Origin of the sequence: Mesorhizobium sp. CA5, from assembly GCF_020165105.1 — a bacterium.
In the GTDB taxonomy this organism is placed as follows: domain Bacteria; phylum Pseudomonadota; class Alphaproteobacteria; order Rhizobiales; family Rhizobiaceae; genus Mesorhizobium.
The window spans coordinates 1-56013 of record NZ_JAIUHJ010000011.1; the positions used below are offsets into that span (position 1 = coordinate 1).

General features: G+C 63.9%; 55 protein-coding genes (1 of these 55 only partly in view). 25 read left to right on the forward strand and 30 right to left on the reverse strand.

What is annotated here, in order from left to right; all coding sequences use genetic code 11:
* Positions 1-230: 230 nt before the first annotated feature.
* Positions 231-2075, reverse strand: a complete 1845-nt coding sequence (ilvD, locus tag LB529_RS15840) for a dihydroxy-acid dehydratase (RefSeq protein WP_224711586.1) — start codon at positions 2073-2075, stop codon at positions 231-233.
* Positions 2076-2346: 271 nt separating this feature from the next.
* On the opposite strand from ilvD, the gene LB529_RS15845 reads away from it, so the two are divergent.
* Positions 2347-2814: a VOC family protein gene (locus LB529_RS15845; protein ID WP_224545143.1), complete on the forward strand. Its 468-nt coding sequence runs from the start codon at positions 2347-2349 to the stop codon at positions 2812-2814.
* A gap of 167 nt (positions 2815-2981) precedes the next feature.
* Here LB529_RS15845 and LB529_RS15850 read toward each other — a convergent pair whose 3' ends face one another.
* From LB529_RS15850 to LB529_RS15865, 4 genes are all read right to left on the reverse strand, one after another.
* A complete protein-coding gene (locus LB529_RS15850) occupies positions 2982-4574 on the reverse strand; it encodes a peptide chain release factor 3 (protein WP_224545142.1) in 1593 nt (530 codons plus the stop codon).
* A 123-nt stretch (positions 4575-4697) separates the two neighbouring features.
* Entirely contained in the window at positions 4698-4949 is a 252-nt protein-coding gene (locus tag LB529_RS15855; protein ID WP_224526952.1) for a DUF1127 domain-containing protein, read from the reverse strand.
* A 71-nt stretch (positions 4950-5020) separates the two neighbouring features.
* On the reverse strand, positions 5021-5536 hold the full coding sequence (locus tag LB529_RS15860; RefSeq protein ID WP_140843938.1) for a hypothetical protein: 516 nt from the start codon (positions 5534-5536) through the stop codon (positions 5021-5023).
* A 15-nt stretch (positions 5537-5551) separates the two neighbouring features.
* On the reverse strand, positions 5552-5833 hold the full coding sequence (locus LB529_RS15865) for a DUF4242 domain-containing protein (protein WP_140843940.1): 282 nt from the start codon (positions 5831-5833) through the stop codon (positions 5552-5554).
* A 203-nt stretch (positions 5834-6036) separates the two neighbouring features.
* Between LB529_RS15865 and LB529_RS15870 the strand changes: the two genes are divergently transcribed.
* Positions 6037-7851, forward strand: a complete 1815-nt coding sequence (locus LB529_RS15870) for a winged helix-turn-helix domain-containing protein (protein ID WP_224526954.1) — start codon at positions 6037-6039, stop codon at positions 7849-7851.
* Between the two features lie 62 nt (positions 7852-7913).
* Positions 7914-8987, forward strand: a complete 1074-nt coding sequence (locus LB529_RS15875) for an NAD(P)/FAD-dependent oxidoreductase (RefSeq protein WP_224711587.1) — start codon at positions 7914-7916, stop codon at positions 8985-8987.
* On the opposite strand, the gene LB529_RS15880 is transcribed toward LB529_RS15875, so the two are convergent.
* The 4 genes from LB529_RS15880 to LB529_RS15895 form a co-directional block, all read right to left on the reverse strand.
* Positions 8929-10353 carry an amidase gene (locus tag LB529_RS15880; RefSeq protein ID WP_224711588.1) on the reverse strand — a complete coding sequence of 475 codons (1425 nt, stop codon included), beginning with the start codon at positions 10351-10353 and terminating at the stop codon, positions 8929-8931. The genes LB529_RS15875 and LB529_RS15880 overlap by 59 nt on opposite strands.
* A gap of 126 nt (positions 10354-10479) precedes the next feature.
* A complete protein-coding gene (locus LB529_RS15885) occupies positions 10480-11280 on the reverse strand; it encodes a class II glutamine amidotransferase (RefSeq protein WP_224711589.1) in 801 nt (266 codons plus the stop codon).
* Between the two features lie 149 nt (positions 11281-11429).
* Positions 11430-12230 (reverse strand): class II glutamine amidotransferase, encoded by an 801-nt coding sequence (locus tag LB529_RS15890; RefSeq protein WP_095766089.1) that lies wholly within the window; start codon positions 12228-12230, stop codon positions 11430-11432.
* 16 nt (positions 12231-12246) lie between these two features.
* Positions 12247-12501, reverse strand: coding sequence for a DUF6356 family protein (locus tag LB529_RS15895; RefSeq protein WP_040994452.1), 255 nt, complete (start codon positions 12499-12501; stop codon positions 12247-12249).
* 115 nt (positions 12502-12616) lie between these two features.
* On the opposite strand from LB529_RS15895, the gene LB529_RS15900 reads away from it, so the two are divergent.
* The 5 genes from LB529_RS15900 to LB529_RS15920 all read left to right on the forward strand — a co-directional run bounded on the left by LB529_RS15900 (position 12617) and on the right by LB529_RS15920 (position 16365).
* Positions 12617-13087, forward strand: coding sequence for an Lrp/AsnC family transcriptional regulator (locus tag LB529_RS15900; RefSeq protein WP_095766090.1), 471 nt, complete (start codon positions 12617-12619; stop codon positions 13085-13087).
* A 329-nt stretch (positions 13088-13416) separates the two neighbouring features.
* Positions 13417-13902: a dUTP diphosphatase gene (gene dut, locus LB529_RS15905; protein WP_224711590.1), complete on the forward strand. Its 486-nt coding sequence runs from the start codon at positions 13417-13419 to the stop codon at positions 13900-13902.
* Entirely contained in the window at positions 13903-14562 is a 660-nt protein-coding gene (locus LB529_RS15910; protein WP_224711591.1) for an HAD family hydrolase, read from the forward strand.
* A 130-nt stretch (positions 14563-14692) separates the two neighbouring features.
* Entirely contained in the window at positions 14693-15481 is a 789-nt protein-coding gene (locus tag LB529_RS15915; protein WP_224711592.1) for a hypothetical protein, read from the forward strand.
* A gap of 80 nt (positions 15482-15561) precedes the next feature.
* The gene (locus tag LB529_RS15920) at positions 15562-16365 is read left to right on the forward strand and encodes an isocitrate lyase/phosphoenolpyruvate mutase family protein (RefSeq protein ID WP_224711593.1); all 804 of its coding nucleotides are present in this window, start codon (positions 15562-15564) and stop codon (positions 16363-16365) included.
* Here the strand turns inward: LB529_RS15920 and LB529_RS15925 are convergent.
* Together LB529_RS15925 and LB529_RS15930 are read right to left on the reverse strand one after the other, a co-directional pair.
* Positions 16362-17057, reverse strand: a complete 696-nt coding sequence (locus tag LB529_RS15925) for a sulfate transporter family protein (RefSeq protein WP_224711594.1) — start codon at positions 17055-17057, stop codon at positions 16362-16364. The two genes, LB529_RS15920 and LB529_RS15925, sit on opposite strands and share 4 nt — an antisense overlap.
* Positions 17058-17121: 64 nt before the next feature.
* Complete coding sequence (locus LB529_RS15930; protein WP_224711595.1) at positions 17122-18024, reverse strand: DMT family transporter; 903 nt, start codon at positions 18022-18024, stop codon at positions 17122-17124.
* Positions 18025-18322: 298 nt separating this feature from the next.
* On the opposite strand from LB529_RS15930, the gene LB529_RS15935 reads away from it, so the two are divergent.
* The 3 genes from LB529_RS15935 (at position 18323) to LB529_RS15945 (ending at position 21826) form a co-directional block, all read left to right on the forward strand.
* Positions 18323-19315 carry an adenosine kinase gene (locus tag LB529_RS15935; RefSeq protein WP_224711596.1) on the forward strand — a complete coding sequence of 331 codons (993 nt, stop codon included), beginning with the start codon at positions 18323-18325 and terminating at the stop codon, positions 19313-19315.
* A 262-nt stretch (positions 19316-19577) separates the two neighbouring features.
* A complete protein-coding gene (locus LB529_RS15940; protein WP_224711597.1) occupies positions 19578-20285 on the forward strand; it encodes an antitoxin Xre/MbcA/ParS toxin-binding domain-containing protein in 708 nt (235 codons plus the stop codon).
* 377 nt (positions 20286-20662) lie between these two features.
* Positions 20663-21826, forward strand: coding sequence for a porin (locus LB529_RS15945; RefSeq protein WP_140846668.1), 1164 nt, complete (start codon positions 20663-20665; stop codon positions 21824-21826).
* A gap of 102 nt (positions 21827-21928) precedes the next feature.
* Here the strand turns inward: LB529_RS15945 and LB529_RS15950 are convergent, their stop codons facing one another.
* Together LB529_RS15950 and LB529_RS15955 are read right to left on the reverse strand one after the other, a co-directional pair.
* Complete coding sequence (locus tag LB529_RS15950; protein ID WP_095766100.1) at positions 21929-24208, reverse strand: NADP-dependent malic enzyme; 2280 nt, start codon at positions 24206-24208, stop codon at positions 21929-21931.
* 135 nt (positions 24209-24343) lie between these two features.
* Complete coding sequence (locus tag LB529_RS15955) at positions 24344-25531, reverse strand: glycosyltransferase (protein ID WP_224711598.1); 1188 nt, start codon at positions 25529-25531, stop codon at positions 24344-24346.
* Positions 25532-25696: 165 nt separating this feature from the next.
* Between LB529_RS15955 and mutS the strand changes: the two genes are divergently transcribed.
* From mutS to LB529_RS15970, 3 genes are all read left to right on the forward strand, one after another.
* Positions 25697-28429: a DNA mismatch repair protein MutS gene (mutS, locus tag LB529_RS15960; RefSeq protein WP_224711599.1), complete on the forward strand. Its 2733-nt coding sequence runs from the start codon at positions 25697-25699 to the stop codon at positions 28427-28429.
* 77 nt (positions 28430-28506) lie between these two features.
* Entirely contained in the window at positions 28507-28971 is a 465-nt protein-coding gene (locus tag LB529_RS15965; protein WP_224526995.1) for a DUF1348 family protein, read from the forward strand.
* Between the two features lie 64 nt (positions 28972-29035).
* Positions 29036-29605: a TetR/AcrR family transcriptional regulator gene (locus LB529_RS15970; RefSeq protein WP_140846590.1), complete on the forward strand. Its 570-nt coding sequence runs from the start codon at positions 29036-29038 to the stop codon at positions 29603-29605.
* 8 nt (positions 29606-29613) lie between these two features.
* Here the strand turns inward: LB529_RS15970 and LB529_RS15975 are convergent, their stop codons facing one another.
* The 4 genes from LB529_RS15975 to LB529_RS15990 all read right to left on the reverse strand — a co-directional run bounded on the left by LB529_RS15975 (position 29614) and on the right by LB529_RS15990 (position 34720).
* The gene (locus LB529_RS15975) at positions 29614-30423 is read right to left on the reverse strand and encodes an MBL fold metallo-hydrolase (RefSeq protein ID WP_224711600.1); all 810 of its coding nucleotides are present in this window, start codon (positions 30421-30423) and stop codon (positions 29614-29616) included.
* Positions 30424-30849: 426 nt separating this feature from the next.
* Positions 30850-31695 (reverse strand): aldo/keto reductase, encoded by an 846-nt coding sequence (locus LB529_RS15980; RefSeq protein ID WP_224711601.1) that lies wholly within the window; start codon positions 31693-31695, stop codon positions 30850-30852.
* An 89-nt stretch (positions 31696-31784) separates the two neighbouring features.
* A complete protein-coding gene (locus LB529_RS15985; protein WP_224711602.1) occupies positions 31785-32174 on the reverse strand; it encodes a DUF305 domain-containing protein in 390 nt (129 codons plus the stop codon).
* 41 nt (positions 32175-32215) lie between these two features.
* Positions 32216-34720 (reverse strand): heavy metal translocating P-type ATPase, encoded by a 2505-nt coding sequence (locus LB529_RS15990; protein ID WP_224711603.1) that lies wholly within the window; start codon positions 34718-34720, stop codon positions 32216-32218.
* A gap of 184 nt (positions 34721-34904) precedes the next feature.
* Here LB529_RS15990 and LB529_RS15995 point away from each other — a divergent pair, with 184 nt between their 5' ends.
* Complete coding sequence (locus tag LB529_RS15995; RefSeq protein ID WP_224711604.1) at positions 34905-37706, forward strand: [protein-PII] uridylyltransferase; 2802 nt, start codon at positions 34905-34907, stop codon at positions 37704-37706.
* 39 nt (positions 37707-37745) lie between these two features.
* The gene (murJ, locus tag LB529_RS16000) at positions 37746-39353 is read left to right on the forward strand and encodes a murein biosynthesis integral membrane protein MurJ (protein WP_224711605.1); all 1608 of its coding nucleotides are present in this window, start codon (positions 37746-37748) and stop codon (positions 39351-39353) included.
* On the opposite strand, the gene LB529_RS16005 is transcribed toward murJ, so the two are convergent.
* Together LB529_RS16005 and LB529_RS16010 are read right to left on the reverse strand one after the other, a co-directional pair.
* On the reverse strand, positions 39328-39732 hold the full coding sequence (locus tag LB529_RS16005; protein ID WP_095766110.1) for a type II toxin-antitoxin system VapC family toxin: 405 nt from the start codon (positions 39730-39732) through the stop codon (positions 39328-39330). The genes murJ and LB529_RS16005 overlap by 26 nt on opposite strands.
* Positions 39732-39977: a type II toxin-antitoxin system VapB family antitoxin gene (locus tag LB529_RS16010; RefSeq protein ID WP_095766111.1), complete on the reverse strand. Its 246-nt coding sequence runs from the start codon at positions 39975-39977 to the stop codon at positions 39732-39734. Before LB529_RS16010 ends, LB529_RS16005 begins: the two co-directional genes overlap by 1 nt.
* Positions 39978-40211: 234 nt before the next feature.
* Between LB529_RS16010 and trpS the strand changes: the two genes are divergently transcribed.
* The 3 genes from trpS (at position 40212) to LB529_RS16025 (ending at position 42640) form a co-directional block, all read left to right on the forward strand.
* On the forward strand, positions 40212-41279 hold the full coding sequence (gene trpS / locus LB529_RS16015) for a tryptophan--tRNA ligase (protein ID WP_224711606.1): 1068 nt from the start codon (positions 40212-40214) through the stop codon (positions 41277-41279).
* A 98-nt stretch (positions 41280-41377) separates the two neighbouring features.
* A complete protein-coding gene (locus LB529_RS16020) occupies positions 41378-41869 on the forward strand; it encodes a universal stress protein (protein ID WP_095766113.1) in 492 nt (163 codons plus the stop codon).
* Between the two features lie 201 nt (positions 41870-42070).
* Positions 42071-42640 (forward strand): NifU family protein, encoded by a 570-nt coding sequence (locus LB529_RS16025; RefSeq protein ID WP_224711607.1) that lies wholly within the window; start codon positions 42071-42073, stop codon positions 42638-42640.
* A gap of 158 nt (positions 42641-42798) precedes the next feature.
* Here the strand turns inward: LB529_RS16025 and LB529_RS16030 are convergent, their stop codons facing one another.
* Positions 42799-43416 carry a L,D-transpeptidase gene (locus LB529_RS16030; RefSeq protein WP_140802045.1) on the reverse strand — a complete coding sequence of 206 codons (618 nt, stop codon included), beginning with the start codon at positions 43414-43416 and terminating at the stop codon, positions 42799-42801.
* Between the two features lie 227 nt (positions 43417-43643).
* Here LB529_RS16030 and cueR point away from each other — a divergent pair, with 227 nt between their 5' ends.
* Positions 43644-44033, forward strand: coding sequence for a Cu(I)-responsive transcriptional regulator (cueR, locus tag LB529_RS16035; RefSeq protein ID WP_224711608.1), 390 nt, complete (start codon positions 43644-43646; stop codon positions 44031-44033).
* Between the two features lie 13 nt (positions 44034-44046).
* Here cueR and LB529_RS16040 read toward each other — a convergent pair whose 3' ends face one another.
* Positions 44047-44517, reverse strand: a complete 471-nt coding sequence (locus LB529_RS16040) for a nucleoside deaminase (protein WP_224711609.1) — start codon at positions 44515-44517, stop codon at positions 44047-44049.
* A gap of 125 nt (positions 44518-44642) precedes the next feature.
* Here LB529_RS16040 and LB529_RS16045 point away from each other — a divergent pair, with 125 nt between their 5' ends.
* Both LB529_RS16045 and LB529_RS16050 read left to right on the forward strand, forming a co-directional pair.
* On the forward strand, positions 44643-44888 hold the full coding sequence (locus LB529_RS16045) for a hypothetical protein (protein WP_224527017.1): 246 nt from the start codon (positions 44643-44645) through the stop codon (positions 44886-44888).
* A gap of 410 nt (positions 44889-45298) precedes the next feature.
* Positions 45299-45646: a hypothetical protein gene (locus LB529_RS16050; RefSeq protein WP_224711610.1), complete on the forward strand. Its 348-nt coding sequence runs from the start codon at positions 45299-45301 to the stop codon at positions 45644-45646.
* Between the two features lie 118 nt (positions 45647-45764).
* On the opposite strand, the gene LB529_RS16055 is transcribed toward LB529_RS16050, so the two are convergent.
* From LB529_RS16055 to LB529_RS16075, 5 genes are read right to left on the reverse strand one after another with little or no spacing between them, the layout of a single operon-like run.
* A complete protein-coding gene (locus LB529_RS16055; RefSeq protein ID WP_224711611.1) occupies positions 45765-46118 on the reverse strand; it encodes a hypothetical protein in 354 nt (117 codons plus the stop codon).
* Complete coding sequence (locus tag LB529_RS16060) at positions 46115-46306, reverse strand: hypothetical protein (RefSeq protein ID WP_224711612.1); 192 nt, start codon at positions 46304-46306, stop codon at positions 46115-46117. The genes LB529_RS16055 and LB529_RS16060 overlap by 4 nt, the downstream gene beginning before the upstream one ends.
* Entirely contained in the window at positions 46303-46812 is a 510-nt protein-coding gene (locus LB529_RS16065; RefSeq protein ID WP_224711613.1) for a type II toxin-antitoxin system VapC family toxin, read from the reverse strand. Before LB529_RS16065 ends, LB529_RS16060 begins: the two co-directional genes overlap by 4 nt.
* Positions 46805-47659, reverse strand: coding sequence for a hypothetical protein (locus LB529_RS16070; protein WP_224711614.1), 855 nt, complete (start codon positions 47657-47659; stop codon positions 46805-46807). The genes LB529_RS16065 and LB529_RS16070 overlap by 8 nt, the downstream gene beginning before the upstream one ends.
* An 8-nt stretch (positions 47660-47667) precedes the next feature.
* The gene (locus LB529_RS16075) at positions 47668-48597 is read right to left on the reverse strand and encodes an IS1595 family transposase (RefSeq protein ID WP_224711615.1); all 930 of its coding nucleotides are present in this window, start codon (positions 48595-48597) and stop codon (positions 47668-47670) included.
* Positions 48598-48712: 115 nt separating this feature from the next.
* Between LB529_RS16075 and LB529_RS16080 the strand changes: the two genes are divergently transcribed.
* The 3 genes from LB529_RS16080 to LB529_RS16090 all read left to right on the forward strand — a co-directional run bounded on the left by LB529_RS16080 (position 48713) and on the right by LB529_RS16090 (position 51217).
* The gene (locus LB529_RS16080; protein ID WP_224711616.1) at positions 48713-49213 is read left to right on the forward strand and encodes an MmcB family DNA repair protein; all 501 of its coding nucleotides are present in this window, start codon (positions 48713-48715) and stop codon (positions 49211-49213) included.
* A gap of 180 nt (positions 49214-49393) precedes the next feature.
* On the forward strand, positions 49394-50140 hold the full coding sequence (locus LB529_RS16085; protein ID WP_224711617.1) for an SDR family NAD(P)-dependent oxidoreductase: 747 nt from the start codon (positions 49394-49396) through the stop codon (positions 50138-50140).
* A gap of 42 nt (positions 50141-50182) precedes the next feature.
* On the forward strand, positions 50183-51217 hold the full coding sequence (locus tag LB529_RS16090; RefSeq protein WP_224711618.1) for an RNA polymerase subunit sigma-70: 1035 nt from the start codon (positions 50183-50185) through the stop codon (positions 51215-51217).
* On the opposite strand, the gene nhaA is transcribed toward LB529_RS16090, so the two are convergent.
* The 4 genes from nhaA to hrpB all read right to left on the reverse strand — a co-directional run.
* Entirely contained in the window at positions 51214-52404 is a 1191-nt protein-coding gene (gene nhaA, locus LB529_RS16095) for a Na+/H+ antiporter NhaA (RefSeq protein ID WP_224711619.1), read from the reverse strand. The two genes, LB529_RS16090 and nhaA, sit on opposite strands and share 4 nt — an antisense overlap.
* Positions 52405-52731: 327 nt before the next feature.
* Positions 52732-53295 (reverse strand): ActR/PrrA/RegA family redox response regulator transcription factor, encoded by a 564-nt coding sequence (locus tag LB529_RS16100; protein ID WP_224711620.1) that lies wholly within the window; start codon positions 53293-53295, stop codon positions 52732-52734.
* Positions 53296-53525: 230 nt separating this feature from the next.
* Complete coding sequence (locus LB529_RS16105; protein WP_140546717.1) at positions 53526-54851, reverse strand: ActS/PrrB/RegB family redox-sensitive histidine kinase; 1326 nt, start codon at positions 54849-54851, stop codon at positions 53526-53528.
* Between the two features lie 354 nt (positions 54852-55205).
* Positions 55206-56013, reverse strand: the end of a protein-coding gene (gene hrpB / locus LB529_RS16110) for an ATP-dependent helicase HrpB (RefSeq protein WP_224711621.1). The gene runs 1655 nt beyond the window's last position; only the last 808 of its 2463 coding nucleotides appear in the window; its start codon lies beyond the right edge, outside the window — the gene reads right to left on this strand; its stop codon occupies positions 55206-55208.

Genomic DNA, 56013 nt, shown 5'->3' on the forward strand with positions numbered 1-56013 from the left:
AATAGACTTCGCGGCCAAAACCCCTCTGCGAGCCTGTTCTCGCTAACTGCGCAACAGGCCCCTTGTGGGAGAAGGTGTCGCCGAAGGCGACGGATGAGGGGTGTTCCAGCTTGGCGCCGTTCATCCAGTCGGAATTTGCGAGCGTCTCGCTCCGCTGGAGCACCCCTCATCCGTCTCGGCGCTGCGCGCCGATCCACCTTCTCCCACAAGGGGAGAAGGGGAAGCGCTCCTTACTCCGGCACCTTCCTGACCGCGCCCTTATCGGCGCTGGTGGCGAAAGCCGCATAGGCACGCAATGCCGTCGGCACCTTGCGCTTGCGCTTCTCGGCCGGCTTCCAGGCGTCTGCGCCCTTGGCCGCCATCGCCTTGCGGCGCGCATCAAGCTCGGCCTCGCTGACGGCGAGATTGATCTTGCGGTTGGGAATGTCGATCTCGATCGTGTCGCCTTCCTGGACCAGGCCGATCGTGCCGCCTTCGGCGGCTTCCGGCGAGACGTGGCCAATGGAAAGGCCCGACGTGCCTCCGGAGAAGCGGCCGTCGGTGATCAGCGCGCAGGCTTTGCCGAGGCCCTTCGACTTCAGGTAGCTGGTCGGGTAGAGCATCTCCTGCATGCCGGGGCCGCCGCGCGGTCCCTCGTAGCGGATTACGACGATGTCGCCGGCCTTGATCTCGTTGCCGAGGATCGCCTTGACCGAGGCGTCCTGGCTTTCGAAAACGCGGGCCGGGCCGGTGAATTTCAGGATCGACTCGTCGACGCCAGCGGTCTTCACGATGCAGCCGTCGAGCGCCAGATTGCCCTTCAGCACGGCAAGGCCGCCATCCTTGGAGAAGGGCGTCTTGGCCGAGCGGATGACGCCCTTCTCACGGTCGAGATCGAGTTCGTCCCAGCGGCGGTCCTGGCTGAAGGCGACCTGGGTCGGCACGCCGCCGGGAGCGGCGAGGAAGAAGTCGCGGACGTTTTCGGCAGAGGTGCGCGAAATATCCCAGTGGTCGAGGGCCTCGCCGAGGGTCGCCGTATGCACCGTCGGCAGGTCGCGATTGATCAGGCCTGCCTGGTCGAGCTGGCCGAGAATGGCCATGATGCCGCCGGCGCGGTGGACGTCCTCCATGTGCACGTCGGACTTGGCCGGCGCCACCTTGCAGAGCACCGGCACCTTGCGCGACAGCCGGTCGATGTCCTCCATGGTGAAGTCGACCTCGCCTTCATGCGCGGCGGCAAGGATATGCAGCACCGTGTTGGTCGAACCGCCCATGGCGATGTCGAGCGCCATGGCGTTCTCGAAGGCGCCCTTGGAGGCGATGCTGCGCGGCAGTGCCGTTTCGTCGTCCTGCTCGTAATAGCGCTGGGCGAGATCGACGACGAGATGGCCGGCCTCCACGAACAGGCGCTTGCGGTCGGCATGGGTGGCCAAGGTCGACCCGTTGCCCGGAAGCGACAGACCCAGCGCCTCGGTCAGGCAGTTCATCGAATTGGCGGTGAACATTCCGGAGCAGGAGCCGCAGGTCGGGCAGGCCGAGCGCTCGATGACCTTGACGTCCTCATCGGAGATCTTGTCGTCGGCGGCCGCGACCATGGCGTCGACCAGATCGAGCGCCTGCGCCTTGCCGGCCAGCACCACCTTGCCGGCCTCCATCGGACCGCCGGAAACGAAGACGGTCGGGATATTGAGGCGCAGCGAGGCCATCAGCATGCCGGGGGTGATCTTGTCGCAGTTGGAGATGCAGACCATGGCGTCGGCGCAATGCGCGTTGACCATGTATTCGACGGAATCGGCGATCAGCTCGCGCGACGGCAGCGAATAGAGCATGCCGTCGTGACCCATCGCGATGCCGTCGTCGACCGCGATGGTATTGAACTCCTTGGCGACGCCGCCAGCCTTCTCGATCTCGCGCGCGACGAGCTGGCCGAGATCCTTCAGATGGACATGGCCCGGCACGAACTGGGTGAAGGAATTGACCACCGCGATGATCGGCTTGCCGAAATCCGAATCCTTCATGCCGGTGGCGCGCCAGAGGCCGCGAGCGCCGGCCATGTTGCGGCCATGGGTGGTGGTGCGGGAACGATAGGCGGGCATTCGATTGTCCTTGCTGGCTGGCCACACCGATGCGCGGCGGGCGGCGCTCGAATTTAGTCGGCAGCGGTTATAGCGGCCATGTCTCGGCATGACCACCATTTTGCGCTGCGACAGCATGCTTCGGCAAATTTGCGCTTTTCAGAAAATTTTTGTTGCCGCTGTCGGATGACGCTTCGCTGAAGCGTCCTTGAGGCAGACGGCATCGAAATGGCACGAAATCGCCACCGAACCGTTTGACAACGAAGCCAACATGAAGCCCGAGGAGCAAGGCATGCAGAAGATCACCACCTTCCTGTGGTTCGACGACCAGGCCGAGGAGGCCATGAACCACTACATCTCCATCTTCAAGAATTCGAAGGTGCTGAGCGTGACGCGCTGGCCCAAAGGCCATCCCCAGGAAGGCCAGGTGCTGGTCGCCTCGTTCGAGCTCGACGGCGTGCAATTCCAAGCCCTCAACGGCGGGCCGCAATACAAGTTCACCGAAGCGATCTCGCTGTCGATCGACTGCAAGACGCAGGAAGAGGTGGATCATTTCTGGACCAGGCTCACCGAAGGCGGCGAACCGGGACGCTGCAGCTGGCTGAAGGACAAGTTCGGGGTTTCCTGGCAGGTCGTGCCGGAGCAACTGCCGCGGCTGCTTCAGGATCCGGACCGCGAGAAAGCCGGCCGCGTGATGTCCGCGATGATGCAGATGGGCAAGATCGAAATCGACAAACTGGAAGCGGCGGCGAAGGGGTGAGCACTTTTTCCTTCTCTCCTTGTGGGAGAAGGTGGATCGGCGCGTCGCGCCGAGACGGATGAGGGGTGTTCCAGCGGAGTGAGGCGTCGGTGTTCCCTGGAACACCCCTCATCCGACCTCGCTTCGCGAGGCCACCTTCCCCCACAAGGGGGGGAAGGGAGAAACACTCACGCCGCTTTGCCGCGCACCTGGTAATCCTTGACCGCGGTGAAGCGGATCGCTTTCCAGCGCTCGGCTTCGTAGTTGAGCGAGAAGGCGTGCTGGGCGAGGAAGACCGGGTCGTTGTCGAGGTCGCGGGCGATGTCGCCGCGATGCGCCTCGATAAAACGCTGGACTTCCGCCTTGTCGTCGGCCGAGATCCAGCGGCAGATCGAGAAACGCGACATCTCGAAATCAACCGGCAGCGTGTATTCGATGTTCAGCCGTTCCTTCAGAACGTCGAGCTGCAGCGCGCCGACGACGCCGACGATGGCCGGCGAGCCGTCCTCGGGTGAGAACAGCTGCACGACGCCTTCCTCGGCCATCTGGTGCAGCGCTTCCTTCAGCTTCTTGGCCTTCATGGCGTCGCCGAGGCGCACGCGGCGCAGGATTTCGGGCGCGAAGTTCGGCACGCCGCGGAACAGGATCTCCTCGCCTTCGGTCAGCGTGTCGCCGATGCGCAGCGTGCCGTGGTTGGGGATGCCGACGACGTCGCCAGCGAAGGCCTCGTCGGCGGTGACGCGGGTGCGGGCGAAGAAGAACTGCGGCGCCGACAGGCTCATCGGCTTACCGGTGCGCACCAGCTTGGCCTTCATGCCGCGCTCAAGCTTGCCCGAGCAGACGCGGACGAAGGCGATGCGGTCGCGGTGGTTCGGATCCATGTTGGCCTGGATCTTGAAGACGAAGGAGGTCATCTTCTCCTCCGTCGCCTCGACCGTTCGCTCGTCGGCTTCCTGGGCGCGCGGCGGCGGGCCGTAGGCGCCGAGCGCCTCGATCAGGTCGCGCACGCCGTAATTGCGCAACGCCGAGCCGAAATAGACCGGCGTCAGGTGGCCTTCGCGAAAGGCTTCCACGTCGAGCGGGCGACAAGCCTCCCGCGCGAGTTCCAGTTCCTCGATGAAGGCTTCGCGCTCGTTTTCGGGCAAAAGGCCGGCGACGCGGTTGGAATCGGGCCCGTTGACCGGCGTGCGCTCCTTTTCCGCGTCGCCCTTGCGCACCGCGTTCAGCGCCAGGTGGTAGGTGCCGGAAAAGGTCCTGCCACGGCCGATCGGCCAGGTGACGGGCGCGGTGTCCAGCGCCAGCTTCTGCTCGATCTCGTCGAGGATTTCGAACGGATCGCGGCTCTCGCGGTCCATCTTGTTGACGAAGGTTATGATCGGAATGTCGCGCAGCCGACAGACCTCGAACAATTTCAGCGTGCGCGGCTCGATGCCCTTGGCGGCGTCGATGACCATGACCGCCGAATCCACCGCCGACAGCGTGCGATACGTGTCGTCGGCGAAATCCTCGTGGCCGGGCGTGTCGAGCAGGTTGAAGACGTTGTCGTCATATTCGAAGGTCATCACCGAGGTAACGACCGAGATGCCGCGCTCGCGCTCGATCTTCATCCAGTCGGACCGGGTCTGGATGCGGTCCTTCTTGGCCTTAACCTCGCCGGCGAGCTGGATGGCGCCGCCGAACAGCAGCAGCTTTTCGGTGAGCGTGGTCTTGCCGGCGTCAGGGTGCGCGATGATCGCGAAGGTGCGGCGGCGCGATACCGCCTGTTCGATGTCTTCTGCCAATTTCTGGAATCCTGTCTGTGGCGCGGGCTTCTAGCAGCGCTTGTCCGGCGTGTCGACGGTTTTGGAGAGACCGGTTCGACCGGCGCAGCAGAGAGACGTGCCGTCGGCAAAAGACCTTGGTCCTCAATTCCACATTCCGTCGCGATCGATCTTGCCGCCGTACCTGGTGACCGACGATATTTCCAAGCGTTTGATACCGATGTCGCGCAACAGGTAGTCCGGCAACTCGTCCAGCCAGGCGCGATCCCTGCGAATGCGGACCATCCGCGCGAGGACGCGCAGGCCGGAACGGCATATTTCGACGGCTGTCGCGAAGAAACGCCCGTTAACGGATGAGCGGGCGACGGGCTTCATTCCCATGCGAAGGGATGGCATGATCATCTTCCTTTTGTTTGAACGAAAGGATCGGGAGGGCCGTGCAGGCCCTCCCGAAGACGCTGCGCGTGTCAGGACCGGTCGTGCTCGCAGCTCACATAAGGGTTCCAGTCGGCGAACATGCCGGCCGGGTTGTGCCGCCAGTGCCAGACATGGAGCTCGTAATACGGGTCCACCGGATGGACTCCCACCGTCGTCTTGCGCTGCAGGGTGCGGCCGAGGAATTCGGGTACACCTTTGCCCTTCCAGTCCTTTTCGAAGACGATGTATTCCATGCCGACGAGCTGCATCGAGCCATCGGCCTCCGGCTCGTAGGTCAGCACATCTGGCTCGCCGAGCACGAGCCTGCCGTCGCCGGCCCGCTCGGGATGGATGAAGTGGACGCCCATCGTTCCGTGCTGGTCATGCGTCGTGCATTCGAACAGTTGCCGATAGCCGTCCGCCTTGGCGACCTCGATGTCGAAATACTTGGCCGCCATCTCCCGAGACCGGTTGAGCACCGGATCGGGCATGTCGTGGGCGACCGCGGTGCCGCAAAACAGCGCGGAGGCGCCGACGGCAAGGACAATTTCGGCAAAGCGCTTCACGATCGATCCTCCCCGTCAGGCTGCGGCGTAAGCCGTCGTCGGATCGAACAGGCGCTTGACCTGCGTGATCTTCGTTGCCGGGAAGCCGCTCATCTTGGCATGACGCTGGATGATCGCCTCGTCCTTGGCGAGATAGACGCAAAAGGTCTTGTCGTCCGCCACGAAGGATTCGACCCACTGGATGTCGGGGCCAAGCTCGGCCAGAACGGCATTTGAGGCCTTGGACGCATCGCGAAGCTGCTCGCGCTCGAAGGTGCCGACCTTGGGAATCTCGCGTTCGATGATGTATTTGTGCATATCATAATCTCCTTGATCTGGGTTCAAATGCCACCGGGCGCCCGACCAGGTCGGTGCCCGTGACATCCCGGGGGCCGCTGAGCTAAACTGCAGCTTGGCCCGCCAGGCAGACGGAGAATTACGAAAGAGGCGGCCAACAGTCCTTACGCCGCCCTTATCTTATTCTGATCCTTTGCCTATTGCCGTTACAGGGATTGCTGCCGATGGGAATTTATTGCTTCGGCGACTTCGAACTCAATGAGGAGTCCCGCGCCCTTCGCCTCGCCGGAAGCGAGATCGAGGTGCAGCCCCTGGTCTTCGATTTCTTCGCCGTCCTGCTGCGCCATAAGGAGCGCGCCTTGAGCAAGGACGAATTGCTTGAGAGGCTGTGGCCCGACGTGACGGTGACCGAGGCTTCGCTGCAGCGCGTCGCGAGCCTTGCCCGCGGCATCCTTCGCCAGGGCGGCATGGAGACGGCGCTGCGCAACCTGCCCCGCTTCGGCTACCGGATTTGCCTCGATCAGCCGGCCGCCTTGCAAACCAGGCCGGCGCCGGCTGATGGGGGCGGCAGGCCCTCGATCCCCGGCCTGCCAATTCTGTCGGCGCGGGCTGCCGTTGCAGCGAGGAAATGGCATGACGCCGCGGCCTCTTTCACGCAGGCGGATGCCGCCGACGAGCTGCTGACGGCCGATCTCGAGGAATGGGCGCTGGCGCTGGAATGCATGGGCCGGCCGGCCGAAGCCATTCCGCTTCTGGCGCGCGCGGTGACGGCTTACGGCGTGGCCGGCGAGCGACTGCGCGCGGCTTCCCCCGCAATCACCCTCGCCAGGATCCATCTCGAGAGAGGCGAGCTTGCCGTCGCCAAGGGCTGGCACAAGCGCGCCGCGCAGTTGATCGATACCGCTTCCGACAGCAGGGAGCACGGTCTCTGGTGCTGGATGGGGGCGCGCATCATGGGCGCGGAAGCCGAGCCGGAACAGGCGCTTGCGCTGGCTGAGCAAGCCTTCGCGGTCGGCAGGCACCTCGACGATCCGGTGGTGGAGTCGCTCGGCCTTATCTATCGCGGCTTCTTCAAGCTGTGTCTCGGTGAAACCAAAGCCGGGCAGGAGGATCAGGACCTTGCCGCCGCGCTCGGCCTGTCCAGCGATGTCGACCCGATCGTCGGCGGGATCCTCTACTGCAACATTCTGTGGGCTTGCCGGAATTTCGGCGACTGGTCGCGCGCCAACCAATGGACGCTCGGCTACGAAGATTGGTGCAGGGGACACGGGCTGGAAGACCTTTCGGGCTCGTGCCGGCTGCATCGCGCCGAAGTGCTCGGCGTTCATGGCACGCTGAAGGAGGCGGAAGCGCTTGTGCGCGCGGCACTCGACCAGCTCGCACTCGACGCGCCCTGGGCGACCGGCGACGCCTTGCGCGTGCTGGGCGACATTCACCTGGCGGCCGGAGAATTCACGGAAGCCGAAACGGCCTACCGCGCATCGCACGCAGCAGGCTGGGATCCGCAGCCCGGACTTGCGCTGCTGCAACTGGAGCAAGGGCAGGCGGAGGCCGCTTTCAGCGCTCTCGAACGTTCCCTGGTGGGCAATGGCTGGCCGACCTTGCAGCGGCGAGGCATGGTCCTCGCCACGCTCGCCAAGGTGGCGGCGCGGACCAATCGGCGCGAGCGGGCGAAGGAGGTGATCGCCGAATTGGAGACCCAGCCGCAGCGCTGGCCGATGGCCTCCATCCAGGCGCTGACCGCGGAAGCCAAAGCGGAGCTTTTCATGCAGGAAGAGCGCCCCGCCGAGGCTGCCCGGGAGCTGCAGATCGCATGCTCGCACTGGAACGAGATCGGCTCGCCGATCAATGTCGCTGACGCCCGGCTGTCGCTCGCGGCGCTGCTCATCAGGATGGGCGATCGTTCCGGCGCTGAGCTGGAGCTCGGCACCGCGCTCGCGATTGCGAAGAAAGTCGACTCTTCACGGCTCATGCGGCGCTGCGACGAGCTGAAGGGCCTGATTGCCGGGGCGCAGGCGGTAGCGGCGGGCAGCGTCTAGCTCTCACTTGAGGTCTGCTCGGCGCGGTGGCATGAGAGGGAAATCTCTCTCAAAGGTCCGGCATGAGCAGCGCAAAGCAAGTCATCGTCATCGGCGCCGGCATCATCGGCGCTTCGATCGCTTGGCATCTTATGAAAGCCGGCGCGCGGGTGACGGTGGTTTCCGAAAGCGGCGCCGGCGGTGTCGCCACGCCGAATTCCTTTGCCTGGATCAATGCAAGCTGGGGCAATCCGGAAACCTATTTCCGGCTGCGCATCCGCGCCATGGCCGAATGGAAACGGCTGGCGAACGACCTGCCCGGCCTGCCGGTCGCGTGGTGCGGCGGCCTGTGCTTCGACCTGCCCGCGGACAGGCTCGAGGCCTATGCGGCCGAGCATTCGTCCTGGGGCTATGGCATCGAACGGGTCGGGCGCGAACAGGCGGCGCGCATCGAGCCCAATTTGGCAGAGCTTCCCGAGTTTGCGCTTTATGTCGCGCAGGAAGGCGTGGCCGAGCCTGTGGCGACCACGAAGGCGCTGCTGGCCGACGCCGAACGGCGCGGCGCGCGGGTCGTCACGGGAACCGTCGACAGGCTGGCGCTGGTCAACGGCAAGGTCACGGGCGTCGTCGCTTCGGGCGAGATCATCGGCGCCGACGAGGTGGTGATCGCAGCGGGCGCCGGCGCTCCGGCGATCGCCACGACTGCAGGCATCAAGCTGCCGATCGAGACCCCGCCCGGCCTGATCGTGCATTCGCGACCGCACCCAAAGCTGCTCAACGGGCTGGTGCTGGCCGACAGACTGCATATGCGCCAAACCGCCGACGGCCGTATCATCGCCGGGTCAGATTTCGGCGGCGGCGATCCGGGCGAGAATCCGGAGGCCGCCGCGCAGGTGCTGTTCGCCGCGACGAAAGCGATGCTGCGCGACGCCAACGGGCTGGAATTCGACTTCCACACGATCGGCTACCGTCCGACGCCGGTCGACGGTTTCCCGATCGTCAGCCGCGCGGAAGGCGTCGGTGGCCTCTATGTCGCCGTCACCCATTCCGGCATCACGCTGGCGCCGGCGATAGGCCTGTTTGCGGCCGGCGAAATCCTCAACGACAAGCGCGATGCGTTGCTTGAACCCTACGCGCTGTCGCGTTTCGCTCAGTAGCCGGGAGGCCGGTGAAACCCTCCGGTGAGCGGCGCAATCGCGGCTGCGATGCCGAGCAGCCGCGCTTCCGACCATTTCCTGCCGACCATTGAAGGCCGATCGGCAAGCCGTCGCGGTCCTGCCCACAAGGGAACGCGAGCGCCGGATGACTGGAATAATTGAACACCGCGCCATAGGCCGGCAGCATCCAGTAGCTCTCTTCCTTGCCATCGATCTTGAGCGGACTGCCCGGCTTGCAGTGCGGGAAGGCCGTGGTCATGGCCACCGGGCAGAGCAAGGCATCGCAGCTGTCAAAGAACCGCTCCCAGGCAAGGATCGACCGGTCGCGGCGGGCAAGCGCGGCGAACCAGCGCGACACCGGCGTCGGCTGCTCCGGCGGTTCCGGCTGCGCGGCTTCCAACATCATGCCGATCAATGCACCGCCTTCGGACAAATCGTCGTGCAGGTCGAGCTTCGGCAATTTCGCGTTCTCCACAACCGCGCCCGCCGAGGCCAGCTTCGCGGCCAGGCTTTCGACGGCGACACGGATTTCGGTGGCAACCGGGAAGCCCGGGAAAGATTCGGCCACGGCGATGCGCAACGACTTGAGTTCGAGTTTCGGCATCGGCTCAACCGGCACGGGCGCCAGGTCGGTGTCCGCGCGGTCCGGTCCGGCAATGATCCGATAGATCAGCGCCAGATCCTCGGTGTTGCGAGCAAGCGGGCCAACACATGACATCAGCCGCACGCTGCGCGGCATGCCGCCGGGATCGGGAAAGGCGCCGGCCAGCGACACGCGATGTTCAGTCGGCTTCAGGCCATAGACGCCGCAGAAAGCAGCGGGCAAGCGTATGGAATCCTGCATGTCAGTGCCGACTTCGAACGGCGTCATGCCTGTCGCGACTGCCGCGGCCGCGCCACCGCTTGAGCCGCCCGCCGTGCGCGACGGATCCCACGGATTGCGAGTGCGCCCGAACAGCGGATTGTCGGACTGCCAGTCGCCCAGCATAGTGGCGACATTGGACTTGCCGACCAGTATGGCGCCGGCTGCTTTAAGCCTTTCAACCACAGGGCTGTCCTGATTGGCCGCGTAGTCGGCGAAGGGTGGAAAGCCGACGGTGGTCCTGATGCCCGCCGTCTCATGCGCATCCTTCAGCGTGAACGGCACCCCATGCAGCGGACCGAGCGTGTCGCCGCGCGCCGTTGCCGCATCGGCCAGCAGGGCACGTGCCCGCGCCTGTTCGCGATCGAAGATGACGACAGCGTTGACCGCCCCGTTGTGCCGGTCGATCTGGGCAAGCCGCGCATCGAGCGCCTCGATCGCCGAAATTTTTCGCTGGGCAATGGCTGCCGCGAGCTCGGCAGTCGAGGAAAACCCGATATCCATGTGCACACTCCGGCTGCTTGCCGCGCTTCGCCTTGAACATGGCGGATGAGGGCGCGGCTTCAAGCCGAATTCAGCATCCGAAGCTCGCGAGCGCTTGATCGAAATTGCGCCAAGTGCCGATTTCCCTCACCCTGCCAGAGCCAACTGGATGGCCGCCGGCGCGAAAGGCTTGATGCTGGTGCTGTCGCGGGTCATGGTGACGAAACTCGACTGTGGAATCTCGTGCCAGGTCCGGCCGTCGCGGTCGAACGGCTCGGAAACGATGCAGCGACCTACTCCCTTGGCGAAGGCGCCGGTATAAAGCGTCGGAGCATGCTCGTCGGTGGCGTAGCGAACGGCGTGCAGCGCCCGACCGTCGCTGAACGCAGCCGTCAGCTTCAGCGACGGTTCGATGCCGGCACCGCGCGCAGCCTCAAGGACGCGACTGGTGGCGCGCGACACCGCACCGTAGGGATCGTCCGAAAGCCCTTCGCCCATCATAAGCTGAAAGAACAGTTCGGAATCCGTGCTGCCTTCGATCTGGTCGAACAACGTATCGGAGAGGGAATTCTCGAGCGCGCGACGGATCTTCTCGAAGCCGCCGATCTGGCCGTTATGCATGAACGACCAGCGGCCCGAAACGAAGGGATGGCAGTTCGCGCGGCTGGTGGCGCCGCCTGTCGAGGCGCGCACATGGGCCAGGAACAGGCCGGATTTTATCTGGCGTCCAAGGCTCCTGAGATTGGTATCGGACCAGGCCGGCAGGACGTCGCGGTAAAGGCCGGGTTCCGGCCGGTCACCGTACCAGGCTACGCCGAAGCCGTCGGCATTGGTCGGCGATTTCGCCTCCTTCGCGCCATGGCTCTGAACGATCAGGGAATGGGAGGGTGCGGCGATGACGTCCTCGAGGAAGATCGCATCGCCGAGATAGGCTGCCCACCTGCACATTGTTTGATTCTCTGTCGATGCGTTTCCGGGCACGCGAATGCATTCGCGGCCCGCCGAGCGCCACGGATGACAGGAGGGAGCCTGGGCGTCCTTACGCCGCGCTTACGTTTTGCTGATCTCTGCCTGAATCCGGCAGCCTGGATCTTGCTTCAGCCGACCAGCGCCAGCGGGGCCGCCGCCGGCGCGAACGGACGGATGCCGGTGCCGCCCCTCGTCATGGTGACGAAGCTCGATGGCGGGATCGCCTGCCACTCGCCGCCGTTGCGGTCGAAGGGCTCGGAGACGATGCAATGGCCCTCGCGCTTCGCGAAGGCGCCGGTATAAAGCGTCGGCGCATGGCCGTCGGTGGCATAGCGGACGGCGTACAGCGCCTCGCCATCCGAAAAGGCCGCCGTCAGTTTCAAAGAGGGCTCGATGCCGGCCCGGCGGGAGGCTTCGATGACGCGACCGGTTGCCCGCGACACCGCGCCCTGCGGGTCGGTCGCCAGTCCCTGGTCGATCATCAAGAGGAAGAAGAGCTCGGAATCGGTGGTGCCCTCGCGCTGATCGAAGACCGCGTCGGAGAGCGTGTTCTCCAGCGCGCGACGGATCCTTTCGAAGCCGCCGATCTGGCCGTTATGCATGAACGACCAGCGGCCCGAGACGAAGGGATGGCAGTTCATGCGGCTGGTGGCGCCGCCGGTCGAAGCGCGCACATGGGCGAGGAACAGGCCCGACTTGATCTGCCGGCAGAGGCTCTTGAGGTTGGGATCGGACCATGCCGGCAGGATGTCGCGGTAGAGTCCAGGCTCGGGCCGGTCGCCATACCAGGCCAGACCAAAGCCGTCGCCATTGGTCGGCGACTTGGCTTCCTGGGCGCAGTGACTCTGGGCGATCAGCGAATGGCAGGGCGCGGTGATGATGTCTTCGAGGAAGACCGCTTCACCAAGATAGGCCGCCCACCGGCACATCGCATTCCACCATCTATCAAGCGCGGTCCAGGAGAGCCTTTGGCTCCTTCACCGCGTGCGAGCCTCTGTTGTGCGTGCGCTCATAGAGCTCGCGAACGATTCGGCTGGCCGTAGTCTCGAACAGAAATGGCAAGAAAGCGTGAACGAGCGCGGCGCCCGCCGCCATCGACAGGCGCGAGCAGAACCAGGCGGCGAAAGCCATATGGCCGAAATAGGTCTCGCCGACCTTCTCCGGGTGAGCCGTGAACAGTGCCGTAAACCGTGTCGTCATGGTGATCCCTCCTGCCGGGATGAGTCCCGATAATGAGTATCGTGCCATACGGCTTTGGTTCATTGGTCCCAAATGGTCCTTGCTTTTCGATGTTTTGTGGGACATTCATCCCAACATGGCGACGGAAATCGATGAGATTGATCGAAGATTGCTGGCTGAGCTGCAACGCGACGGCACTCTGTCGGTCGACCAGCTGTCGGAGCGGGTGGCGCTTTCGCGCAATGCCTGTTGGCGGCGTGTCAAGCGGCTGGAGGAAGATGGCGTCATCACCGGCCGCGTCGCGCTGGTTGATGCCGACAAGCTCGGGCTTGGGCTGTCCGTCTTCATTCTGGTCCGCACCTCCAACCATGACCCGGACTGGTTGCAGAAATTCCGCGCGGCGGTTACCGGCTTTGCCGAGATCACCGGCGTCTACCGCATGTCGGGCGACCTCGACTATGTGCTGAGGGCCCGCGTCGCCGACGTGAAGGCCTATGACCGCCTCTACCAGCGGCTGATCGCCAAAGTGGCGCTGTCGGACGTCTCGGCCTCCTTCGTCATGGAGGAGATCAAGGAGACGACCGTGGTGCCGGTGGAACTGCGCTAGATAGGCCGAGGCCTCCGCGACTTCGTCATCCACGGGCGGAGCGGGAGCGAAGCGGACGCGGAGACCCGAGGATCCATTCCGTTACCTCGATCAGAGACTGCGGCGGAGCAGAATTCTGCACCGTTGCGACGCTTTGAGGTCACGGAATGGATCCTCGGGTCTGCGCCGCGTCGCTTCGCTCCTTGCTCCGCCCGTGGATGACGAAGTGACGAGTGTTTTCGCCAATCGCCAAAGTAGCCGCGAGGCCATAGTCACGCCAGAAAGAAAGCCGTTGATAGTATGGCGGGCGAGTTGACCGAATCGCCGCACGCGCCGATAGGATCGATTTCATGCGCACGGCTGTCCATTCTTCCTCCGTCATCGGCCCCACCGTCGGTTTCGTCAGGCTTCCGCATGGCGAAGGCCTGCCTCTACCTGCCTATGAGAGCTCAGGCGCCGCCGGCATGGATTTGCGCGCCGCGGTGCCGGAGGACCGGCCGCTGCTCATCCTGCCAGGAAAACGCGCGCTGGTGCCGACCGGGCTCGTCCTGGAAATCCCGGAAGGCATGGAGGGCCAGGTGCGGCCACGCTCGGGCCTTGCCTTCAAGCATGGGCTCACCGTCCTCAATACGCCCGGCACCGTCGACAGCGACTATCGCGGCGAGGTGAAGGTGCTGCTGGTCAATCTCGGCGACGAGGATTTCTCGGTGACGCGCGGCATGCGCATTGCCCAGCTCGTTTTCGCGGCCGTGACCCAGGTTGCGGTCGAGGAAAGAGCATTGGCCGGCGGCACGGCGCGCGGCACGGACGGCTTCGGGTCGACCGGCACCGCTTGAATGGCAATCCCCAAGCTCGTTATCTTCGACTGCGACGGTGTCCTGGTCGACACTGAGAACCTTGCCAACAGGCGCCTCGCCGAATGGCTGACCGTCGCCGGGTTTACGACCACCTTCGAATATTGCCGCAAGAACTTCTCCGGTCGCAGCATGGCCTCGGTGCAGAAGGAGATCGAAGAGACGACCGAGGTGCGGCTCGGCGCCGACTTCGTCGAGCGCTGGAATGCCGGCCTGCCGGACCTTTTTTCGCACGGGGTCGAAGCAATCCCCTATGTGCGCGACTTCATCGATAAGGTGCGGGCCGCGGGCATCGCCTATTGCGTCGCCTCCTCGGCGCGGGTCGCGAAGATGCACATCACGCTCGGCCAGACCGGGCTGCTGCCGCTGTTCGAGCATGCGATGTTCTCGTCCACCATGGTCAGCCGAGGCAAGCCGTTCCCGGATCTCTTTCTGCATGCGGCAAGGACGATGGGCTTCGCGCCGGCCGACTGCATCGTCATCGAGGACAGCGTCGCCGGTACCCAAGCCGGCATTGCCGCCGGCATGCGGGTGTTCTCCTATTACGCCGATCCGCTCTCCGATCGCGATGGCCTGGCGGCGGCCGGCGGCATATTGTTCGACGACATGCGCGACCTTGCCGGGCTCGTGCCGATCCGCTGATCGCACCCGGCTGCGCATCGCAACGCGCCGTGCTAGCGTGAGCGCATCCGAGGGGGCGCGGCCGGTGATTTCCACCTTATGCCGTTTCATGTTTGCATGCCTGCTGCTGCCATGCGTGTGCGCGGCCGCGATGGCGCAGGCCGTCAGCTTTCCGGAACTGAACAGCGCCGTTCCCGGGCACCAGGACGTCACCTATTTCGACCTCGCCAAAATGATCGTGCCTGATCTCAAGCCCGGCGACGACGGCTTCTACACAGGCGGCGCGCCGATCGAGATGCGCGACATCCTCGGCGGCGACGACGGCGGATCGCCGCCCGAGGCCGTCAACCTGCCGAATGCGGCGGTGCTGGCCATCAAGGCCGGCGGCAAGGACCGGCTGACGATGCTTCTCGACCTCGGCCATGCGCAGGACAGCGCCGAAGGGTTTGCCGCGCTGGCGCTCTACGATCTCACCGGCAAGCCGAAGCTGCTCGACGCCGTCAATGTCGGAACCGACCGGAGCACCTATTTTCGCGATCCAGGAAAACTCCCGATCAGTGCGGGCGACGACGCGCTCATCACCATGAGCACACATTTCAATTCGAACCAGGGCTATGTCGGCACGATCCTGATCCTCGTCCGCGACGACGGCTTCGAGCCTATCGACCAGATCAACACGTTCGACGAGAATGTCTGCGCCTACAAGCGCACGCAGGACCTGACCTTCCGGACGCTCGGCGGCGACAAACCCTACGCCGCGATCAAGGTGACGGTGACCGATGCCACCAAGCCGAGCGGCGAAAGCTGCGAGGAGCCGGCGCCCAAGGCGGTCTCGCACGACATTTCCGTCACCTATCGCTGGAATAAAGCCAGATCGCGTTACGCAAGGAATTCCGACGCCTTCGAGAAATTGTCAGCAGAAAACGCCAAACGTTTCTGAGCCGGAAGCATTCGTTTGCCCGGTTCAAGCGGCCGCTATAAATTCCCCGCACGACCCAACTCATGATTGAGGACCCTGCCATGGACAAGGGCAAGATTTTTCGAGATCTGCACGCCTCCACCTTCGTCATGCCCAATCCCTGGGACATAGGCACGACAAAGCTTCTTTCTTCGTTCGGCTTCAAGGCGCTGGCGACGACCAGCGCCGGCTTCGCCTTCTCGCGCGGCCTGCCGGACGGCGCCGTGACCTTCGAAGCCATGATCCATCATTGCCGCGAGGTGACGGCCGCGACGGAGCTGCCGGTTTCGGCCGATCTGGAGCGCGGCAAGGGGGACAGCCCAGAACAGGCGGCCGAAACCATCTTCGCGGCCGAAGCCGCCGGTCTCGCCGGCTGCTCGATCGAGGACCACACCGGCGACCCTGGCAATCCGATCTACGATTTCTCGCTGGCGACGGAGCGCGTCGCTGCCGCTGTCGAGGCGGCCCGGGCGCTCAAGCATGATTTCGTCTTCACCGCGCGGGCCGAGAATTTCCTGTGGGGCAAGACAGACCTCGACGACACCATCAAGCGGCTTCAGGCTTTCGAGAAAGCCGGCGCGGACGTGCTCTATGCGCCGGGCATCGGCGACGTCGAAATGGTGCGCACGATCTGCTCGTCGGTGAGCCGGCCGGTCAATGTGATGGCCCGACCCGGCTTCACCATTGCCGACCTTGCCATGGCCGGAGCCAAGCGCATCTCGCTCGGACCGTGGCTGACCAATTTCGCCTATGGCATGCTGGAGACGGCGGCGCGCGAAATCCAGCAGGACGGCACCTTCGGCTTCGCCCGGGCGGCGATGCCGTTCGGCAAGCTGCAGGCGCTGTTCCGCGGCGGCACCGATTAAAGCAGTTCCCGCGCCGAAACCGCCTTGTGCAGATGCACCATCATGGCAGCCGCGAAAAGCGGCGTCAGAAGGTTGAGCAGCGGCACGGCAAGAAACATGGCGATGACCAGTCCGGCCAGGAACACCGTGCCGGCATGTTTGCGGCGCAACGCCTTGGCCTCTGGCTCGGGACGAAACCGCATGGCGGCGAATTCGAAGAATTCGCGGCCCAGCAGATAGCCGTTGACGATGAAGAAGGCGGCAATGTTGATGCCCGGCACCAGCGCCAGCAACAGCGCGACGATGTTGCCGAGGACGACCACGCCGAAGAATTTGACGGCTAGCGCAAGCGAATGCAGCGCCGGCACGGCGCGGCCGGGCGGATCGTTGGGGTAGTCGGTACGTTCGACCACTTCCGCGACGTCGTCGAGGAACAGGCCGGCGACGATTGCGGTCACCGGCGCGATGAGCAAGGCTAACCCCACAGCCAGAACGATGCCGGCAATGATGCCGCCCAGCCACCCGGCCCAGGACGGCAGGCCTGGAAGCAGCGTTTGCAGCCATGGCCAGGCCAGCCATTCGAGCAGGCTCTCCAAACCGACCCAGAGCGCCAGCAGAGCGAGCAGCGTTAGCCCCAGCGTCTTTAGAAAGACGGAGCGGAATTCGGGAGAGAACAACCGGCTGGCGGCGGCGCGGGCGGCGTCGAGGATCACAGCGTCTTCAACCCCTCATCGAAAAAGACGCTTCGCAGATAAGCAGGCTGGATGCCAGGCGCAACTATTGCGCAAGCCTGGCCCGCCTGGCCGGAATGGTCATCGCCGCGACGCCGGCGACGACGAAGGCCATGCCGAGCCAGGCCGCCGGTCCGAGGCTTTCGCCGAGGAAGACGGCGCCGATGCCGACGCCGATCGGCACGCGCAGATAGGCCTGCGAGGTGGTGCCGACCGAGCCCAGCGTGTGGATGAGGCGAAAATAGATGACGAAGGCCAGCGCCGTCGAGAAGACCGACAGGCCGAGCAGGGCCAGGATCGATGCGCCCGACGGCGCAAGCGTCCATGGCCGGTCGACAACCAGGCTCAGCGGCACAAGGATGGCGGCGCCGCAAAGCATCGAACCCGCGGCGGGTATCATCGGATCGAGGCCCTTGAAGCCGCGGCCGAAGATCGCCGCGCCGGCATAGGAGACCGTCGCGATGACGATCGCAAGCTGCGCCCACAATTGATGGCCAAGCCCGCCAAGCGCCTGCGTGCCGATGATGAGACAGATGCCGACGATGCCGGCGCCGACGCCGAGCAGCTTGCGCGCCGTTACGGGCTCATGGCGCGTGATCAATGCCGTCAGCAGGAAGGTGAAGATCGGCGACGTCGAATTGAGGATGGTGGCGAGGCCGGCATCGACCGAGCGCTCGGCGGCGGCGATCAGCGTGAACGGCACGACGCTGTTGAGACAGGCCTGGAAGGCGAACCGGCGCCATACTGCCGCGTCGGCCGGCATGGCAAGGCCGCGCCAGCGGATGATGGTGAAGAGAATGCCCCCGGCGATCAAGGTCCGGGCGGCGATGAAGGTCACAGGCGGGATCGTCTCGACGCCGATCTTGATGAATGTGTAGGAAGCGCCCCACAGCACCGCCAGGACGCCGAGCAGCGCCAGCTCGGTGGACATTTCGCTCTTCTCGGACATTTCTGCGCCTTCCATTGCGGGAACGATCCGCTTTGTTGTTACGCACTTCCGGACGGCAAACCGCCACCCACTTTTCCTGGAATTGCTTCTAGCCCATGGCGGCGCGAAAATGTTTCGATCGCCGCGAAACCATAGCGGCGAAGGCCGCGGTCGATATGGGCAGTTCGACACGAACGCTGCCGCAGCCGGCGCTTCGCAAACAATGGCGATTTTCGGGGTAGGCAAAGCAATGCCAAGTCGCTAGACCCGCGCCCGGCCGGCATGCCAGATAGCCGGGCAGCCCTTGGCGGAGATTTTGATGCCGGAATATGACGTGCTTTGCATCGGCAATGCCATTGTCGACATCATCGCGCAGTGCGACGAAGCTTTTCTCGAGACCAACGGCATCATCAAGGGCGCGATGAACCTCATCGACGCCAAGCGCGCCGAACTGCTCTATAGCCGCATGGGCCCGGCGATCGAGGCTTCCGGCGGCAGCGCCGGCAACACCGCGGCCGGCGTCGCCAGCCTCGGCGGACGGGCCGCCTTCTTCGGCAAGGTGTCGAACGACGCGCTGGGCGAGATCTACACCCATGACATCCACGCCCAGGGCGTGGCCTTCGATACCGCACCGCTCAAGGGCGAGCCGCCGACGGCGCGCTCGATGATCTTCGTCACGCCCGACGGCGAGCGTTCGATGAACACCTATCTCGGCGCCTGCGTCGAGCTTGGCCCCGAGGATGTCGAGGCCGACAAAGCCGCCGGCGCCAAGGTGACTTATTTCGAAGGCTATCTGTGGGATCCGCCGCGCGCCAAGGAGGCCATCCGGCAGACGGCGAAGCTGGCGCATGCGGCGGGCCGCGAAGTGTCGATGACGCTGTCGGATTCCTTCTGCGTCGACCGCTACCGCGACGAGTTTCTCGAGCTGATGCGTTCGGGCATCGTCGACATCGTCTTTGCCAACAGCCACGAGATCAAGTCGCTCTACCAGACCGCCTCCTTCGAGGAGGCGCTCGCCGCCATCCGCAAGGATTGCAGGATAGCCGCCGTCACCCGTTCTGAAAAAGGTTCGGTCATCGTGCGCGGCGACGAGACCGTCATCATCCAGGCGACGAAGATCAAGGAACTGGTCGACACGACCGGAGCCGGCGATCTCTACGCTGCCGGCTTCCTTTACGGTTACACGACCGGCCGCAGCCTCAAGGACTGCGGCGATCTCGGCTCGCTGTCGGCCGGGCTGGTGATCCAGCAGATCGGCCCGCGCCCGCGCCAGAATCTGCGTCGCGAGGCAGAGCAAGTGGGGCTTCTTTAGAGCTGCCCAATAAGTACCGTCGCGTCACCGCCAACAGGGTCAAAACCGGCTTGTCTGTCGCGCCCCTGTCATAGAGCGCTCCTACACGCAAACTGAGGCGTACTGTGACTGACATTGCGGCACGCTAAACCAGGGGTGTGAAGATGCATGCCAGCAACCTGCCGGGCCGCGGCGTTCGTTGCCGCCGCAGTTTTTGCTTTCCGCAATAAGAATTTCAGCATCGGCCGGCGCCTGGGAGGAGCGCGGACCGCAAGACAGATTCATGACCAGATTCCAGAACTCGTCCGACGGGATTTCACAAGAGGCATTGGCAGGCCTGGTCGCCGAGGCGGTGCAGCAGGCGCTGACGCAGCAGGGCGTCCTGCTTGACACCGAGGCGCTGACTTCAGCCGGCAAGATTGCCGGCCATGTGGCCGCTGCCCTTCCCTTCCTGCCATCTGCGCAGCGCCTTGCAATCGATTCCTTCAAGGGCGATTGGACCGGCCTTGCCTCCGATTTTCTCCGCGAAATTGCGGAAAAGATAGCGAGCGGGGATTCGACCCTCCCCGACCGCAGCTTCGAGCCCCCGCCGAAACCGGAAGCAGGAAGGCCGATTGCACCGCATATCGCCGAGCGCGCCGCGGATCTCCAGTCGATGCTGATCGAGGATTGGGCCGGCGAAGTCGCCGGCTCCACCTATCTCGAGGACAAGCTCCGTATCCCGCGGTCGACGCTGCATCGCTGGCAAAGGCGCGGCGAGGTCATTGCGCTGCGCAAGGGCGGCCGCAAACATGTCTTCCCATTAGCCCAATTCGTCGACGGCAGGCCGGTTCCCGGGATCAGCGACGTGCTTTCGGCGATCGCCAATCCGAGACTTGCCTGGTTTTGGCTGACCCGACCCTCGCCCGAGCTCGACGGTCGGATCCCCATCGAGATGTTACGGGAAGACATGGTCGAGGACGTGCTCCGCGCGACACGTACTCTATCCTGACTCCTGTTTCGCGGAGTCGATTCTATGCTTATCTGGATTTTTAGAAAACTTGTCCGGCAAATCGCTTGTCATAAAACTGTAATAATTGGCACATTTGGCACATTGTGCAGGTTACCTGACGTTCCGATTGTACTTATTGTTCAGAATGTTCCATCTTTGCATTTATGTGACGTGATATTTGCGCAACAAGACTTCTACAAGAGTTCAAAAAGCTGCCTTTCCGACACAACCCCTGTTGTGTGAGGCCAACGATTAGGCCATGTCCAAGGCGAAGAAGCGGCGCCGGTGCGCGTGCTTTTTCAACGATGGGGACGGGGGTGGCAAAGCCGAACGGCACGTCAGGCCTGTCTTGAACCTTTGACTGGAGATTCAAGAAAATGAACATCAAGAGCCTTCTACTCGGCTCCGCTGCGGCTCTGATCGCAGTTTCGGGCGCCCGCGCCGCCGACGCGGTCACCGTCGCCGAGCCGGAACCGGCCGAATACGTGAAGATCTGCGACGTCTATGGCGCCGGCTATTTCTACATCCCCGGCACCGAGACCTGCCTGCGCGTCGGCGGCTACATCCGCTATGACGCCGGCTTCGGCGACGTCGGCACTTTCGACGGCCGCAAGACCACCGACGTTCAGGACGGCGACTCGCAGAACAGCTGGAACAAGAACGCCCGTTTTAACCTGAAGACTTGGACCGGCCAGGAGACCGAGCTCGGCACGTTGAAGACCTATACCGAGACGCGTTTCAACTTCAAGAATGGTGGCCCGACGAGCACGCCAACGCTGAACTTCGCTTGGATCCAGCTGGGCGGGCTGCGCGTCGGCAAGGACGAGACGCCTTATGACTCGTTCATCGGCTATGCCGGCAACGTCATCCAGGACACGACCATCCCGTACGGCATAAAGGACACCAATGTCGTCAGCTACTACTTCGATGCTGGCAGCGGCTTCTCGGGCGTGATCTCCCTTGAAGAAGGATCGGACGTTACAGGTCTTGCTACCGGCACGGGTACGGGCGTTATCGCAGGCACGATCGACAGCTACGTTCCGCATGTCGTCGGCGGTCTGAAGTATAAGGGCGACTGGGGTGCGATCACCGGCGTCGTTGCCTATGACAGCAACTACGAAGAAGTGGCCGGCAAGGTTCGCCTGGATGTCAATGTCACCAAGGAACTGACGCTGTTCATCATGGGCGGCTACGGTACGGACGATAACTTCCGCGACGCGGGTAACGCCATCAACACCCATGGCCGCGGCTTCTACAAGCCGTGGGGCGGCAACTGGGCTGTCTGGGGTGGCGGCACCTACAAGTTCGACGCCAAGACTTCGTTCAACCTCCAGGCTTCGGCTGACGACGACAAGAACTACGCCGTGGCTGCGAACATCGCCTACAGCATCGTTCCGGGCTTCACGATCACAGGCGAAGTTGATTGGGACCATTTCGGCAGGTTTGACGATGGGATCGGTGACACCAATGTCGTCGACTGGACCAAGGCCGACAAGAAGAACAGCGTCGGCGGCATCGTTCGCTTCCAGCGCAATTTCTGATCGGACTGGCGATCTCAGGGAAGGCTCGCGGCATCGCCGCGGGCCTTTTCCAATTCCAAACGTTGGCGATGTGGGCAAACGCCTCGTCAGCAAACGCCTTCGTCAGTTGCCCGCCGTATAAGCTGCAATTGCCGCCATATTGACGATGTCGCTGTCTTTGGCATTCAGCGACACAATCTGCACCGGCTTGTTGAGGCCGACCAGCAGCGGGCCGATGACGGTCGAGCCGCCGAGCTCCTGCAGCATCTTGGTCGAGATCGAGGCCGAGTGGAATGCCGGCATCACCAGCACATTGGCCGGTCCCGTCAGGCGAATGAAAGGATACTGCGCCATGGCGCGCGGGTTCAGCGCCACGTCGGCGGCCATCTCACCGTCATACTCGAAATCGACGCGGCGCTTGTCGAGGATGCGCACCGCTTCCTGCACGCGCTCGGAACGCTCGCCCTGCGGATGGCCGAAGGTGGAATAGGCGAGCATGGCGAGCCTTGGCTCGTAGCCCATGCGGCGGGCAAAACCGGCCGCCTCCTCGGCGATGTCCGCGATCTGCTCGGCGTTCGGCATGTCGTGCACGGCGGTGTCGGCGACCAACACGGTGCGGCCGCGCGCCAGCACGATCGAGACGCCGATGACGCGGTGGCCCGGCTTGGCGTCAATGATGCGGCGCACGTCGTCGAGCGCGGTGGAATAGTTGCGAGTCACACCCGTGACGATGCCGTCGGCGTCGCCCAGCGCCACCATGCAGGCGGCGAAATGGTTGCGGTCGTTGTTGATCAGCCGCTGGCAGTCGCGGAACAGGAAACCCTTCCGCTGCATGCGCTCGTAGAGATAGTCGGTGTAGATGCCGTTGCGGCGCGACAGCCTGGCGTTGATGATCTCGATGCCCGGCTTGTTGAGGTCGATGCCGGCATTGCGGGCATTGTCCTTGATGACGTCGTCGCGACCGAGCAGGATCGCCGTGCCGAGCCTCTGGTTCACGTAGGAGACGGCGGCGCGCATCACCTGCTCCTCCTCGCCCTCGGCAAAGACGATGCGCTTGGGCTGGCGGCGCACACGGTCGTAGATGCGCTGCAAGGTCGAGGCGATCGGGTCACGGCGCGCGGACAGTTCCTGCGCATAGCGGTCGAGATCGAGGATCGGCTTGCGGGCGACGCCGGATTCCATCGCCGCCTTGGCCACCGCCAGCGGGATCGCCGAGATCAGGCGCGGATCGAATGGCACCGGAATGATGTAGTTGGGGCCGAATTTCGGCCGGTTGCCCTGATAGGCGGCGGCGACGTCGTCCGGCACGTCCTGGCGCGCCAGCTCGGCAAGCCCCCTGGCGGCCGCGATCTTCATCTCGTCGTTGATGGTGGTGGCGCGCACATCCAGCGCGCCGCGGAAGATATAGGGGAAGCCCAGAACATTGTTGACCTGGTTTGGGTAGTCGGAGCGGCCGGTGGCCATGATGGCGTCGGTGCGGATCTCGGCCACTTCCTCCGGCGTGATCTCCGGATCGGGATTGGCCATGGCGAAGATGATCGGGTTCTTGGCCATCGACTGCACCATGGCAGTGGTGAGCGCGCCCTTGGCAGACAGGCCGAGGAAAACGTCTGCGCCGTCCAGCGCTTCGGCCAGGCTGCGCGCCTCGGTCTTGACCGCATGCGCCGACTTCCACTGGTTCATGCCTTCGGTGCGGCCCTGGAAGACCACGCCCTTGGTGTCGCATAGGATGATATTTTCGGGCGAAAAACCCATCGCCTTCATCAATTCGATGCAGGCGATGCCGGCGGCGCCGGCGCCGTTGCAGACCATCTTCGTGGTCTTCATGTCGCGGCCGGTGATCTCCAGCGCGTTGATCAGCCCGGCGGCCGAGATGATGGCCGTGCCATGCTGATCGTCATGGAAGACGGGAATGTCCATCAGCTCGCGCAGCCGCTGCTCGATGATGAAGCACTCGGGCGCCTTGATATCCTCGAGATTGATGCCGCCGAAGGACGGCCCGAGGAAGCGCACGCAATTGATGAACTCGTCGGCGTCCTCGGTCGCCACTTCGAGGTCGATCGAATCGACATCGGCGAAGCGCTTGAACAGCACCGCCTTGCCTTCCATCACCGGCTTCGAGGCCAGCGCGCCGAGATTGCCGAGGCCGAGGATGGCGGTGCCGTTGGAGATGACGGCGACCATGTTGCCGCGCGTCGTATAGTCGAAGGCGCGGCTCGGATCCTCGGCGATGGCGCGCACGGGAACGGCGACGCCCGGCGAATAGGCGAGGCTCAGATCGCGTTGCGTCGCCATAGGCTTGGTGGCGACGATCTCCAGCTTGCCGGGTCGTCCCATGGCGTGGAACTCCAGCGCCTCCTCGGGACTGACGGAGGGGCCGCTGCTTTCCGTTTTCCTGGCCATGTTGCTGACGCTTCTCCCACCATTTCGCGCTCTTGCGGCGCATTGTTTTGAATTACCCGCTTAAGGCTACACGCCGCCGCTGTAAACCGCCAAGCGATCCAGCGATTTTGTTCCTCCGTCGGCGCAGATAAGCGGTCAAATCTTGCCCGATGAGATCGCGGCAATCTCGCGCAGGTGCTCGCGTACCGGGGCCCACCGCGTCAGCCCCGAGGTGCCGGCGAACGGCCATTCGGAGAAAGGCGGATCGTTGCTTCCCATGCGCTGCTTAAGCGCCGAGAGATAGGCCATCAGTTCCAGCCGTTGCGCCCTCACCCTTTCCAGCGTGCGGCCACGAATCTCCTCGCGCGGGATGGCGCGGTCGCGAAGTCGCTCGACCGCGCGGCGGATTGCGGCCGGCTCCGGCTCGGCGATAACGCAGTAGTCCGGATCGAAATAGACGTCGCGGCCGCCGATGCTCGGCGTCGAGACGATCGGCAGGCCGGCCAGCAGATACTCCATGCTGGAATACATCGCCCCTTCCACCGCCGACAGGCAGAGCCCGACCGCGGCCCGGTTGTAGACGCGGTTGACCTCGTAAGGCGGCATCCGCCCGGGCAGGCCGTCAACGAGGGGATTGGCGATGCTGTGAAGCGGCGATTGCGCCTGCAGCCGGCGGATGAAGGCGCGGTCGCCGGCCGGCGGCAATTCGCCGATCGAGGATGTCACATGGACCAGTCTTTCGATCTCGAAGGCGAGGTGGTGCCGCTTGGTGTGCGAGATGCGGCCATTGTAGACGGCATCGTACTCGACCGGCACGTCCGGCAGCGGCCGGAAGACGTCTTCCGAAATCATCCGATTGTGATTGGAGAAGATCGCTGTGCCGCCAACGCCTGCAATCAGACGGCGCTCTTCCTCTGTGTTGCAGAGGAAGATCAGGTCATGGTTGGGGCAGACCGCGGCGAACCACGCGAGATCCTTGCGTATCTGCTCGACGACGGCAGGCCTCTCCAGCGTCCAGTTCGGCATCAGAAGGAAGGTCGCGCGTGCTGGCACCATGCGCCGGCAGAGGGCAGCGAGAGCGTAAAGCGGGCGCCGGCCGCCGACAGGTATGTAGAGGATCAACGGATCGCGACTGAAGATATGGACGGGTATGTCGATGCCGCCGTCGAGGCCGGAGAGCGGCCCGCGCGTCGGCAGGATGAAGGGAAACCGTGTCCGCACCCACGCCTTGACTTTGGTTCTGGTGCGGTTGGCGCGGTTGGTGGCAAGAAGCCGCACACGCCTGAGCGGCGAGCCGACCGGGCCGACCATCTCCTCGAACGTCTCGTGTCCGTCCTTCTTCATTGCCCGCTATCTTCTCCTGATCCCGAACGATCCATATGTCGGCCGCCGGCATGAGGCAACACGCCCTACGCGTCCGTCCTGCCGATGGTGGCAACGGCCCACTCGTCCCCCGTTTTTGCAACCGCCGGCATTAAACCGCCCGCTCACATCTGCTAGCGTGCCGGGATGGATATGCGAACCCCGGAAGAACACAACGCCACGGCGGCACCGGCACCGTTTGTCACGGCCGGCGTCACGCCGATGATGGAGCAATTCATCGAGATCAAGGCGGCGAACCCGGATTCGCTGCTGTTCTACCGCATGGGCGATTTCTACGAGCTGTTCTTCGACGACGCGGAGAAGGCGAGCCAGGCGCTCGGCATCGTCTTGACCAAGCGGGGCAAGCACCAGGGCAATGACATCCCGATGTGTGGCGTGCCGGTGCATGCGGCGGACGACTATCTGCAGAAGCTGATCGCGCAAGGCTTTCGCGTTGCCGTGTGCGAGCAGATCGAGGACCCGGCCGAAGCCAAGAAACGCGGCTCCAAATCGGTGGTGCGCCGCGACGTGGTGCGGCTGGTCACGCCAGGCACCATCACCGAGGACAAGCTGCTCGCGCCCTCGGAATCGAGCTTCCTGATGGCGCTTGGCCGCGTGAAGGGAGGCGCGACCAGCCAAGCCGGCTTCGCGCTGGCCTGGATCGACATTTCGACAGGCGCCTTCCGCGTTGCCGAGACGAACGTCGAGCGGCTGCTTGCTGACATCTTCCGCGTCGACCCGCGCGAGCTGATCGTCGCCGAGCCGGTTTTCCATGATCCGGAGCTCAGGCCCGTGTTCGACGTGCTGGGCCGCGTCGCCAATCCGCAGCCGCCGTCGCTGTTCGATTCGGCCTCGGCCACCGGACGCATCGCGCGCTTCTTCGAGGTTGCGACGCCGGACAGTTTCGGCACCTTCTCACGCGCCGAGCTGTCGGCGATCTCGGGCGCCATCGCCTATGTCGAAAAAACGCAGAAAGCGGAGCGGCCGCCGCTGTCGCGGCCCGAGCGCGAGGAGCAGGGCTCGACGCTGTTCATCGATCCGGCGACGCGCGCCAATCTGGAACTGCTGCGTACGCTGTCCGGCAGCCGCGACGGCTCGCTGTTCAAGGCGATCGACCGCACTGTGACGGGGGGCGGCGCGCGACTGCTCGCCGACCGGCTGATGGCGCCATTGACCGATCCAACAGCAATCGCGGCCAGGCTGGATTCGGTGTCGTTCTTCCGTTCCGAGATGCGGCTCTGCCAGGGCCTGCGGGCGAGCCTCAAAAGCGTCGCCGACATGCCGCGCGCGCTGTCCAGGCTGGCGCTCAACCGCGGCGGACCGCGCGACCTGGGCGCGCTGCGCGCCGGCTTCGAGGCGGCCGGCGCGATCGCCGAATTGTTCGCGGCGGCCGATCTGCCCGCCGAGCTCGCTGCGGCATTGGCCGCGATCAAGGCCTTGCCCGAGGCGCTTGCCCGCCACCTCAGCGAAGCGCTCGACGACGAGCTGCCGCTGATCAAGCGCGACGGCGGCTTCGTGCGGTCGAGCTACAATGCCGAGCTCGACGAGATGCGGGCGCTGCGCGACGAATCGCGAAAGGTGATCGCCGGGCTGGAGCGCTCGCTGATCGAAGAGACCGGCATCCGCTCGCTGAAGATCCGGCACAACAATGTGCTCGGCTATTACATCGAGGTGACGGCCAATCACCATTCGATCATGACCGGCAACGATGCCGCCAAGGCGCGCTTCATTCATCGCCAGACCATGGCCAACGCCATGCGCTTCACCACGACCGAGCTGGCGGAGCTGGAATCGAAGATCGCCAACGCCGCCGACCGGGCGCTGAGCATCGAGCTCGCCGCTTTCGACCGGCTGACCGCGGAAGTGGTGGGCGAGGCCGAACGGATCCGCGCCGGCGCCGACGCGCTTGCGGCTCTGGATGTTTCGTCGGCGCTGGCATTGCTTTCCGAAAGCGAGGGCTGGTGCCGGCCGCTGGTGGATTCGAGCCTCGCCTTCGAAATTGCCGGCGGGCGCCACCCTGTGGTCGAACAGGCGCTCAGGCGTTCCGGCGATGGCCCGTTCGTCGCCAATGATTGCGACCTGTCGCCTCAGGGCGGCGCCAAGGCCGGCGCGATCTGGCTGCTCACAGGCCCGAATATGGGCGGCAAATCGACGTTCCTCAGGCAGAACGCGCTGATAGCCATCCTTGCCCAGACCGGTTCCTTCGTGCCGGCGCAAAGCGCCCATATCGGCGTGGTCGACCGGCTGTTCTCGCGCGTCGGCGCCTCGGACGACCTGGCGCGCGGCCGCTCGACCTTCATGGTCGAGATGGTCGAGACGGCGGCGATCCTCAACCAGGCCGGCGAGCGGGCGCTGGTCATCCTCGACGAGATCGGCCGCGGCACGGCAACTTTCGACGGCCTGTCGATCGCCTGGGCGGCGGTCGAATATCTGCATGAGAAGAACCGCTGCCGGGCGATTTTTGCCACGCATTTCCATGAGATGACGGCGCTGGCGGGCAAGCTCCCCCGACTTCACAACGTCACCATGCGGGTGAAGGAATGGGAAGGCGACGTCGTCTTTCTGCACGAGGTCGGCAAGGGCGCGGCCGACCGCTCCTACGGCGTACAGGTGGCGCGGCTCGCCGGCCTGCCGGAAGCCGTCGTCGCCCGCGCCAAGGAAGTGCTGCACCAGCTCGAAGAGGGCGAAGTCTCGGGCAAGACCAATCGGCTGGTCGACGATCTGCCGCTGTTTTCGGTGGCGGTGAAACGCGAAGCGCCGAAACCCGCCAAAAGCGATGCGCTGGGCGAAGCGCTCGGCGCGATCAATCCGGACGAGATGACGCCGCGCGAGGCGCTGGAGGCGCTCTACCGGCTGAAGGGGCTGGCAACGAAGCAGTAGAACCAGGCGTGGCCTTGACTGATTGTACCGGTCGGTACAATGTCGGTTATCGACGATTGGAACCGACAGGAGATTTCATGAGCCGTCCGCCATTGCCGCCCTTCACGGCCGAGACAGCGGCGCAAAAGGCGCGCCTCGCCGAGGATGCCTGGAACAGCCGCGACCCGGAACGGGTCTCGCTCGCCTATACCGAGGACAGCAGATGGCGCAACCGGGCCGAGTTCATCTCGGGTCGCGGCGAGATCGTCGATTTCCTCAAGCGCAAATGGGCGCGCGAGTTGGATTATCGCCTGATCAAGGAGGTCTGGACCTGGAATGAAAACCGCATCGCGGTGCGCTTCGCCTATGAATGGCGCGACGACAGCGGCCACTGGTTCCGCTCCTACGGCAACGAGAACTGGGAATTCGACGAGGCCGGGCTGATGCGCCGGCGCGTGGCGAGCATCAACGACCTGCCGATCACGGAGCGCGAGCGGAAATACCACTGGCCGCTCGGCCGCCGGCCGGACGACCATCCCGGCCTTTCGGAACTCGGGCTTTAGAGCATGACCCCAAAAAGTGTGTAGCGGTTTTGGAAAAGATAATGCTCGAACAAGAACACTAAACATGCGGCGCATCGCTCCGGACCACGACCAGTTGCTGGCGATCGTGGCCGAGGTTTTCCGCGAGCACGGCTATGAGGGCGCCAGCCTGGCCTTGATCGGCGAGGCGGCGGGGCTCGGCAAGGGAAGCCTCTATCACTTCTTTCCCGGCGGCAAGGAAGAGATGGCGAGGGCCGTCATTGCCCATATCGACGGCTGGTTCGAGGATAATGTCTTTGCGCCGCTGCGCGACGGCGGCGATCCGTCGGCCGGGATCGAGCAGATGCTCGCGGCGACGGACAGCTACTTCCGCTCCGGGCGCCGGGTCTGTCTCATCGGCGCCTTCGCACTGGAGGCATCCCGCGACCTCTTCGCCAGCCAGATAAGGGACTATTTCGGCCGTTGGGTCGCGCACCTCGCCGATGCGCTGGCGCGACTTGGGCATGGGAAAACCGAAGCCGTCGAACTGGCGGAGGAAACCGTCGCCGCTATCCAGGGCGCGCTCACCCTTGCCCGTGCCGCTGACGATGCCGGGGTATTCTCCCGTACGCTGCGCCGGCTGCGCACGCGGCTCGGGCTGTCGGCCAAGACCTAGCCCCAGTCCTACAGAGGTTCGAAGCGGTAGCCCGTCTCGGTTCGGGAAATCCGGCCCACGCCCGGTGAATCGAGATGCGCTCCTGCAACGCACCAGCCGTTGTCGGTGGCAAGGGCCAATATCTGCAGCCGGGTTGTCCGCGCCTGTTCCTGATCCGCGTCGAACTCCCACGCGACCTCCGGCCGATCGAACTGAAGCGACGGAGCATGCACGAGGTCGCCCCAGACCAACAATGTTTCGCCGCCGCTCGTGACGCGAAAGCAGGTATGGCCGATTTCATGCCCCGAGGCGGCGATTGCCTCGATATTCGCATTCAGGTGCTGGCCCGGGTCCAAGGGCTGCGCTCGATCATGGAAGCGGCTCAACCTCGCTACCGACCGAAACATGTCGAGCTCGGCTCGAGGGACAAGCAAGCGGGAGAGCTGCGGGAAACCGTCCCCGCCATCCGGAAGGATGATCCCTTGGATATGGTCGAGATGGGTGTGGGTAAAGGCGACCGTGCGTATTCGATCGACGGCGATCTTCGCTTCGCTCAGCGCCTGCGGCAGAAAGCCCATCGTCGGGTGCCAGGCGTTCGAGGATCCGGTATCGATCAGCGTGATGTCTTCGCCGTCGTCGATGGCAAAGGCATTGACCGACAATCGGAGCGCGCCATCGAAGAGCGGCACCTGCGGCGGCAGATCGTCGCCGAAAGGCTTGTCTCCCGGCTGGCGCAGTCTCCGGACGGGCATGTCGACGTAACCGTCGCGCAGCGAGGTGACCGTCAAGTCGCCGATTTTATAGGCCGTGTAATGAGGTCCGGCTGAAATTCGTTCCAACACTTGCTCTCTTTCAACCGGGCATTCCGGCGAGGTTTTGGGTTAGTTCCCTCGACAGGGGATTTGAAAGGTTGCGGTTTGTCTTGGTGCAAGATTTTCCGTTCATTTCTGTGAAATCAGCGCAAACGCCGGGATTGGTTGAAGCCGCCGCAACCTCGTCATTCTATGGCGGAGCAAGGAGCGAAGCGACGCGGCGCAGACCATAGAATCTATTCCGTGACCTCGAGGCGTAGCAAGGATGCAGAATTCTGCTTCGCCGCATCCCACGGCCCAGGTCACGGAATGGATTCCAGGGTCTCCGCGACGCCGCTTCGCGGCTTGCTCCGCCCTGGAATGACGATCGCGATGGACGTTTCGGCCAATCTTCAGCGCATGCTGCCCGCCATACAACAGAGCCGGCCGATCAACATCCCTGTGGCAGTGCCACTAAATCATCTCCAGGCCGCGCTTGCGCGTCGGCGGCGGGAAGGCGCGATCGAGCTCGGCAAGGTCTTCCGCCGTCAGAGCGATGTCGAGCGCGGCGGCGTTCTGGCGGACATGCTCCTGGCGGCCGGCCTTCGGGATTGCGATGACGCCGTCCTGCATCATTATCCAGGCAAGCGCGATCTGCGCCGCCGTGGCGTTGTGGCGGGCGGCGACCGCCTCGAGCCGCGCATTGCGGGCCAGCGCGCCCTGCTCCACCGGCGAATAGGCCATCAGCGGTATGCGGCGCTGCCGGCTCCACGGCGCAAGGTCGAATTCGAGCCCGCGCCGCGACAGGTTGTAAAGCACCTGGTTAGTCTGGACATTGCCGCCGGACGGCAGACTGACAAGATTCTCCATCTCGTCGGTGTCGAAATTGCTGACGCCCCAGTGGCGGATCTTGCCTTCCGTTTTTAGCGCCTCGAACGCCTGCACGGTTTCGGAAAGCGGCACGCTGCCCGGCCAATGCAGCAGATAGAGATCGATGCGGTCGGTGGCGAGGCGCTGCAGGCTGCTCTCGCAGGCCCGTTTCACGCCGGCGCGCGAGGCGTTGGAGGGCAGCACCTTGGAGACCAGGAAGGTCTCGTCGCGGCGCCCGGCGATGGCTTGCGCCACCACCTCCTCGGCGCCGCCATCGGCATACATTTCGGCCGTGTCGATCAGCGTCATGCCGAGGTCCAGGCCAAGCTTCAGCGCCGCGACCTCATCGGCGTGGCGCCGTCGATCCTCACCCATCTTCCAGGTGCCTTGGCCCAGCACCGGGACGGTTTCGCCCGACGGCAGCTTCAAGGTTCTGATCAACGAGGGCATGGCCTTCTCCGCGTAAGGCTGGATCGCAGCACAGCCACAGCTGGAAATCCAGACCGACGCCGGCTGGCCGCCCGGATTTCCCGCAGTGACTATTTCGCCGAATGCTTAGCGAGCCAGTCCTGCATCTGCTTGATCTCGGCTTCCTGTGCCGTGACGACGCCTTCAGCGAGCTTGCGTATCTCCGGGTCCTTGCCGTTGGCGATCACCACATTGGCCATGTCGATGGCGCCCTGATGATGCGGGATCATGCCGCGGACGAAATCGACATCGGCATTGCCGGTGTATTTGATCGTCATGTCCTTATGCATCTTCTTCATCGCCTTCTCGTAGCCGACGGTGGCCGGGCTCTGGGCGCCCATCGCCATCTTGGACATGTCGTGCTTCATCTCCTCCGACGAGGCCGGCACGCTTTCGAGGAACAGGGCGAGCAGCATTCCGGCCGCCATCAAAAGCAGCACGATTTTCTTGGCCAGGGTCATTCAAGTCTCCTTCTGTTGGATTTCGTATCTGGGGGATTTGCTCAGAGTTTCAACGTTCTCAGCCGCAGCGCGTTGCCGATCACGGAGACCGATGACAGGCTCATCGCCGCCGCCGCCAGCATCGGCGACAGAAGCGTGCCGGTGAGCGGATAAAGCACGCCGGCCGCGACCGGCACTCCGAGCACGTTGTAGAGGAAGGCGAAGAACAGGTTCTGGCGGATGTTGCGGATCGTCGCCTGGGCGAGCGTGCGTGCCCTGACGATGCCGTTGAGGTCGCCCTTGACCAGCGTGATGCCGGCGCTTTCGACCGCGACATCGGCGCCGGTGCCCATGGCGATGCCGACATCGGCGCCGGCCAGCGCCGGCGCGTCGTTGACACCGTCGCCGGCCATGGCGACGCCGGCGCCCTTGGCACGCAGTTCCTCGACCAGCGCGCCCTTCTCATCCGGCAGCAACCCGGCGCGGACCTCGTCGATGCCCAGCCTGCCGGCGATCGCTCGTGCCGTGCGCTCGTTGTCGCCTGTCGCCATGATGATGCGCAGCCCCTTGTCGTGCAGCGCCTTGATCGCCTCGGCCGTCGTAGTCTTTACCGGATCGGCGACAGCGACGATGCCGGCGAACCTGCCGCCGACGGCCACGAACATGGCCGTCTTGCCGTCGGCCTGCAGCGCCTCGGCATCGGCCGCCGGCGTTTCGACGCCGAGATCAGTCATCATGGCCGCATTGCCGAGCGCGACCTTCCTGCCCGAAATCTTGCCCGAAACGCCCTTGCCGGTGATGGCTTCGAAATCGACCGCGTCGGCCAGCTTCAGGCCGCGCGCGGCGGCGCCCTCGACGATCGCCTCGGCCAGCGGATGCTCGGAGCCCTTTTCCAGCGCGGCCGCGAGGCCGAGCAGCTCGTTCTCGCCGATGCCCGCGGCCGGAACGACATCGGTAAGCCGCGGCTTGCCCTCGGTCAGCGTACCGGTCTTATCGACGATCAGCGTGTCGACCGAGGCGAAACGTTCCAATGCCGCCGCTTCCTTGATCAGCACGCCGGCATGCGCGCCGCGCCCGGTCGCGGTCATGATCGACATCGGCGTCGCAAGGCCAAGCGCGCAGGGACAGGCGATGATCAGCACCGACACCGCCGAGACGATGGCGAAGATCAGGCTCGGTTCGGGGCCGACGAGCGCCCAGGCGATGAACGCCAGGACCGCCACCAGCACGACGGCCGGGACGAAATAGAAGGACACGCGGTCGGCGAGACCCTGGATCGGCGCCCGCGAGCGCTGCGCCTTGGCGACCAGCTCGACAATGCGCGACAGCGTGGTCTCGGCGCCGACCTTCTCGGCGCGCATGACCAGCGAGCCGTTCTTGTTCAGCGTGCCGCCGGTGAGCATGTCGCCTTGCGTCTTCTCGACCGGCAGCGGTTCGCCGGTGATCATCGATTCATCGATCGCCGACCGACCCTCGAGCACGATGCCGTCGACCGGCACGGCATCGCCGGGACGGATGCGCAAGCGGTCGCCCGACTTGACGCTGTCGAGCGGTACGTCCTTCTCGGAGCCGTCGGCGCCGATCAGCCGCGCTGTCTTCGGGGCAAGGTCGAGCAGGGCGCGGATGGCCGAGCCGGTGCGCTCGCGGGCCTTGAGTTCCAGCACCTGGCCGAGAAAGACCAGCGCGACGATAACGGCGGCGGCCTCGAAATAGACCGGGACGGCGCCGTCATGACCGCGGAACTGATGCGGAAAGACGCCCGGGAACAGGGCGGCGATCACGCTGTAGAGGTAGGCGGCCCCGACGCCCAGCGAGATCAGCGTCCACATATTCGGGCTACGGTTGAGGATCGATTCCCAGCCGCGATGGAAGAACGGAAACGCCGCCCACAGAACCACCGGGCTCGCCAGCGCCAGCTCTATCCAGGTCTTGGTGCGGCCGTCGATGAGGGTTTCGAAGCTGAAGCCCAGCATCGGCGCCATGGCAATGACCAGGAGCGGCACGGAGAGCACCGCGCTGACCCAGAACCGGCGGGTGAAATCGACGAGCTCGGGATTCGGGCCTTCCTCGCCTGTCGGCACGCCCATCGGCTCCAGCGCCATGCCGCAGATCGGACAGGAGCCGGGCTTGTCGCGGATGATCTCGGGATGCATTGGGCAGGTGTATTGCGTGCCCTTGGGCATCGGCTGCGGCTCCGGCCGGCCGGCGAGGTATTTTGCCGGCTCCGCCTCGAATTTGGCCTTGCAACCGGGGGAGCAGAAATAGAAGCCCTGCCCTTCATGGCGAACGAAGTGCTTCGCGCTCGCGCGGTCGACGCTCATGCCGCAGACGGGGTCCGTGGCCGTCAAATAGCCCTCGGGCTCCGCCTGGAATTTAGTGCGGCAGCGCTCGCTGCAGAAATGAAAGGTGCGGCCGCCATGCTCGGCCGTCGGCTTGCCGGCCGCCGGATCGACCGTCATGCCGCAGACAGGGTCGCGAAGCACCGCTTCGGTGTCGGGCGCGACATTCTTCGCAGAGCAGCAGCCGCCGCCATGCGCATGATGGTGGGGGTGGTCGGAATGGGTCATCAGCAATACCTCGGAATTCTCGAATTGAGGCGGAGGTAGTCCTTCCAGTAACTGGAAGGTCAAGAGCCGGTTTCGACTTTTGCGAAAATCGGCCGGGCGATTGCGGATTACGCTTCTGCGCGATGGCAATCGCGGCCGCCTGCCCATACACAGCGCCGCGAAAACAGGCTATAGACGCCGCCGAATGGCAAAGATCTCCCTGAAACTCGACGAAATCATCGATGGCGATGCGCTGCGCCGCGACTTGACCGCGTTGACGGCGGCGAGCGCCGGCGACGGTTCAGGACCGGCTGTCCGCACGGCCGTCCTCCAACTGCTCAAGGCCAGGATGGCCGAAGGGCGAAAGATCGCCGAGACCATGCTCAAGCAGGACGGCGGCGGCAATGCCTGCGCCGAGCGGCTGTCGCATCTGATGGATGAACTGATCCGGGCGCTCTATGATTTCGCCGCCACCCATGTCTACCGGGTCAAGAACCGGTCCGCGGCCGAGCGCATGGCGGTCGTTGCCGTCGGCGGCTACGGCCGCGGCACGCTGGCGCCGGGTTCCGACATCGACCTGCTTTTCCTGCTGCCCTATAAGCAGACCCCATGGGGCGAGCAGATCGTCGAATACATGCTCTACATGCTGTGGGACATGGGGCTGAAGGTCGGCCACGCCACCCGCAACATCGACGAGTGCCTCAGGCTGTCGCGCGGCGACATCACCATCCGCACGTCGATCCTCGAGGCGCGGTTCCTGTGGGGCGAACAGAAGCTCTATGAAGAACTGCTCACCCGCTTCGACCATGAAGTGGTGCGCACGACCGGGCCGGAATATGTGCAGGCCAAGCTTGCCGAGCGCGACGAGCGCCACGCCAAGGCCGGCGAAAGCCGCTATCTGGTCGAGCCCAACGTCAAGGACGGCAAGGGCGGTTTGCGCGACCTGCAGACGCTGTTCTGGATCGGCAAATACTTCTATCGCGTGCGCACCGGCGAGGAACTGGTCGAGAAGGGCGTCTTCACCGAGGCCGAATATCGCGAATTCCAGAAGGCCGAGGATTTTCTCTGGGCGGTGCGCTGCCACATGCATTTCCTCACCGGCAAGGCGGAAGAGCGGCTGCATTTCGACATCCAGCGCGAGATCGCCGAGCGGCTGGGCTATACGACGCATCCCGGCCTGTCGGCGGTCGAGCGCTTCATGAAGCACTATTTCCTCGTCGCCAAGGACGTCGGCGACCTCACCCGCATCTTCTGTGCGGCGCTCGAGGAAGAGCAGGCCAAGCATGTGCCGGGCTTCAACCGCATCTTCCTCACCTTCCAGCGGCGCAAGCGCAAGCTTGCCGGCACCTCCGACTTCATCGTCGACAACCACCGCATCAACATCGCCGACGACAGCGTGTTCGAGCGCGACCCGGTCAACCTGCTGAGGCTGTTCTGGTTCGCCGACAAGCACGGATTGGAATTCCACCCCGATGCGCTGAAGCTGCTCACCCGCTCGCTCGGGCTCGTCAACAAGTCGCTCCGGCGCGACGAGGAGGCCAACCGGCTGTTCCTCGACATCCTGACATCGGACCGCAATGCCGAGCTCAATCTCAGGCGCATGAACGAGGCGGGGCTGCTCGGCAGACTGATCCCGGACTTCGGCAAGATCGTCGCCATGATGCAGTTCTCGATGTACCACCACTATACGGTGGACGAGCATCTGATCCGCTGCATCGGCGTGCTGGCCGAGATCGAGCGCGGCGACGGCGCGAAGGTGCATCCGCTGTCGCACACGCTGATGCCTGGCCTGAGAAAGAGCCGTGAGGCGCTCTATGTCGCGGTGCTGCTGCACGACATCGCCAAGGGCCGGCCCGAAGACCATTCGGAAGCCGGCGCCAGGATCGCGCGGCGCATCTGCCCGCATATGGGGCTGTCGGCCGCCGACACCGAGACCGTCGCCTGGCTTGTCGAGAACCATCTTGTGATGTCGATGACAGCGCAGACGCGCGACCTCAACGACCGCAAGACGATCGAGGATTTTGCTTCGATCGTGCAATCGGCCGAGCGGCTGAAGCTGCTTTTGATCCTCACCGTCTGCGATATCAGGGGCGTCGGGCCGGGCGTGTGGAACGGCTGGAAGGGGCAGTTGCTGCGCACGCTCTATTATGAGACCGAACTGCTCCTGACGGGCGGCTTTTCGGAAGTCTCGCGCGCCGAGCGCACGGCCGCGGCGCGCGAGCGGCTGGCCGAGGCACTGTCTGCCTGGCCGGCGAAGGAGCGCAAGCGCTATGTCGCGCAGCACTACGAGAATTACCTTCTGGCGGTTGACCTTGCCGACCAGCTTCGCCATGCCGAATTCATCCGCGAGGCGGATGCGGCCGGCAAGAAGCTTGCCACCATGGTCAAGACGCATGAGTTCGAGGCGGTGACGGAGATCACCGTGCTGGCGCCGGACCATCCGCGCCTGCTTTCGATCATTGCCGGAGCTTGCGCCGCGGCCGGCGGCAACATCGTCGACGCGCAGATCTTCACCACCTCGGACGGCCGCGCGCTGGATTCCATACTGATCTCCAGGGAGTTCGACCGCGACGAGGACGAGCGCCGCCGCGCCGAGCGCGTCGGCCGGCTGATCGAGGACGTGCTTTCGGGCAAGAGCTGGCTGCCCGAGATGATCGAGAAGCGCACCAAGCCGAAGCGCGGCGCCAAGGCGTTCCGGATTCCGCCGCGCGCCGAAATCCGCAACACGCTGTCGAACCGTTTTTCGGTGATCGAGGTCGAGGGGCTGGACCGGCCGGGCCTGCTGTCCGAGATCACCGGGACGCTCTCCGACCTTTCGCTCGACATCGCCTCGGCGCATATCACGACGTTCGGCGAGAAGGTCATCGACACGTTCTACGTCACCGACCTGACCGGACAGAAGATCGACAGCCCGACGCGCACCGCCACCATCCACAAGCGGCTGATCGATACGCTTGAAGGCAATTCGTCCGAACGTAACGGCAAGGCCAAGGCGGCGGCCGAGTGACATCCATTTGACGCAATTTTTCTGGCAGTCGTTCCCAGCATGAGTCTAGTCAAGAAATTCGCCACCGTCGCCTCCGGCACGCTGATGAGCCGTGCGCTGGGCTTCGGCCGCGAGATGCTGATGGCGGCGGCGCTCGGCACCGGACCGGTCGCCGACGCCTTCAACGCCGCCTTCCAGTTTCCCAACACCTTCCGCCGGCTGTTCGCCGAGGGCGCCTTCAACGCCGCTTTCGTGCCGCTGTTCGCCAAGGAGATCGAGCAGCATGGCACCGACGGCGCCAAGCGCTTCTCGGAGGAAGTGTTCGGCGTCCTGTTCTCCGCGCTTCTGGCGCTGACCATCGCGATGGAACTGGCGATGCCGCTGATCGTGCGTTACCTGGTGGCGCCGGGCTTTGCCGACATTCCAGGCAAGTTCGAGACGACTGTCCGGCTTGCGACAATCATGTTCCCGTATCTCATATGCATGTCGCTCGGCGCCATGATGGCCGGGATGCTGAACTCGCTGCGCCGCTATTTCGCGGCGGCGATCGCGCCGGCCTTCCTCAACATTATCCTGATCGGCGTGCTCGCCTATGCCTGGTATCACGGGCTGGACGCGCATGATGTCGGTTTCGGCCTGTCCTGGGGCGTGCTGGCTGCAGGCATCGTGCAACTCGCCATCGTCTGGATCGCGGTGCGTAATGCCGGCATCTCGATCGGCTTCCGCCGGCCGAAGATGACGCCCAACGTCAAGCGGCTGCTGATCCTGGCGCTGCCGGCGGCGATCACCGGCGGCATCACGCAGATCAACCAGCTGATCGGCACGGCGATCGCCTCGGCGCAGAACAGCGCCGTGTCGTCGCTCGCCTATGCCGACCGCATCTACCAGCTGCCGCTCGGCGTCGTCGGTGTGGCCGTCGCCATCGTGCTGTTGCCGGAACTGTCGCGGGCGCTGAAATCGGGCAATTTGGTCGAGGCAGCCAATTTGCAGAACCGCTCGGTCGAGTTCACCTTGTTCATGACGCTGCCCGCCGCCGCGGCGCTCTGGGTGATGTCTGAGCCGATCGTGCGGCTGGTCTATGAGCGCGGCGCCTTCGCCGCCAACCACTCGACGCCGATCGTCGCCTCGATTCTGGCGATCTTCGGCCTCGGCCTGCCCGCCTTCGTTTTGATCAAGGCGTTCACGCCCGGCTATTTCGCCCGCGAGGACACGCGCACGCCGATGATTTTTGCCGCCATCTCGGTCGGCGTGAATGTCGCGACGGCGCTGAGCCTGTTCCCGTCGATGGGCGCGCCGGGCATCGCGGTCGCCTCGGCAGTCGCCGGCTGGGTCAACGCGCTGATGCTGCTCGCCATGCTGATCAGGCGCGGGCATTGGGGCCGCGACGTGCCGCTCTTGCGACGCATTCCCCGGCTGGTGCTCTGCGCCGTGGTCATGGCTGTGGCGCTTTACTTCGCGGAGCGCCACTTTGCCGCGCAGATTGGGCCTGGCTCGCCGCTCGTGGTGAAGGCGACGACGGTGCTTGGGCTGGTCGCCGGAGGCGCCGCGCTCTACTTCATCGCCGCCTTCGGCACCGGCGGCGCCGATTTCGGGATGCTCCGGCGGAACGTCAAGCGTCGTTCACCCAAGGCGCTACCGCCCGTCAGGGAACAGTCTCCAGATCCGTGAGTCGGAATTCGTTGGCCGTAGAAAGTATCGGAACGGCGTAGTATCGGGCGCAAGCGTAGTGGAAGCAGTCCGCCATATTTAGGCGGATAGCATTGTTGCGAAACCGCGCAGCGGCCTCGACGGATAGGGATGTTGCCTCGGATGCAGGCGGAAGCTCGTGCAAGGCAATCGCCCGCTCTTCCAGAAAGCGGTCTACAATCTCCGCGCTTCTGGCGACCGGAATCGCCAGCTTTTCTGGTCGCGCGAGCGCCATCGCTGCCTCCCAAACGGCTATCGCCGACGTGAACGGTGCCGATGCCTTCATGACGGCCTGCGCGCATCGCTCGGCTTCCGTCTCGTTGCTTAGGATTGCGACGATGGCTGCGGCGTCGACAAACATCAGTCGTCGCCGGAAAGTTCATCATAAACGGACTGCGGCAGCGGTTTGCGCGCTTGTTCGCTAAGCTTGATTCCAAACTCGGCTCGCAGTCGTGCCGCCGTTTCCAGCGGCGTCTCGCGATTGCGGCGCCGCTCCAAGGCTTCGCGCATGGCGATCACGATTGCCTCGGTGATGCCGACTCCTTCAGCTTTGGCGAAAGCGCGCGTCAACCTGTCGGCTTCCTTATTGTTGATGTTGATGGTCATGGCTACATTCCTTTATGTAGTTAGAAATATGTAGCCTATGCACGGCAAATGTCAACGTACCGATGCCCCATGCCAGCTCGTCCGGGCCTCTTGATCCCGCAACGGGCTTCGTCCATAAGCGCGCCGTCGCAAGACTTTCGCCGCGCGCGGTTTCCAGCCGCATGATTGGCTCCAAAAAGTCTGCAATTTTTTGGAATCATGCTTAGACGGCCCTCCACAAGCCATGAGGAATTCATGTCCGCCTTCAAGCCACTCGTCTTTTCGGGCGTCCAGCCGACCGGCAACCTGCATCTCGGCAACTATCTCGGCGCCATCAAGAAATTCGTCGCCCTCCAGGAACAGTCCGACTGCATCTATTGCGTCGTCGACCTGCATTCGCTGACGGCGCAGCTCGTGTATCAGGACCTGGGCGACCAGACGCGCTCGATCACCGCAGCGTTCCTGGCCTCCGGCATCGACCCCAAGAAGCACATCGTCTTCAACCAGTCGCGGGTCATGCAGCACGCCGAGCTCGCCTGGATCCTCAACTGTGTGGCACGCATCGGGTGGATGTACCGGATGACGCAGTTCAAGGACAAGGCCGGCAAGGACCGCGAGAACGCCTCGCTCGGCCTGCTCGCCTATCCGAGCCTGATGGCCGCCGACATCCTGCTCTACCGCGCAACCCATGTGCCGGTGGGCGAGGACCAAAAGCAGCATCTGGAGCTGACCCGCGACATCGCCCAGAAATTCAACAACGACTTCTCCGAGAAGATCGCCACACTTGGCGTCGGCGTCGAAATGCAGGTCGGCGAAGAGACGGTGAACGGCTATTTCCCGATCACCGAACCGGTCATCGGCGGCCCGGCGGCGCGCATCATGAGCCTGCGCGACGGCTCAAAGAAGATGTCGAAGTCGGATCCGTCGGATCTCTCGCGCATCAACCTGACCGACGATGCCGACACGATCTCGAAGAAGATCCGCAAGGCCAAGACCGATCCGGAGGCCTTGCCGAGCGAGGTCGACGGGCTGGAAAGCCGGCCCGAAGCGGAGAATCTCGTCGGCATCTATGCCGGCCTCGCGGAAATCTCGAAGGAAGAGGTGCTGAAGGAGTATGGCGGGCAACAGTTTTCAGTGTTCAAGCCGGCGCTTGCCGATCTTGCCGTGGAGAAGCTGGCGCCGATCGCTTCCGAGATGCGCCGCATCGAGGGCGACCGCGCCTATGTCGACGCCGTGCTCAAGGATGGCGGCGACCGGGCCCGCGCGATCGCCGAGGGCACGATGAAGACGGTGCGCGACATTATCGGCCTTCTGCAGGACTGATCCAGCGACCTCCTCGGACCATTGCCGCGCCGACCGGCGGCTTGCCGCCGGTTCGCGGCAGTGGCAGATTGCGACCGAACCATACCGAGCAGATAGACATGGTCTCCAAGCGCCTCAGCCGCGAAGCCGGCCATCGCCGCAAGTTCCTGGCGATCATCGACGACACGCCCGAATGCGAGCGCGCCGTCGCCTATGCCTCGAAGCGGGCGCAAAGCACCAGCGGCGTGCTGGTGCTGCTCTACGTCATCGAGCCGGACGACTTCCAGCACTGGCTGGGTGTGGAAAAGATCATGCGCGAGGAAGCCACGGCGACAGCCCGCGCGGCGCTCGACGGCTACGCCAACAAGGTGCGCCAGCATGCGGGGATCGAGCCGGAGCTGGTGGTGCGCGAAGGCAAGCCGACGGAAGAAATCCACAAACTGATCGAGGAAGACCAGGACATCGCCATCCTTGTGCTGGCCGCCGGCGCCGGCAAGGAAGGCCCAGGGCCGCTGGTCAGCGCGGTCGCCGGGCGCGGCGCGGCTTTTCCCATTCCGGTCACGGTGGTGCCGCAGAACCTGTCCGACGAAGAGATCGACAGCCTAGCTTGAGGTGCTTCGATATTCAGGTGAGGCCGGCCTGCAAATGGCCGCCTGACCTGAATCTCGATCCACCTCGATATTCGTGATAGAAGCCGAAAAACATTCCGCCAGCCAGCCGTTCCAGCGACGCGTTTCGCTTGAATGTCCAGCCGATAGAGCCTATTTAGAATTATTCCAAACTATCGGCCCGGGAAGGGCCTGGAGATACCCATGTTCATCCAGACCGAATCGACGCCGAACCCGGCGACGCTGAAATTCCTGCCGGGCAAGGAAGTGCTGCGCGAAGGCACAGCCGATTTCCGCAACGCCGAAGCCGCGGCGGAGGCCTCGCCGCTGGCCCGCCGCCTGTTTGAGATCCCGGGCGTCACCGGCGTCTTCTTTGGCTATGATTTCATCACCGTGACCAAGGATGGTCCGGACTGGCAGCACCTGAAGCCGGCGATCCTCGGTGCCATCATGGAGCATTTCATGTCCGGTGCGCCGGTCATGGCCGCGACCGCTCCGGCGAGCGAAGCCGGCGAGACCGGCGAGTTCTACGACAAGGCTGACGAAGAGCTGGTGCTGACCATCAAGGAACTGCTCGACACGCGCGTGCGCCCGGCCGTCGCCCAGGACGGCGGCGACATCACCTTCCGCGGCTTCGAGAACGGCACCGTGTTCCTGCACATGAAGGGCGCCTGCGCCGGCTGCCCGTCATCGACGGCAACGCTGAAGCACGGCATCCAGAACCTGCTTCGCCACTTTGTTCCGGAAGTGCAGCAGGTCGAGCAGGTCGCCTGAGAACCCACTGGCCGGCCGCATCGTGCGGCGAAGCGAATTCCGATCCAAGATCGCAAAAACAAAAAACCGGGCCCCAACAGCCCGGTTTTCTGTTTTTGGACGTCTTGTTGTTGCCTAGACGGTCCGCTTGCGAAAGCTTTTGGCCTCGGCCTTCGTGATCACATCACGATGACCTTGGCGCCGACCGACGTGCGGTCGTAAAGATCGATAATGTCCTGGTTCATCAGCCGGATGCAGCCCGACGACATCGCCTTGCCGATCGAGAACCATTCCGGGCTGCCATGCAGGCGGTAGCCCATGTCGCCGCCCTTGTTGAAGAGATACATGGCGCGCGCGCCGAGCGGGTTCTTTAGGCCCGGCTCCATGCCGCCGGCGAACTTGGCGAGCTCGGGCTGGCGCTTGATCATCTGCGAGGGCGGTGTCCAGGTCGGCCATTCGCGCTTCAGCGCGATATGGGCTGTGCCGTGCCATTCAAAACCCTCGCGGCCGACGCCGATGCCGTAGCGCATCGCCATGCCGTCGCCCTCGATGAAATAGAGGAACTTGTTCTGCGTATCGACGATGATGGTGCCCGGCTTCTCCGACGAGTCGTACCGCACTTCCTGGCGGTGGTACCTGGCGGGGACCTTCTCGATCGGGATGCGCGGCAGCTGATAGCCGGCATCGGTCATCGCGCCATAGTTGTTGGTGAACATTTGCCCACCGATGGTGCTGCACCCGCTGATCGCGGTCGACAGCGCAAGAGCGGCGAGGATTGCAAATGACTTCAAGCGCATGAAAAGGTCCGACGCCCCGCCTCGATACCAGCGGCACGAGTCGGCCGCTTTGTTGCCACCATTCATGCTGGCATTTCTTTTGCTTGCCAAGCGCGCACTGCCTATATGCAAGGCCTTACGCGCCGGTAAGTGCCCGACTGCGGCATTTTCGCAACAGGCCTTACAGGATTATGAAGCAAAATCAATGGGGCGACTTGGGAAGCCGCCTGCGATGCGAGGAGAGCGCCATGAATGTCGGTGATGCCGCGGAGCGTTCCGGCCTGCCGGCCAAGACCATCCGCTACTATGAGGAGATCGGACTGATCCGCCCGGCGCGGGCCGAGAACGGCTATCGCGATTACTCCGGCGACGATATCCACCGGCTCGCCTTCCTGCGCCGTGCGCGCAATCTCGGCTTCTCAATCGACGATTGCAGGCAGCTGATGGCGCTCTATCAGGACCGCGGCCGCGCCAGCCATGACGTGCGCGAGATCGCCGCCGCCCATGTCAGGGCGATCGAGGAGAAGGTACGCGAATTGCAGTCGATGCGCTCGACGCTGCAGACACTGATCCACGCCTGCCACGGCGACGACCGGCCGGACTGTCCGATCCTGGACGACATGGCGGGCGCGGCCTAAGGGCGGAGCTCGGTCAGCGCTTCCAGAAATCGCGGTGCGGGGCGAGCATCTCGTCCGCGATTTCGGGAAAGGGGCCGAACACCTCGATCTTTTTCTGGCCGGAGGCGAACACGGCGCGCGAGGCGAGGTTCATGGTCGGGTTCTCCGCGTGATCGCCGGTGAGCGCCAGGAGGCTGGTTTCCTCGACCCCGTAGACCAGGCGCCCGATATTCGCCCAATACATCGTACCGGCGCACATCGCGCATGGTTCGAAGGTCGAGACCAGCGTGCATTGCCAGAGGAACTCCGGCTCATAGGCCGCCGCGGCGCGGCGGGCGAGCTCGGTCTCGGCATGGCGCACCGTATCGAGATTGCCCTGCCGCATCAAAATGCGATCGTCCGGCCCGACCAGCACGCAGCCGAACGGATGATGCCCATGCGCCGCCGCCTCGCGCGCGACGGCATCGGCGGACCGGAGGTGGGCGAGCATCAGGTCGCGGGTCATGGGAAAATTCCTTTCATGGCGAGATTGCTGCCATGAGGCATGACCAGCAAGGCTAATCTTCTCTGAACCACGGCTCAAGCATCTACTTGGCTTTGCGCTCCACCCGTTCCTGGTTTGATGCTATTTTGACGATCACCTACAATGAGATTGCCGGGATGGCCATCCACGAGGACATCGAACGGGTCGAGCAGCATATCCGCGAGATCGAACAGCGGATCGAGCGCCAGCGCGCGGTCATCACCCAGGCCGAAGAAAACGGCCTGCCGACCGACGGTCCGAGCAATTTCCTGTGGTTCCTGAAAGAGACATTGAGCCTGAGCCGCGACCACTTGGCCAGGCTTCTGGCGGATGAATTTCGAGCGGGGGACTAGCAGTAGCGGGCCTCGCCGTAGACATCTGCTGTCTTTGCGGCGGTCCGCGTCCATTATGTCTGGCATTGGCAGATCGCAATCGTCGTAGCGCTCACCATAGTTATGAGTGTTGTCTATCCCGCTATCAGAACCCTGATACGCAAGCGTTCTGCTTGACACGGCCCGCCGAAAAAAGGCAGGGGCCGAGCTAGCGAGAAATAAGGTAACATAACCTAAGCGATTCCTGATGCAGTGGGCGCTGCCATACCCGCTTTTCACAGACCAAAACGCGAGCGGGCCGCAGCAAACGGCGGGCCAACCGCTGGTTTGGGGCTGGGCCACGATAGTGCCGCGCTTGTGATTGGTCTTATCTTATCATCTGGGCCCATGGTGGCCTCGGGTCAGTCGTGGCCTGCGGATCGTCTAGAGCCATGCCACAAGACCCCATCCGAATTGACCAGTTTTGGGATAAGAACCCGCTGGTGATGCCATGGATGGAGAAATACCTTCCGATAGATCGTATGTGGCAAGATGCGGTCGCCACCGTAATTGGTATTACTGCTATTACTTGTATAGGCTTGGCGATGCTTTTCCTATTCCTTCCAAATAACGTATTCACTGGGATAATATGCGTATTGCCCGGCGGCTATCTTTTAGGAAGTTTCAATGAGAGAATGTCACGCGCGCAGACGAAGTTCTTCCACGCCAAGAGAGACGAGGGAAGAATTGGCAACGCCAATAATGCAACTGGCTCAAACGGCCCCGTTGCGGACAGGTAGCCACCAACCGCAGAGCGCGGGTTTGTCAACCAGATGATCGCCGGCCTGACGGCGATTATGCACTTTACGAACACGCCTTAGAACGTGGGGATGGCGAACCGATTGGGATACGAAGAAGTCAGTCGTCTTTTTGGACGCCAGTTTCGTCAACTGTCCAGTCAGTCCCGTAGTTCTCGTTGAGGATGTAGACGCATTCAGAAGCGTCCATCTGCAGCTGCTTAATTGACACCCTGTGAGGAAGAGGAGCCCTATTCGTACGAACGTCCTGATATAGTTCGACGATGCCCGGGCACTTTGCCAGTTCAGCGTCTGTCGGATGATTGCCGGCGCGGTCCGCGTCGGAAAGTCCTTGTGGGTACAAAGCGTCCTTTGCGAAGACGGGAACCGCCATGACGATCATCAGACCCGCTGTCATCCCGGTCCGTATCCAGCCATAAGGCCACAGCGAGACGGATTTGCCGTAGCCTGTCACTTGGTCAGCTTCTTTTTGACGTTGCCTTTCGGCTTTTGCTTATGGTCTGGCGGCGTATGAGCCAACTTGCCCATTAGGGCGTCAGCTCCGGATTTGTTGTTGTCATCAGCCTCAATCTCGCGAGCCTTCTCAATAAAGGCGCGCGACTGTGCTGGATCGTCCTGTTTAGGTTTTCGATTTGCCGTCATGAGTGGTTCTCAGAAAATATGTCGTGCTGCGGGTCTGATGGCTTGGGAGTGGGCTTTGGGACGCATATTTTCAAAGGCTTTCCATCCGCTCGGTTCACCTTGCCGTCGAGCTTGAGCAAGTCCGCACCGTCATATGTGTGCATTTCATCAACGCTCAGAGCCAAAGCTGTCGCCAAATGAATGGCATCCGATGGCTTTTTGCATTCTGGGTGATGTCTCATTAGCCTGCGCGAAGCTACGCCGATCCTTTCATCGACAACGATGGCGCGAATCCACCTTTGGCGGAGCAATTGCTCAATTTGTCTGTCCCCTTCTTCTGATAGGGGCTTCTTCCCATCCTCGCACTTGGCCTTGAAGACTTCTGCGAAGGTGAAAAAGGACGTGTAGATCAGCACGTCACCGGCCTCAGCTTCTTTCCAGACTGCGGCACAATCGTTCAGCTTGCCCGGCTCCTGGTTAATGAGGCCGAGAAATGCGCACGAGTCCCAATACACCCTCTTAGCCAAGCCGCCCTTCGTGCAATCGCTCTAAATATTCATAGGGGTCCATCCCCGCAGTAAAATCAGGGTCAAGTATCGCTTCCAGTTTGACAAGGGGGGCGAACTCAATTTCCCGAACGTCTAAAGCTTCTATCGACTGCAATTTCCCCCCTGCGGCGTAGTTCAGTCGTCCATACACTCCGACGGTTTTTCCCTTCCAAATGTCACTCATCGAGTGTTCATCGCCGAACCGCAAAACTAGGTCTTCGGAAAGATTGCACCAGATAAATCCATATAGCTCATTTCGGATCTGGATAGCCGCTCTGTTGCGGTAGCGACCAGCGGCAAGCATAACGCCCTCAATCTCACCGAACGACTGTCGCGCCGCTATACTTTGCTCGAAGTCCATGACGTTGAAGGCTTCGAGGGTATTGATCCCAGCCTTCGCCAATTCAGGCGTGATCGAGATCAGGTCGCCATCTTCAAAATCAATGTCCGTCTCACCGATGCCGTTCAGATTTCTGGCGAAGATTCCTTTGGCAATGGCAAAGGTCTCTTGCGTCATCCATTGCGGTGGAGCACCGCGCGTCATGAGGCTCCGCAGCCCGCCAGAGACTTCGGCCTTGACGCGTTTGGCCATAGCCGAGACGTTGACCGATGGATTCGACGCTTGCGCCACGGCGACGACGGTAAAAGGACTATTCGTGCTGGCTTTCTCCAGCCGCCACTCAAAACGCGAGTGCGGGTCGCCCAACGACTGCTGAGCGACCTCAAATAGTTTCATATGGTCGAGAACCTGTTGCATGGCGTCGGTGACGCTCAGCAACTTATCGTCGGAGACGGTGGGACGCACCGTTATGACGATACGATCCATTTTCTCGCCTATGCCGCTCCGACGCCCGATGAGTCCCGATACTTCAGGCGTTTTCCAACGATACCAGCCATTGCCCTTACCGTCCTGTTGTTGTCATCAACGCCAAGCGCGATGCGATTACTATAGCGGAAATCGAACTCAGCAAGATAGCGGTGAAGATGCTGTTCGCCGCAATGTTGGTAAACGCCCTTCATGCCACGCTTGAAGATGCTGTAGTAGCCTTCGACGGTGTTCGTATGAACGTCGCCGCGCACGTACTCGTCCTTGGAGTGCGTCACGAACTCATGAGAAGCAAAATCCTGGCCGGCGCGGCGATAGATACCGCTCTCGTCGGTCATCAACGCGCTTTCCTTGGCGATGTTGGCGCGAACGATAGGCATGACATTGCCCATACGGGCTGTATCGACATGGAAGGAACGGGCGATGCCGCCGCGTTCCACCAACGTAACGACCGTGTTCTTGTGAGCGCCGCCACCACGCTTCTTCGGCGCGCCTTTCAGGCGACCAATGTAAGTCTCATCGACTTCGACGTGCTTGCCCTCACCGCCCATCGGAGAGAGATCGCCGGAGCGCATAGCCTCGCGCAAGCGATGGAACATAAACCAAGCGGTCTTGTACTGGACCTGCAAAGTACGGTGCAGTTGGTGAGCGCTGATGCCCTTCTTGCTGGACGCGAGTAGGTGTGCAGCCTGCCACCATTTATGAAGCGGCACATGGCTGCTTTCGAACACCGTTCCGACCTTCACGGTGAACTGCTTCTTGCATTCCAAACAGCGGCGAAGGCCTGTGCGAGCGGTTGCGCCAGTCACGCGGGTAATGCGCGTCTGTTCGCAGTTGCCACACTTCGGGCAAACCGGACCTTCGGGCCACACAATCGCTTCCAGCCGCTCAAAAGCAGCTTCTTCGTTGTGAAAATGTGGCTCGGAAAGGACGTTCATAACCCGGATTCCTACTGTGGATTCAAGGTATCAGCGGTTCTCGTGTTTGTAAAGTACATAATCGCCGGCCTGACAGGGGTTCAAACCGTGAACAAAATCTGGCATGGTGCCTCCCATGCCACTCGTTTCCCCGATTCCCCTTAACCCGTTGATCGACGGCCGCCAGTCGGAGCGCGCCATGCTGGTGCGGCGCGGCGTGCAGCGGCTGCTCACCGAAATGGGCGCGCATGTGCTGCCGGAGCTGTCTTTGGCCACAGGGCGCCGCGCCGATCTCGTCGCGCTGACCAGGCAGGGCGACATCTGGATCATCGAGATCAAATCCTCGATCGAGGATTTCAGGGTCGACCGCAAATGGCCGGACTACCGGCTGCATTCCGACCGCTTCTTCTTCGCCACCCATCCCGGCGTTCCGGCTGACATCTTTCCCGACGAATGCGGCTTCATCCTCTCCGACGGCTATGGCGCGGAGATCCTGCGCGATGCGCCCGAGCACCGCATGGCGGCAGCGACACGCAAGGCGCTGATGCTGCGGATTGCCCGCGCGGGCGCCGCGCGGCTCTTGGCGGCCGAGCTTGCCGGCGTCGCCGTGCCGGCGCTGGATGGCGAGAGCGAGTAGTCGTCGCGGTGTGTGGATGCTGGTGCGTAACCGCTGGCGTCCGACCGCAGGCCTGGCTCAGGCCAGCCCTGCGCCAGGCCAGCGAGAATTTTCTTCCCGCACCGATGATTTCCGCTGAACCCGATTGTCTTCACCTATAGGCGCGTCCGGATGGCCGGCGGCCTGGAAAAAGGTGATCAAATGAAACCGTTGCAAAATCAGAATGTCGTCGTCGTCGGAGGCAGCCGGGGTGTCGGCCGCTCGATCGTGGAAGCAGCGCTTGGCGCGGGAGCGACCGTGCTCGCGGTCGCCCGTGGCGCCGCCGACCTGAAGCAGCTTGCCTGGGAACGCCCGGGCTTGAGGACGCTTAGCACGGACGCAACGGCGGAAGGCGCACCGCAAGCGGTTTTCGATGCGCTGGCACCCGACGTGCTGGTGGTCTGCGCGGGCGCGCTCGCCCCTTCGGCGCCGATCCAGGAGCAAAGCTGGGAGGCCTTCTCGGCGAACTGGGAGATGGACGTCAAGGCATCGTTCCTGTTCTGTCGGGAAGCCCTCAAGGGCCGGCTCAAGCCTGGAACCCGTGTGCTGCTGATCGCCAGCGGCGCCGCCTTCAGCGGCGGTCCGCCGAATTCCGGCGGCTATGCCGGCGCCAAGCGCATGCAGATATTTCTGGCCGGCCATTGCCAGAAGGAATCGGACCGCCTCGGCCTCGGCCTGCGCTTCATGGCGCTTTCGCCGGCCCGCATCATGCCGGGCACCGGGGTCGGCGATCGCGGCATTGAAGGCATCGCGGCCTATATGGGCATCCGCCCGGCCGACTTCCTGGCCAGCATGAGCGACATGCAGACGCCGGCCGATGTCGGACAGGCTGTGATCCAACTCGCGACGGGCAAGCCGCAGGGCAGCTCCTTCACCGTAAGCGGCAGCGGCCTTGCGGCAGCGGCATGAGGCGCGCAGGATGGCGGCCGAATTCAGCTCCCCGGGCTTCCCATGACTGACGCTTCCGGCCCTATCGAGCGGCCAGGCCAGCCGGCCCTCGACCGGCTGGCCTTCGAGCGCCTGACCGTCGCCCATCGCCGCGCGCTGAAGCTCCATTGCTATCGGATGATGGGCTCGCTCAACGAGGCGGACGATCTCGTCCAGGAGACGTTCCTAAAGGCGTGGCGCGCGCGGGCGCAATTCGACGGACGCGGCTCGGCGCGCGGCTGGCTCTACGCGATCGCCACGAACAGCTGCCTCAACGCCATCAAGGCACGCTCGTCGGCGCGGCGTATTCTCGAGCTACCCGGGCGGCCGCCCGCCGAAGGAGGTGCGACCGGCGGCCCGACCGCCGAACTCGCCTGGCTGGAGCCGTATCCGGACGCGGAACTGCCCGACATCGCCGACGACAGGCCTGGTCCGGAAGCGCGCTACGAAGCCCGCGAGGCGGTGCGGCTCGCTTTCGTGGCGGCAATCCAGCTGTTGCCGCCGAGGCAGCGCGCGACCTTGCTGCTTTGCGATGTGCTCGGATGGTCCGCCATCGAGACTGCGCAATTGCTGGGTGGGTCGACCGCCTCGATCAACAGCGCCCTGCAGCGGGCCCGCGCGACGCTGGGCGAACGCTACCCACAGGGGCGCCCGCCGCAGCGGTCGCGGCCCAATGCGGACGAAGGCGTGCTGCTCGAACGCTACATGCAGGCCTGGCAGGCCGACAATCTCGACGGACTCGTCGAGCTGCTGCGCGAGGACGCCATCTACCACATGCCTCCCTGGCGGGAATGGTACCATGGACATCAGGCGATCGGCGCTTTCCTGGGCAGCGTCTGGGGCAATTTTGCCGGCTATCGCGCGGTGGCTATCGGCGCTAACACCCAGCCGGCCGTGGGCGTCTACGCGCTCGGCCGCCAGGATTCCATGTGGCGCCCGCATTCGCTGCATGTCCTCGAAGCCGCCGGCGACAAGATCGCCTCGCTGACGATCTATGTCCCGCCGCTCGGCCCCGCTTTGTTTTCAGCCTTCGGCCTGCCGCCGGAACCTCGGGGCTAGTTCAGATCTTCTTCCACTCCGCCGCCCGCCGGCGCCATGAGCAGGATGGCGGCGCCTAGGAGCGCGGCAACCAGCGAACCCGCAAGGATGCCGACCTTCACCGCGTCCTGCAGCGCCGGGTCGCCGGCGAAGGCAAGCAGGCCGATAAACAGGCTCATGGTGAAGCCGATGCCGCAAAGCAGCGAAATGCCCAGCATGTGCAGCCAGCCGGCATTGGCCGGCAGGTCGGCGAGGCCAAACCGGATCGCGAGCGCCGACGAGCCGAAGACGCCGACCAGCTTGCCGAGCACAAGGCCGGCGGCGACGCCCAGCGTCAGCGGCTCGACAAGGGCTGCAAGGCTCAGGCCGCCGAGCGAGACGCCGGCATTGGCGAAGCCGAAGATCGGGATGACGAGGAAGGGCACCAGCCTATGCAAGCCGTGTTCCAGCCGGTGCAGCGGCGAATGCCCGAGATCGCGGCTGATGCCGGGAGACCGCTCCAACGGGATGGTGAGCGCCAGCGCCACGCCAGCGAGCGTCGCATGCACGCCCGACTTGAGCACCAGCACCCACAAGACGACGCCAAGCAAGAGATACGGCCAGAGCTTCATGGCCCGCACGCGGTTGAGCACGACGAGCAGTGCGATGACGACGAAGGCGGCGGCCAGATAAGCGAGCGACAGGCCGCTGGTGTAGAACAGCGCGATGATGATGACGGCGCCGAGATCGTCGATGATGGCCAAAGCGGTGAGGAAGACCTTCAGCGACGCGGGCACGCGGCTGCCGAGCAGCGAGAGCACGCCGAGCGCGAAGGCGATGTCGGTGGCGGTAGGGATCGCCCAGCCGGAGAGCGCTGCCGCATTGTCGCGGTTGATCAAGACATAGACCAGCGCCGGCACCGCCATGCCGCCGGCGGCGGCGATGCCCGGCAGCACGCGGCGCGGCCAGGTCGAGAGCTGTCCGTCCAGCATCTCGCGCTTGATCTCGAGCCCAACCAGCACAAAGAACACCGCCATCAGCCCGTCATTGATCCAATGCGATACGCTGAGCGGCCCGAGATAGGCGTGCAGGACGGCGAAATAAGTTTCGGCCAAAGGCGAGTTGGCGACGATCAGCGCAAGGGCTGCGGCCACCATCAGGATGATGCCGCCGGCGGCCTCGCCGTCGAGGAATTCACGCAGGATCGATTTCGGCCGCTTATCTTGCATGGTCCCTCCGTCCGTCACCCCGACCTGACGGCCGGAACCTATAACGTATGATGCGCAGCCCGGCTGGCGAAGCAAGCGTTCGAGTTCACATTGACAGATCGCCTGCTTCGGAAGTTGGCCGAAACGCCCGTCTCTTCGTCATCCACGGGCGAAGCAAGGAGCGAAGCGACGCGGCGCAGACCCGAGGATCCATTCCGTTACATCGGAGCGGTGCCAACGGTGCAGAATTCCGCTCCGCTGCGTTCTGCGGCCGGGATCACGGAATGGATCCCAGGGTCTTCGCGACGGAGCTTCGCTCCTGCTTCGCCCTAGGATGACGACACTCGTTTAACGCGGCGCCCGCTTTGCCAGTATCCGCTGCAAGGTCCGGCGGTGCATGTTGAGGCGGCGCGCCGTCTCGGAGACGTTGCGGTCGCACATTTCGTAGACGCGCTGGATGTGCTCCCAGCGCACGCGGTCGGCCGACATCGGGTTTTCCGGGGGCGCCGCACGTTCGCCGGAGGTGCGGGTGAGCGCGGCGAAGACGTCGTCGGCATCTGCGGGCTTGGAAAGATAGTCGACGGCGCCGAGCTTCACGGCGGTCACCGCGGTGGCGATGTTGCCGTAGCCGGTCAGGATGATGGCGCGGGCGTCGTCGCGCTTCTCGCGGATGGCAGCGACGACATCGAGGCCGTTGCCGTCGCCGAGCCGCATGTCGACAACCGCATAGGCCGGCGGATGGGCGCGCGCCTTGGCGACCGCCTCTTCCACGCTCTCCGCCGTCTCGACCACGAACCCCCGTGTCTCCATGGCGCGGGCAAGCCGGGTGAGGAACGGCTTGTCGTCCTCGACGATGAGCAGCGAGGTGTCCTCGCTCTCGACCATAGCGCCAGTCGTTTCGTCTCCGCTCATCTTATCGGCATCCTACCGATCCAAAGCGCGCCGCGCCGAGACCCATTCTGGCGAAGGCCCTTCAAATCCTTGTTTCCGGGCATGTCGACTTCCTGAAATCGCTGCACAGTTTTGGGCGACATGCCTCACTTTTACGCAGATACAGTCCTGCAAGAGCAATGTCCAATTTTTAGAGCCGGCAACAGAGCTGCCATGCGGTAAATGCAAGGTTTACGCTATCCAACCAAGGTTCAGGCATTGTCGAACATTGTGGCCGACGCCTGGTCCTGGTTGAGGAAGACGCCGCGCGGCCAGGCGATCTGCACCACCGCGCCCTCGCCCAGCCCGCTCGAATTGCGGAAATCGATGGTGGCGCCGGAACGCTCCAGCAAGGTCTTGGCGATGAACAGCCCCAGCCCCAAGCCACCGCCGGCCTCGGTGCCCTGGCGCGTCGACACATAGGGCTCGCCGATGCGGTCGATGATCTCGGCCGGAAAGCCCGGCCCGTCATCGGTGATCGAGAAGATGACCTTCTCATTGTCCCAGCTCCAGCTGACCGTGACCGACTTGCGGGCGAAATCGACGGCATTCTCGACCAGGTTGCCGAGCCCGTAGATGACGCCGGGGCTGCGCTGGCCGACCGGCTCGGGGCCGATGCGCTCGCCGGGCCGCAGCCGGATCGAGATGCCGAAGTCGCGATGCGGCGCCGTCACCTCCTCGACCAGCGAGGTGAGCGGCATGCGCGACAGGTGCGCTTCGCCTTCCGAGGAAAGGCTGGTCAGCCGCTTCAGGATCTCGCGGCAGCGCTCGCTCTGCGAGCGCAGGAGCTTCACGTCCTCGCCGTATTTCGGGTCCTTGCCGAGCGCCTTTTCCATCTCCTTGGCGACGACGGTGATGGTGGCCAAGGGCGTGCCGAGCTCGTGCGCGGCCGCAGCCGCCAGCCCGTCCAGCGCCGACAGATGCTGCTCGCGCTGCAGCACGAGCTCGGTGGCGGCCAGCGCGTTGGCGAGCAGGCGCGCTTCCGCCGCCACGCGGAAGGCATAGATGGCGGTGAACGCGATCGAGGCGAAGACGGCCATCCACATGCCGGCGACATAGATGAACGGCATCGGCAGAGGCGCGTGCTCGTACCAGGGCAGCGGCAGGTGGAAGAACACCAGCAGCGTGGCGGCAATCATGATCAGCGCGCCCAGCACCGCGGTCATGCGCAGCGGCAGCGAAGCAGCCGAGATGACGACCGGCACGGAAAGCAGCACGCAAAACGGATTGGTGAGGCCGCCGGTCATGTAGAGCAGGCCGGTGAGCTGGACACCATCGAAGGTGAGGATCGCGAAGGCCGAAAGCGGGGTCAGGCGATGCGCCGCCGGATAGCGGAAGGTGAGCCACAGGTTCATCCAGGCCGAGCAGGCAATCAGCGCAAAGCACATCGACACCGGCAGCGGGAATTTCAGGCCATAGGCGACGACAAGCACCGTCAGGCTCTGGCCGACGATGGCCAGCCAGCGCAGACGGATCAGCGTGTTGAGCCGCAACCGCTGGCTTTGCTGGGTATCGGGCGCGCGCAGGATGTTGATCATCGACTTACGATTATAGCCGCGGGAGGGTAAGCGCTAGTAGCCCTATAAGAGCGACCTGACCGGTTGGCAGCCGGTATTTCATCGTTTTCTCGGCCCATTGGCCGAGGCTTCCCGACTTGGTCATCCACGGGCGGAGCGACGCGAAGCGGAGCGAAGACCCGAGGATCCGTTCCGTTACCTTGACCATGGAATGCGGCGGAGCAGAATTCTGAACCGTCGCAACGCTTTGAAAGCACGGAATGGATCCTCGGGTCTGCGCGCGTCGCTTCGCTCCTTGCTCCGCCCGTGGACGACGACGTGATGAGCGTTTGCGCCAATCGCGAAGGTATGCGGTTTACTGCCGTGAGCCTGCCACTACGTCCCACGCGGTTTGGCGCGGCTGGTGGCGGCGGCCAGCAGCGGGTTTTCCGGCCAGACATGCTTTGGATAGCGGCCGCGCATATCGGCGCGCACATCCGCCCAGGAGCCGCGCCAGAAGCCGGGAAGATCGCGCGTCGTCTGGATCGGGCGGTGTGCCGGCGACAGCAATTCGAGGGTCAGCGGAACGGTTCCGTTTGCGATCGCCGGATGACGGTCGAGGCCGAACAGTTCCTGCACGCGGATCGAAAGCACCGGCCACTCGCCGTCATAGCGGATCGGCACGTGGCTGCCGGACGGCGCGTCGAAATGGGTCGGCGCCAGCGCGTCGACCTTGCGCTGCAGGTCATGCGGGACCAGCGCCATCAGCGCCGACGACAAGGTCGCCGGCTTTATGGCTGCGAAAGAGGCATCGCCGGACAGAAACGGCAGGAGCCAATCGTCGAGGCCCTCGATGAGCGCTTCATCGGAAACGTCGGGCCAAGGCGCCCCCAGGCCGCGATGCAGCCAGCCGAGCCGCTGGCGTAGCACCTCCGCTTCCTTGCCCCAGTCGAGCAACGACAGGCCGTGCTCTCTCAGGGCGTCGAGAATGGCGCTGTCCGCATCGGCCCCGGACGGCGCGCGCAGCATGCGCTCGGAAAGCGTGATGGCGCCGAGACGCGCGGTCTCGCGCATGCGCACGGCGCGGCGCTCGCGGTCGAAACTCGTCTCACGCTTTGTCTCGATGCGGTCGGCCAGGGCGGCGCGGATATCGGATTCGCCGACCGGCGCGGCGGCGGTGATGCGGGCGTTCTGCGCCTTGCCC

Excerpts from the sequence above, each read along its gene's own strand:
- LB529_RS16085 (WP_224711617.1), top strand. The coding sequence starts at position 49,394 with ATGAAACCGTTGCAAAATCAGAATGTCGTCGTCGTCGGAGGCAGCCGG.
- LB529_RS15985 (WP_224711602.1), bottom strand. The coding sequence starts at position 32,174 with ATGACCCTGGCCAAGAAAATCGTGCTGCTTTTGATGGCGGCCGGAATG.
- LB529_RS15880 (WP_224711588.1), bottom strand. The coding sequence starts at position 10,353 with ATGGATATCGGGTTTTCCTCGACTGCCGAGCTCGCGGCAGCCATTGCC.
- LB529_RS15955 (WP_224711598.1), bottom strand. The coding sequence starts at position 25,531 with ATGAAGAAGGACGGACACGAGACGTTCGAGGAGATGGTCGGCCCGGTC.
- LB529_RS15855 (WP_224526952.1), bottom strand. The coding sequence starts at position 4,949 with ATGCCATCCCTTCGCATGGGAATGAAGCCCGTCGCCCGCTCATCCGTT.
- LB529_RS16010 (WP_095766111.1), bottom strand. The coding sequence starts at position 39,977 with ATGACCATCAACATCAACAATAAGGAAGCCGACAGGTTGACGCGCGCT.
- LB529_RS15875 (WP_224711587.1), top strand. The coding sequence starts at position 7,914 with ATGAGCAGCGCAAAGCAAGTCATCGTCATCGGCGCCGGCATCATCGGC.
- LB529_RS15945 (WP_140846668.1), top strand. The coding sequence starts at position 20,663 with ATGAACATCAAGAGCCTTCTACTCGGCTCCGCTGCGGCTCTGATCGCA.
- LB529_RS16080 (WP_224711616.1), top strand. The coding sequence starts at position 48,713 with ATGCCACTCGTTTCCCCGATTCCCCTTAACCCGTTGATCGACGGCCGC.
- murJ (WP_224711605.1), top strand. The coding sequence starts at position 37,746 with ATGAGTCTAGTCAAGAAATTCGCCACCGTCGCCTCCGGCACGCTGATG.
- LB529_RS15890 (WP_095766089.1), bottom strand. The coding sequence starts at position 12,230 with ATGTGCCGGTGGGCGGCCTATCTTGGTGAAGCGGTCTTCCTCGAAGAC.
- cueR (WP_224711608.1), top strand. The coding sequence starts at position 43,644 with ATGAATGTCGGTGATGCCGCGGAGCGTTCCGGCCTGCCGGCCAAGACC.
- LB529_RS16050 (WP_224711610.1), top strand. The coding sequence starts at position 45,299 with ATGCCACAAGACCCCATCCGAATTGACCAGTTTTGGGATAAGAACCCG.
- LB529_RS15900 (WP_095766090.1), top strand. The coding sequence starts at position 12,617 with ATGGCGACGGAAATCGATGAGATTGATCGAAGATTGCTGGCTGAGCTG.
- LB529_RS15950 (WP_095766100.1), bottom strand. The coding sequence starts at position 24,208 with ATGGCCAGGAAAACGGAAAGCAGCGGCCCCTCCGTCAGTCCCGAGGAG.
- LB529_RS16090 (WP_224711618.1), top strand. The coding sequence starts at position 50,183 with ATGACTGACGCTTCCGGCCCTATCGAGCGGCCAGGCCAGCCGGCCCTC.
- LB529_RS15865 (WP_140843940.1), bottom strand. The coding sequence starts at position 5,833 with ATGCACAAATACATCATCGAACGCGAGATTCCCAAGGTCGGCACCTTC.
- LB529_RS15980 (WP_224711601.1), bottom strand. The coding sequence starts at position 31,695 with ATGCCCTCGTTGATCAGAACCTTGAAGCTGCCGTCGGGCGAAACCGTC.
- LB529_RS15885 (WP_224711589.1), bottom strand. The coding sequence starts at position 11,280 with ATGTGCAGGTGGGCAGCCTATCTCGGCGATGCGATCTTCCTCGAGGAC.
- LB529_RS16025 (WP_224711607.1), top strand. The coding sequence starts at position 42,071 with ATGTTCATCCAGACCGAATCGACGCCGAACCCGGCGACGCTGAAATTC.
- LB529_RS15870 (WP_224526954.1), top strand. The coding sequence starts at position 6,037 with ATGGGAATTTATTGCTTCGGCGACTTCGAACTCAATGAGGAGTCCCGC.
- ilvD (WP_224711586.1), bottom strand. The coding sequence starts at position 2,075 with ATGCCCGCCTATCGTTCCCGCACCACCACCCATGGCCGCAACATGGCC.
- LB529_RS15990 (WP_224711603.1), bottom strand. The coding sequence starts at position 34,720 with ATGACCCATTCCGACCACCCCCACCATCATGCGCATGGCGGCGGCTGC.
- LB529_RS16020 (WP_095766113.1), top strand. The coding sequence starts at position 41,378 with ATGGTCTCCAAGCGCCTCAGCCGCGAAGCCGGCCATCGCCGCAAGTTC.
- LB529_RS16075 (WP_224711615.1), bottom strand. The coding sequence starts at position 48,597 with ATGAACGTCCTTTCCGAGCCACATTTTCACAACGAAGAAGCTGCTTTT.
- LB529_RS16005 (WP_095766110.1), bottom strand. The coding sequence starts at position 39,732 with ATGTTTGTCGACGCCGCAGCCATCGTCGCAATCCTAAGCAACGAGACG.
- LB529_RS15970 (WP_140846590.1), top strand. The coding sequence starts at position 29,036 with ATGCGGCGCATCGCTCCGGACCACGACCAGTTGCTGGCGATCGTGGCC.
- LB529_RS15920 (WP_224711593.1), top strand. The coding sequence starts at position 15,562 with ATGGACAAGGGCAAGATTTTTCGAGATCTGCACGCCTCCACCTTCGTC.
- mutS (WP_224711599.1), top strand. The coding sequence starts at position 25,697 with ATGGATATGCGAACCCCGGAAGAACACAACGCCACGGCGGCACCGGCA.
- LB529_RS15895 (WP_040994452.1), bottom strand. The coding sequence starts at position 12,501 with ATGACGACACGGTTTACGGCACTGTTCACGGCTCACCCGGAGAAGGTC.
- LB529_RS16105 (WP_140546717.1), bottom strand. The coding sequence starts at position 54,851 with ATGATCAACATCCTGCGCGCGCCCGATACCCAGCAAAGCCAGCGGTTG.
- LB529_RS16060 (WP_224711612.1), bottom strand. The coding sequence starts at position 46,306 with ATGACGGCAAATCGAAAACCTAAACAGGACGATCCAGCACAGTCGCGC.
- LB529_RS15995 (WP_224711604.1), top strand. The coding sequence starts at position 34,905 with ATGGCAAAGATCTCCCTGAAACTCGACGAAATCATCGATGGCGATGCG.
- LB529_RS15940 (WP_224711597.1), top strand. The coding sequence starts at position 19,578 with ATGACCAGATTCCAGAACTCGTCCGACGGGATTTCACAAGAGGCATTG.
- LB529_RS15965 (WP_224526995.1), top strand. The coding sequence starts at position 28,507 with ATGAGCCGTCCGCCATTGCCGCCCTTCACGGCCGAGACAGCGGCGCAA.
- trpS (WP_224711606.1), top strand. The coding sequence starts at position 40,212 with ATGTCCGCCTTCAAGCCACTCGTCTTTTCGGGCGTCCAGCCGACCGGC.
- LB529_RS15935 (WP_224711596.1), top strand. The coding sequence starts at position 18,323 with ATGCCGGAATATGACGTGCTTTGCATCGGCAATGCCATTGTCGACATC.
- LB529_RS15930 (WP_224711595.1), bottom strand. The coding sequence starts at position 18,024 with ATGTCCGAGAAGAGCGAAATGTCCACCGAGCTGGCGCTGCTCGGCGTC.
- LB529_RS16100 (WP_224711620.1), bottom strand. The coding sequence starts at position 53,295 with ATGAGCGGAGACGAAACGACTGGCGCTATGGTCGAGAGCGAGGACACC.
- LB529_RS16070 (WP_224711614.1), bottom strand. The coding sequence starts at position 47,659 with ATGGATCGTATCGTCATAACGGTGCGTCCCACCGTCTCCGACGATAAG.
- LB529_RS15910 (WP_224711591.1), top strand. The coding sequence starts at position 13,903 with ATGGCAATCCCCAAGCTCGTTATCTTCGACTGCGACGGTGTCCTGGTC.
- LB529_RS15915 (WP_224711592.1), top strand. The coding sequence starts at position 14,693 with ATGGCGCAGGCCGTCAGCTTTCCGGAACTGAACAGCGCCGTTCCCGGG.
- dut (WP_224711590.1), top strand. The coding sequence starts at position 13,417 with ATGCGCACGGCTGTCCATTCTTCCTCCGTCATCGGCCCCACCGTCGGT.
- LB529_RS16030 (WP_140802045.1), bottom strand. The coding sequence starts at position 43,416 with ATGCGCTTGAAGTCATTTGCAATCCTCGCCGCTCTTGCGCTGTCGACC.
- LB529_RS16040 (WP_224711609.1), bottom strand. The coding sequence starts at position 44,517 with ATGACCCGCGACCTGATGCTCGCCCACCTCCGGTCCGCCGATGCCGTC.
- nhaA (WP_224711619.1), bottom strand. The coding sequence starts at position 52,404 with ATGCAAGATAAGCGGCCGAAATCGATCCTGCGTGAATTCCTCGACGGC.
- LB529_RS15845 (WP_224545143.1), top strand. The coding sequence starts at position 2,347 with ATGCAGAAGATCACCACCTTCCTGTGGTTCGACGACCAGGCCGAGGAG.